Source organism: Klebsiella sp. 64, assembly GCF_018223915.1.
Taxonomy (GTDB): domain Bacteria; phylum Pseudomonadota; class Gammaproteobacteria; order Enterobacterales; family Enterobacteriaceae; genus Klebsiella; species Klebsiella pneumoniae.
This window is the reverse complement of the sequence record NZ_JAGRQZ010000004.1, coordinates 1-56292: the sequence shown is the minus strand read 5'-3', so window position 1 is coordinate 56292 and position 56292 is coordinate 1. Positions and strand designations below refer to the sequence as shown.

General features: G+C 54.3%; 57 protein-coding genes and 1 tRNA gene (1 of these 58 only partly in view). 30 read left to right on the top strand and 28 right to left on the bottom strand.

The genetic code is table 11. The features are described from left to right. On the top strand, positions 1 to 263 hold the final stretch of the coding sequence (locus KHQ23_RS05190; RefSeq protein ID WP_116484563.1) for a hypothetical protein. Its footprint begins 397 nt before the window's first position; the window shows 263 of its 660 coding nt (coding positions 398–660); its start codon lies beyond the left edge, outside the window; its stop codon occupies positions 261 to 263. A gap of 68 nt (positions 264 to 331) precedes the next feature. On the opposite strand, the gene mobQ is transcribed toward KHQ23_RS05190, so the two are convergent. Beyond that, positions 332 to 1819 carry a MobQ family relaxase gene (gene mobQ / locus KHQ23_RS05185; RefSeq protein WP_211776952.1) on the bottom strand — a complete coding sequence of 496 codons (1488 nt, stop codon included), beginning with the start codon at positions 1817 to 1819 and terminating at the stop codon, positions 332 to 334. Positions 1820 to 2655: 836 nt separating this feature from the next. Here mobQ and KHQ23_RS05180 point away from each other — a divergent pair. From KHQ23_RS05180 to KHQ23_RS05170, 3 genes are all read left to right on the top strand, one after another. Then, positions 2656 to 2967: a conjugal transfer protein TraD gene (locus KHQ23_RS05180; RefSeq protein WP_061351351.1), complete on the top strand. Its 312-nt coding sequence runs from the start codon at positions 2656 to 2658 to the stop codon at positions 2965 to 2967. A gap of 120 nt (positions 2968 to 3087) precedes the next feature. Then, positions 3088 to 3585: a very short patch repair endonuclease gene (locus KHQ23_RS05175; protein WP_228297561.1), complete on the top strand. Its 498-nt coding sequence runs from the start codon at positions 3088 to 3090 to the stop codon at positions 3583 to 3585. A gap of 233 nt (positions 3586 to 3818) precedes the next feature. Then, positions 3819 to 4919: a DNA cytosine methyltransferase gene (locus KHQ23_RS05170; RefSeq protein ID WP_061351349.1), complete on the top strand. Its 1101-nt coding sequence runs from the start codon at positions 3819 to 3821 to the stop codon at positions 4917 to 4919. Between the two features lie 65 nt (positions 4920 to 4984). Here the strand turns inward: KHQ23_RS05170 and KHQ23_RS05165 are convergent, their stop codons facing one another. Continuing rightward, on the bottom strand, positions 4985 to 5992 hold the full coding sequence (locus KHQ23_RS05165) for a hypothetical protein (RefSeq protein ID WP_000572863.1): 1008 nt from the start codon (positions 5990 to 5992) through the stop codon (positions 4985 to 4987). 296 nt (positions 5993 to 6288) lie between these two features. Here KHQ23_RS05165 and kwaA point away from each other — a divergent pair, with 296 nt between their 5' ends. Together kwaA and KHQ23_RS05155 are read left to right on the top strand one after the other, a co-directional pair. Then, positions 6289 to 6924 carry an anti-phage protein KwaA gene (gene kwaA / locus KHQ23_RS26530; RefSeq protein WP_000204790.1) on the top strand — a complete coding sequence of 212 codons (636 nt, stop codon included), beginning with the start codon at positions 6289 to 6291 and terminating at the stop codon, positions 6922 to 6924. A 21-nt stretch (positions 6925 to 6945) separates the two neighbouring features. Then, a complete protein-coding gene (locus KHQ23_RS05155) occupies positions 6946 to 7953 on the top strand; it encodes a Kiwa anti-phage protein KwaB-like domain-containing protein (RefSeq protein ID WP_061351348.1) in 1008 nt (335 codons plus the stop codon). A 52-nt stretch (positions 7954 to 8005) separates the two neighbouring features. Here the strand turns inward: KHQ23_RS05155 and KHQ23_RS05150 are convergent, their stop codons facing one another. The 3 genes from KHQ23_RS05150 to KHQ23_RS05140 form a co-directional block, all read right to left on the bottom strand. Beyond that, entirely contained in the window at positions 8006 to 9250 is a 1245-nt protein-coding gene (locus KHQ23_RS05150) for an integrase arm-type DNA-binding domain-containing protein (protein WP_061351347.1), read from the bottom strand. Positions 9251 to 9429: 179 nt separating this feature from the next. Next, a tRNA-Phe gene (locus tag KHQ23_RS05145) sits at positions 9430 to 9505 on the bottom strand. Between the two features lie 105 nt (positions 9506 to 9610). Further along, the gene (locus KHQ23_RS05140) at positions 9611 to 10324 is read right to left on the bottom strand and encodes a DUF554 domain-containing protein (protein ID WP_002916694.1); all 714 of its coding nucleotides are present in this window, start codon (positions 10322 to 10324) and stop codon (positions 9611 to 9613) included. 419 nt (positions 10325 to 10743) lie between these two features. Between KHQ23_RS05140 and KHQ23_RS05135 the strand changes: the two genes are divergently transcribed. Continuing rightward, entirely contained in the window at positions 10744 to 12882 is a 2139-nt protein-coding gene (locus KHQ23_RS05135) for an ornithine decarboxylase (RefSeq protein WP_032435071.1), read from the top strand. Positions 12883 to 12925: 43 nt separating this feature from the next. Here the strand turns inward: KHQ23_RS05135 and KHQ23_RS05130 are convergent, their stop codons facing one another. The 4 genes from KHQ23_RS05130 to mutY form a co-directional block, all read right to left on the bottom strand. Continuing rightward, a complete protein-coding gene (locus tag KHQ23_RS05130) occupies positions 12926 to 14179 on the bottom strand; it encodes a nucleoside permease (protein WP_004144787.1) in 1254 nt (417 codons plus the stop codon). 191 nt (positions 14180 to 14370) lie between these two features. Then, positions 14371 to 15453: a membrane-bound lytic murein transglycosylase MltC gene (gene mltC, locus KHQ23_RS05125; protein ID WP_085764236.1), complete on the bottom strand. Its 1083-nt coding sequence runs from the start codon at positions 15451 to 15453 to the stop codon at positions 14371 to 14373. 49 nt (positions 15454 to 15502) lie between these two features. After that, positions 15503 to 15778 carry an oxidative damage protection protein gene (locus KHQ23_RS05120; protein ID WP_004105744.1) on the bottom strand — a complete coding sequence of 92 codons (276 nt, stop codon included), beginning with the start codon at positions 15776 to 15778 and terminating at the stop codon, positions 15503 to 15505. Between the two features lie 28 nt (positions 15779 to 15806). Next, complete coding sequence (gene mutY, locus KHQ23_RS05115) at positions 15807 to 16865, bottom strand: A/G-specific adenine glycosylase (RefSeq protein WP_032435066.1); 1059 nt, start codon at positions 16863 to 16865, stop codon at positions 15807 to 15809. Positions 16866 to 17001: 136 nt separating this feature from the next. Between mutY and trmB the strand changes: the two genes are divergently transcribed. Genes trmB through KHQ23_RS05100 form a run of 3 tightly spaced genes read left to right on the top strand, consistent with a single transcriptional unit; the run spans position 17002 to position 18817 of the window. Continuing rightward, a complete protein-coding gene (gene trmB, locus KHQ23_RS05110; protein WP_002916627.1) occupies positions 17002 to 17721 on the top strand; it encodes a tRNA (guanosine(46)-N7)-methyltransferase TrmB in 720 nt (239 codons plus the stop codon). Then, entirely contained in the window at positions 17721 to 18047 is a 327-nt protein-coding gene (locus KHQ23_RS05105; protein ID WP_002916620.1) for a YggL family protein, read from the top strand. Before trmB ends, KHQ23_RS05105 begins: the two co-directional genes overlap by 1 nt. A gap of 50 nt (positions 18048 to 18097) precedes the next feature. Next, the gene (locus tag KHQ23_RS05100) at positions 18098 to 18817 is read left to right on the top strand and encodes a DUF2884 domain-containing protein (protein WP_004889772.1); all 720 of its coding nucleotides are present in this window, start codon (positions 18098 to 18100) and stop codon (positions 18815 to 18817) included. A 46-nt stretch (positions 18818 to 18863) separates the two neighbouring features. Here the strand turns inward: KHQ23_RS05100 and KHQ23_RS05095 are convergent, their stop codons facing one another. The 8 genes from KHQ23_RS05095 to KHQ23_RS05060 all read right to left on the bottom strand — a co-directional run bounded on the left by KHQ23_RS05095 (position 18864) and on the right by KHQ23_RS05060 (position 25637). After that, positions 18864 to 20111, bottom strand: coding sequence for a sugar ABC transporter permease (locus KHQ23_RS05095; protein ID WP_004181281.1), 1248 nt, complete (start codon positions 20109 to 20111; stop codon positions 18864 to 18866). A gap of 4 nt (positions 20112 to 20115) precedes the next feature. Next, positions 20116 to 20925: an ATP-binding cassette domain-containing protein gene (locus KHQ23_RS05090; RefSeq protein ID WP_004181271.1), complete on the bottom strand. Its 810-nt coding sequence runs from the start codon at positions 20923 to 20925 to the stop codon at positions 20116 to 20118. Positions 20926 to 20984: 59 nt separating this feature from the next. Beyond that, positions 20985 to 22031 carry a sugar ABC transporter substrate-binding protein gene (locus KHQ23_RS05085; RefSeq protein WP_021468300.1) on the bottom strand — a complete coding sequence of 349 codons (1047 nt, stop codon included), beginning with the start codon at positions 22029 to 22031 and terminating at the stop codon, positions 20985 to 20987. A 292-nt stretch (positions 22032 to 22323) separates the two neighbouring features. Further along, on the bottom strand, positions 22324 to 23463 hold the full coding sequence (gene hemW, locus KHQ23_RS05080) for a radical SAM family heme chaperone HemW (RefSeq protein ID WP_004889776.1): 1140 nt from the start codon (positions 23461 to 23463) through the stop codon (positions 22324 to 22326). Beyond that, positions 23456 to 24049, bottom strand: coding sequence for an XTP/dITP diphosphatase (locus KHQ23_RS05075; RefSeq protein ID WP_002916615.1), 594 nt, complete (start codon positions 24047 to 24049; stop codon positions 23456 to 23458). Before KHQ23_RS05075 ends, hemW begins: the two co-directional genes overlap by 8 nt. 12 nt (positions 24050 to 24061) lie before the next feature. Further along, positions 24062 to 24352 (bottom strand): DUF167 family protein YggU, encoded by a 291-nt coding sequence (yggU, locus tag KHQ23_RS05070; protein ID WP_002916614.1) that lies wholly within the window; start codon positions 24350 to 24352, stop codon positions 24062 to 24064. Further along, positions 24349 to 24915, bottom strand: a complete 567-nt coding sequence (locus KHQ23_RS05065; RefSeq protein ID WP_002916613.1) for a YggT family protein — start codon at positions 24913 to 24915, stop codon at positions 24349 to 24351. Before KHQ23_RS05065 ends, yggU begins: the two co-directional genes overlap by 4 nt. 20 nt (positions 24916 to 24935) lie before the next feature. Then, positions 24936 to 25637, bottom strand: a complete 702-nt coding sequence (locus KHQ23_RS05060) for a YggS family pyridoxal phosphate-dependent enzyme (RefSeq protein ID WP_211776953.1) — start codon at positions 25635 to 25637, stop codon at positions 24936 to 24938. A 16-nt stretch (positions 25638 to 25653) separates the two neighbouring features. Between KHQ23_RS05060 and KHQ23_RS05055 the strand changes: the two genes are divergently transcribed. Together KHQ23_RS05055 and KHQ23_RS05050 are read left to right on the top strand one after the other, a co-directional pair. Beyond that, positions 25654 to 26634: a type IV pilus twitching motility protein PilT gene (locus KHQ23_RS05055; protein ID WP_023282988.1), complete on the top strand. Its 981-nt coding sequence runs from the start codon at positions 25654 to 25656 to the stop codon at positions 26632 to 26634. 348 nt (positions 26635 to 26982) lie between these two features. Beyond that, entirely contained in the window at positions 26983 to 27636 is a 654-nt protein-coding gene (locus tag KHQ23_RS05050) for a LuxR family transcriptional regulator (RefSeq protein WP_002916607.1), read from the top strand. 52 nt (positions 27637 to 27688) lie between these two features. Here KHQ23_RS05050 and ruvX read toward each other — a convergent pair whose 3' ends face one another. The 8 genes from ruvX to metK form a co-directional block, all read right to left on the bottom strand. Then, on the bottom strand, positions 27689 to 28105 hold the full coding sequence (gene ruvX / locus KHQ23_RS05045) for a Holliday junction resolvase RuvX (RefSeq protein WP_002916605.1): 417 nt from the start codon (positions 28103 to 28105) through the stop codon (positions 27689 to 27691). Next, positions 28105 to 28668, bottom strand: coding sequence for a YqgE/AlgH family protein (locus KHQ23_RS05040; RefSeq protein ID WP_002916603.1), 564 nt, complete (start codon positions 28666 to 28668; stop codon positions 28105 to 28107). Before KHQ23_RS05040 ends, ruvX begins: the two co-directional genes overlap by 1 nt. Before the next feature lie 174 nt (positions 28669 to 28842). Beyond that, a complete protein-coding gene (gene gshB, locus KHQ23_RS05035) occupies positions 28843 to 29793 on the bottom strand; it encodes a glutathione synthase (protein WP_002916600.1) in 951 nt (316 codons plus the stop codon). A 20-nt stretch (positions 29794 to 29813) separates the two neighbouring features. Then, positions 29814 to 30545, bottom strand: coding sequence for a 16S rRNA (uracil(1498)-N(3))-methyltransferase (gene rsmE, locus KHQ23_RS05030; RefSeq protein WP_002916597.1), 732 nt, complete (start codon positions 30543 to 30545; stop codon positions 29814 to 29816). Between the two features lie 91 nt (positions 30546 to 30636). Continuing rightward, the gene (gene endA / locus KHQ23_RS05025; RefSeq protein WP_002916589.1) at positions 30637 to 31344 is read right to left on the bottom strand and encodes a deoxyribonuclease I; all 708 of its coding nucleotides are present in this window, start codon (positions 31342 to 31344) and stop codon (positions 30637 to 30639) included. 94 nt (positions 31345 to 31438) lie between these two features. Then, positions 31439 to 31939 carry a SprT family zinc-dependent metalloprotease gene (locus KHQ23_RS05020; RefSeq protein ID WP_002916588.1) on the bottom strand — a complete coding sequence of 167 codons (501 nt, stop codon included), beginning with the start codon at positions 31937 to 31939 and terminating at the stop codon, positions 31439 to 31441. A gap of 77 nt (positions 31940 to 32016) precedes the next feature. Continuing rightward, positions 32017 to 33411, bottom strand: a complete 1395-nt coding sequence (locus tag KHQ23_RS05015) for a sugar porter family MFS transporter (protein WP_002916587.1) — start codon at positions 33409 to 33411, stop codon at positions 32017 to 32019. A gap of 381 nt (positions 33412 to 33792) precedes the next feature. After that, positions 33793 to 34947: a methionine adenosyltransferase gene (gene metK / locus KHQ23_RS05010; protein WP_004149807.1), complete on the bottom strand. Its 1155-nt coding sequence runs from the start codon at positions 34945 to 34947 to the stop codon at positions 33793 to 33795. Between the two features lie 701 nt (positions 34948 to 35648). On the opposite strand from metK, the gene yqgB reads away from it, so the two are divergent. From yqgB to speB, 3 genes are all read left to right on the top strand, one after another. Continuing rightward, a complete protein-coding gene (gene yqgB / locus KHQ23_RS05000; protein WP_002916578.1) occupies positions 35649 to 35780 on the top strand; it encodes an acid stress response protein YqgB in 132 nt (43 codons plus the stop codon). Positions 35781 to 35788: 8 nt separating this feature from the next. Further along, entirely contained in the window at positions 35789 to 37765 is a 1977-nt protein-coding gene (gene speA / locus KHQ23_RS04995; RefSeq protein WP_004149805.1) for a biosynthetic arginine decarboxylase, read from the top strand. Positions 37766 to 37998: 233 nt separating this feature from the next. Then, positions 37999 to 38919, top strand: a complete 921-nt coding sequence (speB, locus tag KHQ23_RS04990) for an agmatinase (protein WP_002916572.1) — start codon at positions 37999 to 38001, stop codon at positions 38917 to 38919. 127 nt (positions 38920 to 39046) lie between these two features. On the opposite strand, the gene KHQ23_RS04985 is transcribed toward speB, so the two are convergent. Further along, positions 39047 to 40267: an MFS transporter gene (locus tag KHQ23_RS04985; RefSeq protein ID WP_023278737.1), complete on the bottom strand. Its 1221-nt coding sequence runs from the start codon at positions 40265 to 40267 to the stop codon at positions 39047 to 39049. 427 nt (positions 40268 to 40694) lie between these two features. Between KHQ23_RS04985 and KHQ23_RS04980 the strand changes: the two genes are divergently transcribed. The 14 genes from KHQ23_RS04980 (at position 40695) to KHQ23_RS04915 (ending at position 53410) form a co-directional block, all read left to right on the top strand. Beyond that, the gene (locus KHQ23_RS04980) at positions 40695 to 41018 is read left to right on the top strand and encodes a non-heme iron oxygenase ferredoxin subunit (protein WP_004151769.1); all 324 of its coding nucleotides are present in this window, start codon (positions 40695 to 40697) and stop codon (positions 41016 to 41018) included. Further along, entirely contained in the window at positions 41015 to 41323 is a 309-nt protein-coding gene (locus tag KHQ23_RS04975; RefSeq protein WP_004144765.1) for a recombinase-like helix-turn-helix domain-containing protein, read from the top strand. The genes KHQ23_RS04980 and KHQ23_RS04975 overlap by 4 nt, the downstream gene beginning before the upstream one ends. Before the next feature lie 10 nt (positions 41324 to 41333). After that, a complete protein-coding gene (locus tag KHQ23_RS04970; protein WP_004151770.1) occupies positions 41334 to 42356 on the top strand; it encodes an aromatic ring-hydroxylating dioxygenase subunit alpha in 1023 nt (340 codons plus the stop codon). Beyond that, positions 42356 to 43105: an SDR family oxidoreductase gene (locus tag KHQ23_RS04965; protein ID WP_004151771.1), complete on the top strand. Its 750-nt coding sequence runs from the start codon at positions 42356 to 42358 to the stop codon at positions 43103 to 43105. The genes KHQ23_RS04970 and KHQ23_RS04965 overlap by 1 nt, the downstream gene beginning before the upstream one ends. Before the next feature lie 13 nt (positions 43106 to 43118). Then, positions 43119 to 43907, top strand: coding sequence for an IclR family transcriptional regulator (locus KHQ23_RS04960; RefSeq protein WP_004144761.1), 789 nt, complete (start codon positions 43119 to 43121; stop codon positions 43905 to 43907). Positions 43908 to 43995: 88 nt separating this feature from the next. Continuing rightward, positions 43996 to 44922, top strand: a complete 927-nt coding sequence (locus KHQ23_RS04955; protein WP_004149799.1) for a VOC family protein — start codon at positions 43996 to 43998, stop codon at positions 44920 to 44922. After that, positions 44919 to 46115 carry an NAD(P)/FAD-dependent oxidoreductase gene (locus KHQ23_RS04950; protein WP_032435062.1) on the top strand — a complete coding sequence of 399 codons (1197 nt, stop codon included), beginning with the start codon at positions 44919 to 44921 and terminating at the stop codon, positions 46113 to 46115. Before KHQ23_RS04955 ends, KHQ23_RS04950 begins: the two co-directional genes overlap by 4 nt. A 26-nt stretch (positions 46116 to 46141) precedes the next feature. Further along, positions 46142 to 47398, top strand: coding sequence for an MFS transporter (locus tag KHQ23_RS04945; RefSeq protein WP_004149797.1), 1257 nt, complete (start codon positions 46142 to 46144; stop codon positions 47396 to 47398). A gap of 10 nt (positions 47399 to 47408) precedes the next feature. Further along, a complete protein-coding gene (locus KHQ23_RS04940; RefSeq protein ID WP_004174433.1) occupies positions 47409 to 47939 on the top strand; it encodes a cupin domain-containing protein in 531 nt (176 codons plus the stop codon). Positions 47940 to 47948: 9 nt separating this feature from the next. Further along, the gene (locus tag KHQ23_RS04935) at positions 47949 to 48719 is read left to right on the top strand and encodes an alpha/beta fold hydrolase (protein WP_004174434.1); all 771 of its coding nucleotides are present in this window, start codon (positions 47949 to 47951) and stop codon (positions 48717 to 48719) included. Beyond that, on the top strand, positions 48703 to 49497 hold the full coding sequence (locus KHQ23_RS04930) for an SDR family oxidoreductase (protein ID WP_002916526.1): 795 nt from the start codon (positions 48703 to 48705) through the stop codon (positions 49495 to 49497). Before KHQ23_RS04935 ends, KHQ23_RS04930 begins: the two co-directional genes overlap by 17 nt. A gap of 9 nt (positions 49498 to 49506) precedes the next feature. Continuing rightward, the gene (locus tag KHQ23_RS04925; protein WP_004211378.1) at positions 49507 to 50271 is read left to right on the top strand and encodes an aspartate dehydrogenase; all 765 of its coding nucleotides are present in this window, start codon (positions 49507 to 49509) and stop codon (positions 50269 to 50271) included. 15 nt (positions 50272 to 50286) lie between these two features. Further along, positions 50287 to 51756, top strand: coding sequence for an aldehyde dehydrogenase (locus KHQ23_RS04920; RefSeq protein WP_004151779.1), 1470 nt, complete (start codon positions 50287 to 50289; stop codon positions 51754 to 51756). A 13-nt stretch (positions 51757 to 51769) separates the two neighbouring features. After that, positions 51770 to 53410 carry a thiamine pyrophosphate-binding protein gene (locus KHQ23_RS04915; protein WP_004211374.1) on the top strand — a complete coding sequence of 547 codons (1641 nt, stop codon included), beginning with the start codon at positions 51770 to 51772 and terminating at the stop codon, positions 53408 to 53410. A 136-nt stretch (positions 53411 to 53546) separates the two neighbouring features. Here the strand turns inward: KHQ23_RS04915 and KHQ23_RS04910 are convergent, their stop codons facing one another. After that, on the bottom strand, positions 53547 to 54815 hold the full coding sequence (locus KHQ23_RS04910; protein WP_015958965.1) for an OprD family outer membrane porin: 1269 nt from the start codon (positions 54813 to 54815) through the stop codon (positions 53547 to 53549). Positions 54816 to 55192: 377 nt separating this feature from the next. Beyond that, positions 55193 to 55951, bottom strand: a complete 759-nt coding sequence (locus KHQ23_RS04905; protein ID WP_004151780.1) for a M48 family metallopeptidase — start codon at positions 55949 to 55951, stop codon at positions 55193 to 55195. A 278-nt stretch (positions 55952 to 56229) separates the two neighbouring features. Here KHQ23_RS04905 and KHQ23_RS26600 point away from each other — a divergent pair. Next, on the top strand, positions 56230 to 56292 hold a 63-nt coding region (locus KHQ23_RS26600), incomplete at its 3' end, for a hypothetical protein (RefSeq protein ID WP_374193410.1).

Here is a 56292-nt window from a genome sequence, read left to right as displayed (position 1 = left end):
CATGGACATTCTTCTTCTTGTTTTCCAGTCTGTTGGCTTATATCGGTTGCTCTGGGAGTAAAACATATTCTGGTTATTCTGCGTCGTCATCTGCACCACAATCAGATTATTTTAAGCCGAACAATGAATATAAAACACAATCTCAAATTGACTACGATATTGCGGTGAAGGGGCGGAGTGTTCTGTCTGATCCCAATCTGAGTATTGTTGAGCAGCAGCGTTATCGGGATGCTCTTGAGAAAAAAGAAAAAGAACATTGGTAACATATATTTATTTACTTAATAAAGCCGATTCCCATCGGCTTTGAAGTTTCTTATCTAAAGTTGGCCTTTTATTTTCTATATCCCGGTGGCCTCATACGTGGGGCTTTATCTTTTCTGGCATGTGGTATGAGATCCATGCGATGATCACTTTCCGGCTGTTCTTTCTCAGGACGGCTTGGGAAACGTCGAATCTCATCAGGTGTTGGTTTATAGTCATCTTGGTTAAACTTGGCTTTTTTCTCATATTCAGTGCGAGAGATATGACGGCCTAATACCTCGTCAAAGACGTAGTTTTCAGCAATACGTTTATCATGTTCCTCACTGATAAGATCATTTTGGGATTTGTTTGCTTTAGCCCATACAAACTTCTGCTTGATAAAATCTATGACAAGAGTTGTGAAGCGTTTAAAAATATTATCCTGACGTGGAGTAGTCTGTTTCCTCTTAACACGTTCAGGGGCGCTTCTGGATGCCCTATTTTGGTTTTGAGAGGAGGATGTTTTCAGGATAGTATTTATTCCAGAACCAGAAATACCTACTGATGGTTTCTTACCTGCAACGACCTTACTGACTTTTGTTTTATCACGGTAAGATTTAACGCCACGCATACGAGTATGAGGAGCTGGTGCAACCAAAACAGGTCTTTGATTCTCATCAGTAGAAGAACCGGAGCGTGTTTTAGGTAATACGATCTCTTCTGGTTCAGCAAGATGTGTAATCGTAAAGCTTCTGACATCAACGACGATTTCGAGGTCAAGTTCGCTGAAAGTCTTGTAGACTTCAACCGCTTCCTGCTTGGCAGCATCACGAACAGCCTGTTCTGCTGCTCTTTGCTCTTGTGCTGCTTTACTACGCCATTTGGCACTATGGATACGCTTCATTGGAGGACGGTTTGTTTCAGCGGCTTTAGCAAGCCATAGCGCTTTTTCTTCATTATCTAAAGCTACCGCCGCTTTTTCTAATGCCTCTTCATGCTGGGCCTGAAGAGAACGATGGTCAATACGTTCTGACGAGCCAGCGGCAGCGAGGTAGCTGTTAGCCATCGATGCCCATGATTCACGCCATAAAACAGACATTTTTCTGTCGTTCCAGCTTCTTTCTTTTTTACCAAAACCTTCAGGGCCTATGGTTTTTAATGTCAACATAACGTGAGCATGAGGATTATCGCTATCAAGATCGTGGAAAGCGATATCGGCAATCATGCCTTTATCAACGAAATTTTTCTGACAATACTCAAGGACAAGTCTTTTCTTGTCGTCATTGTTTAACTCGGCAGGAATAGCAACATCGAAATAACGGGATGTTTGACCATTGTTCTGGCGCTCAACTTTTTCCACTTCATTCCACAATGCTGTAGAATCTTTTACGATGTGTTCTGGTGCGTTAGCTGGAGCTAATATGAAGTGCCCATATAAATCAGTACGGCGACTGTAATCATACGTATCACCTGTTCTTTCATCTGTTATACGTGTACGAGCATGATAGGCAGCCTTCGCAACGGAAGACCTGCCTTCTGAACGTTTCACAATTTTAAAATCAAGATGAAAAATAGCCATACAATAAAAAGAACCTCAATATAATTTTAAATAACAAACCAAAATATAACTCTCCAATGCGACTATGCTGGTTTTAGTTTTTCGCAAGAAAAACTCTGGTGTTGACGTTGACCTTGTTTCCGAAGGAAACGGTGTTAGCCTGCGGCAGGCAACCGTCGGTAGACCCCACACACTGCGTAGCAGTGTATAGGTGGGCATTGCTTTATTTTTATATCTCCTAAAGGAGCTAAAAATAACGACAATGTAAAAAGTTTTCCTATGGTTAAATAATAACGCTAGTTTTAATGTCTGTGAAATTAACAGGGTGGGAATCGGATAAACGGTTGAGGTAGGGGGATAATATTGAATATTTGGCTTCAGAGAACGCCCGCAAGGGCAAAATTAGTTAAATTAGTCTCCCGCCGTAAGGCGGGAAAGCAGAATTTAAGATAAATAGTGAAAATTAAAAATACTTTTATGTGTTGCACAATTCACAGGTTAAGACCAGAAATCAGAGTCAAAAAGCAAGAGGTAAAATTGTTTTCATTGATACAATAAAATAAGTAACGCGGAGAGTATCAGGTAATTAATGTTAGTGACTACATTCGTATGTGTTGCATGTTTTTATTTTGAGCTTACTGATATCATATTTTTAAAAACAAAACACCATTTTTTCGGGATGAATCCAATCATTAACAGGGATGAACCCTGTTCCAGCAATGTGATTGTTTTGAACAATCATCTCGCGCTGCGTAATTTAATCTGGAATAAAAAGTATTCAACCTTCTGTCTATGGTTTGACCTTTTCCTTTTTTAATTGTATTTCATATTTTCAAAAACTAAAAGGAGAAGCAATTATGAGTGATAATGATAAAAACAGAAAGTCAAGAATAGAAAAAACAATAAAGCAAAAAATAGCCTCAGCGCAGATGCGTCTGAATCGTCTCAAGACCAAAGAGAAATCTTTATCCAAGAGCGCTGAGACACGCCTGAAGATCATCCTTGGTGCTGAAGTTGCTAAAGCTGTGGGCTGTAAAGTAGAAGACGTCGATAAGGAGTTTGTGTTAGGTATATTAATACATTTTCAAAATGTTGGTGCTGAGGATAAGGCAAGACTTAAATTAAAAGGGAGAATATTTCTTGAGTCTATAGTGGGAAGGAAGAAATAACTTTATGGTATTTATAGCACGTAAACAGGTTAACAAATTCAAATCACATTTCATGTATGATATCAAATTCATTATATGAATTAACATATTGAATTTTACGCCTTATGCTATAATATCATTATGATTTCATATAAAGGAGCTTATTATGAGAATATCTCAAGAAAAAAGATCACATATTATGAGTCAATACACTCAAAGAATACAAAACCTGAAATAATTGTAGAGGGAATTCTGAGTAATCTTGATATTAATTATATGGCTCATTGTCATAGCCTATATGGTAAACCTGATTTTTTGTGCGAAGTATATAAAGCCGCAATATTTGTAAATGGTTGTTTCTGGCACGGTCATCAATGTCATATGTTCAGATCACCAGACTCTACGAACAAATATTGGGTAAGTAAATTGCAGAAAAATTCTGAAAGAGATATTCGCGTAGTCTCTATTTTAAATAACCTAGGTTATAAGTTCATTGTTGTTTGGGAATGCGCTTTAATCGGGAAAAGGAAATTAGACACCCTTGTTCTACAGGATTGTCTTGAAGAGTGGCTTTTAGCTGGGAATGGAAATTGTGAAATAGATTCTAAAGGTTTAAAAGCTATGGTTTCGAGTATTTAACATTAAATTTGAATGAAATATTTTCTCTCACCCTTTCCAAATGTATGTACTTCCTCTTTCAGTTTTGGCGTTTTTTTATATGATTTGCGCAAGAGTCATTCTCGAGAAAATTTATACAAATCAATACTTTGTGGTTTATTGTGATTTTTTTGTAACTTTTGCTGTACACACATGAAATTTTGTTTATTATGTATATAAGATCAGGTTAAACCCAAGGTAACGAGAGTAACGAAATGACAACAGTTATTGCAACAGAAATTAAAAGCGAAAAAATACATTTGCGTATAACTCCCTCTCAGAAAGAAACTTGGAGAGCCTTAGCTGAAGCTCAAGGTCTTAGTTTGGCTGCTTGGATTGAAAATAAAATATCGATAGCTTTAGCATCAAACAATGACACTTTCCAAAAAGAAAAATATAAACTTATTTCTCTTTTTTCTGGTTGTGGCGGGATGGACTTAGGTTTTTGTGGTGGGTTTTCTGTACTAAATAAACAATATAAAAAAACAAAATTTGAAATAACTTGGGCAAATGAATTTAATCCTAATGCAGTTAAAACATATAAAAAAAATTTCAGCCATAATATAGCTGAGGGTGATATTTGGGAACTTATAGATTTAGTGCCTAACGAATGTGATGTTTTAATTGGTGGGTTCCCTTGTCAAGATATATCTATCAATGGCAAAAGAGCGGGCGTCGATGGTAAACGTAGTGGTTTATATCTTGCGATGGTGGAAGCAGTCAAACGCTCTCGCCCAAAAATTTTTGTCGCCGAAAATGTTAAAGGGCTTCTTATGAAATACAACGAGGAGTCGTTAGCTCGTGTTATTAAAGATTTTAGCGAACTCGGTTACAATGTTAGCTATAAACTTTATAATTCAGCTAATTTTGGAGTTCCTCAAACGAGAGAGCGCGTTTTTATAGTCGGGACTCTACACGGAAATCCACTCTTTAAAGAACCCGTTGATATACTGCATAAAAACGAATGGTTGACTTGTTATGATGCAATTCATGATTTAGAAAATATCGATGAAGATCGTATCTTTAACCATATCTGGAGTAAAGCAAAAAAAAGCCCAGACCAAGGAAGTAGGCGTTTGAAAGAAGATAAACCATCTCAGACCATAAGAGCCGAATGCCATGGTAATATACAATTTCATTATAAACTGGACAGACGTATCTCAATGAGAGAAGCCGCTCGTCTTCAATCATTTCCTGATAACTTTGTTTTTGAGTCAAATTTGAGAGAAACTGAAAGACAAGTTGGAAATGCAGTTCCTCCTGTTTTAGCTTGGCATTTAGCGCAAGCCGTTGAGGAATATTTAGACAAATTATAATAATCCATTAAACTTATTGATACCATGATTAGTAAAATATACTAATCATGGTACCCTTTATCCTCTCAATACTCAATCTCGGTAAATAAAGTCTCAGATGGTATCCATCCCACCGCATAAGAATCAGCCAAATTTAACCAGTATTTGATTCTTTCATTTCTGTGTATAATTACTCCCCAATACTCTTCAAATAATGCATCTTCTAATTCATCAAAAGCTTTAATCATCTCTTTTTCTATATCTTTCAATGCTCTTTCAAGATAATTTCCACCTCTTACTGGGGATGCTCGCATAGCGACACTTCCTGCGGAAAATAAATCCCTAGCCTGATTGCACAATATTCCATAGTATGTGAGGAGAAACATAGTCACATCATCATATTTTCCTGATGCGCGGCTTGATTTAACTATCTGCGGGCAGAGCACTGCTGATTCTGCTCTGTATTTCCTCTTTTCTGGCTGGGACAGTTTAGTATATAATCTGACCTCTAATGGTAGAGTCCTTTCATCTGGTTGATCATCAATCCACCAAAGCCTTTCACCGGGTTTCAATCTATTCTTTGCATATTTTCTAATGAAAGGCATTTTTTCTTCCGGGCTTAACACTCTAAAATCATTATAGGCTATATTCAATTTATCAAATAACGGCTCTTTAGCATTTATTTCCACCTCAAACCTTGGAACATGTGATGTTCTTACATGCATTATGCATTCTTCATAGCGACCCCATTTAGCATCGGGTACACCGCCAGTTTTTCCAAATAAGAGATATACATAATCTACTCCTTGCTTTCGACTTCCCTCAAAGATACTGTTTGCTATTGATCTCCATGTATTGTTATCTGAGTATTTTACCTCTACACCAAAATTTCCAATAATTATATCCGGAAATTCTTGCGCTGGGGGACTCATGTCTACAGACAACCCCATTTCAGTTAATAAATCACCTAAAACTTCCCTAACCCTTTGCTCAAATCCTCTCGAGTTGTGATATTTACTTGATGTATTCAGATCCTGAGAGAGTCTTTCAGTCGCCTTCGTGAGTAACTTTTCAAAAAGCATGCGTTCGATCATTTTCTTCTACTTCTTCCTTATCCGTATGTATCACTAGATTACAACGATATACGCCTCCGTCACAAGTTAGAAAGAATTCATAAAAATCATAATGATAAAGGCTATGCTTGCACGGGGAGCCACTGAATTACAAGATGATGTATCTGAAGCCTCAACTCGCACCTCAATGTGTGATGTATATACAAAATTCTTTTACGAAAGATATAATGCCTGTTGTTAGTGTTGTTTTTCACTCATCTCTTCTGTTAAAATTACTTTTATAATATTAACAGCACTGTATTTTTGTAAGGTATACTATGACATCTACTAATTCTAACAGTGCATCATGCGACAATATAAAGTTCAAATATTATCTTTATTTTTTATCTTTGTGGATTTTATTTCTATCTGTTTCAATAATGTCCTTTGATTGGGTTTTTATTGAAAGATTGGTTAGATTTATTTTATTGAAGTATACATTTGAGGATGTATTTAACAACTTTAACAAGTTAAAAGTCAGGAACTTTGTTTTCATTTTCTGTATTTCGATGGTTTTTTCGGGTATTTCATCTGTAGTATATTTATTTTCATCGTTATCAAGAGGTTGGGGAAGCACTCATAAAGTGAGTAACGTTAAAAATCAAACGCATGAACATCTTGAATTTTTAACTACTTATGTTATGCCTCTTGTATTCACTGACGTTAATAGCAAAAGAACAGTAATCAACCTGCTGCTGATGATTTGTTTTATCGGTGTTATTTATGTCAGGACAAACAGATTTTATGCCAACCCATCGTTGGCAATACTTGGCTTCAGGTTATATAAATGTGTTATTAAAAATGATCCTTCTGGTAAGGAGTACACAGTAATATGTAGGGGGAAAATGTCTAATGATTGTCAAGTTAAAATAAAGAAAATTGATGATGATACTCTGATCGCAAAACTTATTTGATCTTATCAGGAGTCATGTTGAATGAAAAATGAATTAGAGGCCTTCGTTCAAAATAATGGTCTTACAGGTGAGATGTTTTTCATTATAAACGATAATGACAACTATATTTATCGACGTGTTATTTTACATGATGAAAATACTGAACCTCTCATCACTGAAAATTTCAAAAAATCTATCACTGATGAAATTATAAAGAGAATATCTATTAACGATAATGGTGATGCAATAATAGATAATATCACGGATATGAATTATGAACATAAAGGTGTTTACTATTTTGATATCGCCAGCGAAGATAAAAGCACTATCATTAAAATAATTGAAGAAATATCGTCGTTGACAGTTGCTGACAACCCTATTGACTTTAAATTCAATGACGTAAATCTCGATAACATTATTGGTCTTGTTTATCACATGAGTGATGGTGATAAAAATATTTTTTTGTATCAACATAGATACCCCAACTTTTTACACAAAAAATCAAGGCTCTCATTTTTAGGTGAGGGGGATGTATTAGTTCCTATACCTTACGATATGATAAACATATCCAAAGTAATTGATTTTTTTGTTTTTGATGGAATTAGTTATGCTATTAACATTAAATTATTAGAAGAAAGATATGGACTTACTCAAGTAATTGACAATATGGTTTCTGAAGTAACTCCAAAAATCATTGAAATGGAGATTGTCAATAAATCTGTCTTAGCCGAGCCAGAGAAAATCTTCGACGATATGAAAGATGATCGCGGTTTCATGAGAAAATTAGCCAGAGTTCTTAAAAACGGAATATTGGAACTAAATATCGATGTTAACATTGTTAATGAGATAAAGACTAGTTTCCCCACAATAGGAAGGAATATTGATATAATTAATGATGATAATGGTATACAATATATAAAGCTGACAAGTAAAGCACGCAAAAAAGCTTTTATCAGATTGTTGAATGATGAAGCCGTACGTTCAGTCTTAACACAAAAGCCATCGATTGCACAAAATCACAAACCTGAAAAAAATAACACTCCCACATGATGTAATAAATTCGTAAAAAAGGGCTTCTCAGCCCTCTTTTTACAACGAACTGTCAGTCTTTAAAATCGTAAGGTCGTAATATCCCTTTACGGTTGGCATCAAGATAGTCAGCCCACCACTGAAGCATTAGCCTCCGCTCATCGAGATGTTCAGCAAGATGGATGTAAGCAGCGCGAACGTTATTACGCTCCTGATGGCTCATCTGACGTTCAACAGCATCTTTTGACCATAAACCGGACTCGATCAAGGCACTGCAGGCCATAGAGCGGAAACCATGTCCACAAACTTCCGTTTTAGTGTCGTAGCCCATTTTACGAAGCGCGTTGTTGATAGTGTTTTCACTCATGGGCTTATAGGCATAATGATCACCAATGAAGATGATTTCCTGATCTCCACTGAGCTTCTGAATTTCTCTCAAGGTGGCTAAAGCCTGCTTGCTTAATGGAACAAGGTGAGGGGTTTTCATCTTAGAGCCACGGCTGGAGTGTTTCACCCCTTGAAGTTCCTCACGTTCCGCAGGTATCGTCCAAAGCGCATTCCTGAAATCAATTTCTGACCAACGGGCAAAACGCATCTCACTTGAACGAACAAAAGTCAGTAAAGTGAGTCGCACAGCAAGGCGGGTTAGCTGTCTTCCTCTATAGCTCTCAATACGGCTGAGAAGCTCTGTAATGCGTTCAAACGGAAGAGCCGGGCGATGGACTCGTTTTGCTGTTGCAATGGCACCTGCTAAGTCCTGTGCAGGATTACTATCGATAATACTGTTATGGACAGCATATCGCATGATAGCGGTGATACGTTGCTGGAGACGAGCAGCAATCTCAAGATGCCCGGACTTTTCAGCCGCCTTAATTGGTTGGAGTAGGTCACGGGTTTTGAGGTCGGTAATGTTTCGTTTACCAATAACAGGGAACACATGATTGATAAGGCTGTTCATTACCCTTTCAGCATGTGTTTCTGACCATTTGATGTTGCTTGCATGCCAGTCTCTGGCAACGGACTCAAAAGCAAGAGCGCCGCTTTGCTCTACCTTTTCTGTTTTTTTCTTTTCGGAGGGGTCGATACCAGCAGCAATTAATCTTCTGGCATCATCTCTACGGTTACGGGCATCAGCAAGAGAGACAGCAGGGTAGACCCCAAGAGCCAGTAGCTTTTGTTTTCCTGCAAAGCGGTATTGTAGACGCCAGTATTTGGAGCCATTGGGATGAATAAGAAGATGCATGCCGTTGCCGTCAGTGAGCTTTACAGGCTTGTCGGCGGGCTTGGCATTTCTTACCTTGACATCAGTGAGAGCCATCGTTTACCCCTCCCTGTGATGGTACAAAACGTATCGAACTAACAATACCAACAGATATACCATCAAGGCAATGTGGATGTTGATGAATGTTAGTGAACGTCAGTAAGGGGGATAAAGTAGATATTTTGTTGACTTTAAAAAGAAAAACGGACGTCAGTGGACGTCCGTGTATGAATAAGTGGTGCCCGGACTCGGAATCGAACCAAGGACACGGGGATTTTCAATCCCCTGCTCTACCGACTGAGCTATCCGGGCAACGGGGCGCATTAAACCGTAATCGCCGCGCCTCGTCAACGAAATTTATCTGTTTTGCAGCAGACTGAACAATCTATCACCACATTGCGCTAAAAGCACGCGTTTTCAGGCAAAAAACAGCGTCCAGGCCGCGGAAATCGGCATCGCCAGCACCAGCGCAGGCAGCATATTCACTACGGCAAACATTTTTATCCCGCAGATGCGCAGCCCGGTGGCCACCAGCAGCATGCCGCCGACGGCGCTGAAATCCGCCAGCATCATCGGCGTGGTAAGCGGCATAATGATCGCCGCGCAGGCTGCAAGAGTCAGCTGGATAAGCAGCATCGGTACGCTGATGGCGGCGACGGCAATGCCCAGGGTGCAGGCGAAGATGGTGGCGGTGAAAAAGTCGAGAAACGCTTTGGCAATCAGAATGCTGGCGTCGCCGGTCATCCCTTCGCGCATGGCGCCGAAGACGCCGGTGCCGCTGGCGCAGAACAGGACGATAATCGCCACATAGCTCTGAATATAAGACTCATGAGCCGAAGCCTTTTTCTTGCCTTTCGCTGACATCAACTGCTGGAGTTTACTGACCAGCGTATTGATGCCTTTTTCCATATTGCATATTTCGCCGAGCAGCGTCCCCACCAGGGTCGACAGCACCATCACCGGCAGATTGGCGCACTTAATGACCAGTAAAATGCCGATGCCCAATGACGCCAGGCCAAAAATAGAGGTCATTGCGGTGCGGATCCGTTCCGGCAACCGTTGGCTGAGTAAGGCGCCCAGCACACCGCCGACCAGCACCGCGCTGGCGTTAATAAAAGGTCCTGTAACCACGCTGACTCCTGTTAAAAATCCCTGATAACCGCATTATTATGGCGTTAACTTACCGGGAAAGCTTGTGTATCCGTGATATAAGTGCATACGGTTTTCATCTTGCGCCTGTTCGGGAAAGGTGCCATGATTGCGCGAATTTTCTCCTCCCTGATATGAGGCCGCCGATGACGACACAGCCATTATCTCGCCAGCGACGCCGCGCCCAGATGCGCGGGCTGCCTCATCTTGCTACGCTTACCCCTCTGTTCACCATGCGGTGAAGGACACGTATGCTCACTGTAGGGCAACAGTAAGATCGGACGCGTCTGCTTTTACTGATGTCCGGCGGTCGGAGCTGAATCCGTCAGACCCGGACACATCGTTGGGCAAGGTCTCCCTTGTCTGAGATTTTTACACTCCCGATACGGGCATTTGCGCTTATGAAATCCATGCACATTGCCGCCAGCTGCGAGCTGGTCACCCGCTTGTCCACCCACCGTCGCGTTGTGGCGCTGGACAGTACCGATTTTACCGATGTGGCGGCAGTCGTCATCTCCGTGGCCGACAGTCGCAGCGGCATCCTTACTCTCCTCAGGCGTAGCGGATTTAACCTGCCGGTCTACCTGCTGAGTGAGACGGCGGTCGACAAGCCGGAGGGGGTGCAGGCGGTGATCGCCGGTAAAGATCAGGAGTGGCTGGAGCTGGAGGCGGCGGCCTGTGATTATGAAGCGCGTCTGCTGCCGCCGTTTTTCAATACCCTGACCCAGTACGTCGAGATGGATAACAGCACCTTTGCCTGTCCGGGGCATCAGCACGGGGCGTTTTTCAAAAAGCACCCTGCAGGCCGTCAGTTCTATGACTTTTTTGGCGAAAATGTCTTTCGCGCCGACATGTGCAACGCCGATGTGAAATTAGGCGATCTGCTGATCCACGAAGGATCGGCCAAGCACGCGCAGAAGTTCGCTGCGAAGGTGTTCAACGCGGATAAAACCTACTTCGTCCTCAACGGCACCTCGGCGGCCAACAAAGTCGTGACCAACGCGCTGTTGACCCGCGGCGATCTGGTGCTGTTCGATCGCAACAACCACAAGTCAAACCATCACGGGGCGCTGATCCAGGCGGGGGCGACGCCTGTTTACCTGGAAGCCGCGCGCAATCCGTTCGGCTTTATCGGCGGCATTGACGAGCGCTGCTTTGATGAGCATTACCTGCGGGATCTCATCCGCGAAGCGGCGCCTGAGAAAGCCAATGCCTCCCGCCCGTTTCGTCTGGCGGTGATCCAACTCGGAACCTACGACGGCACGGTCTATAACGCCCGCCAGGTGGTGGATAAAATAGGCCACCTCTGCGATTACATCCTGTTCGACTCGGCGTGGGTGGGCTATGAGCAGTTTATCCCGATGATGGCCGACTGCTCGCCGCTGCTGCTGGAGCTGACCCCGGACGATCCGGGTATTTTTGTCACCCAGTCCGTGCACAAGCAGCAGGCCGGCTTCTCACAGACGTCGCAGATCCATAAAAAGGATAACCATCTGCGCGGCCAGGCGCGCTTCTGTCCGCACAAGCGGCTGAATAACGCCTTTATGCTGCATGCTTCCACCAGCCCGTTCTATCCGCTGTTCGCCGCGCTGGACGTCAACGCTAAAATCCACGAAGGCGAGAGCGGCCGCCGCCTGTGGGCCGAGTGCGTGGCGCTGGGCATTGAGGCGCGCAAAGCGATCATCGCCAACTGCAAGATGATCCAGCCCTTTATTCCGCCGATGGTGGCGGGGCGCCCGTGGCAGGATCACCCGACCGAGGCGATCGCCCGGGAGCGCCGCTTCTTCAGCTTCGAACCCGACGCGCGCTGGCATGGTTTTGAAGGCTACGCGGACGACCAGTATTTTGTCGACCCGTGCAAACTGTTGCTGACCACCCCGGGCATCGACGCGGAGAGCGGGGAGTACAGTGAGTTTGGCATCCCGGCAACCATTCTGGCGCATTATCTGCGTGAAAACGGCATCGTGCCGGAGAAGTGCGATCTCAACTCGATTCTGTTCCTGCTGACGCCGGCGGAGAGCGCCGAAAAAATGGCGCAGCTGGTGGCGATGCTCGGGCAGTTTGAACAGCATATTGAAGCGGATACGCCGCTGGCCGATGTGTTGCCGACCATCTATAACAAATATCCGGTGCGTTATCGCGGCTATACCCTGCGCGAGCTGTGCCAGGAGATGCACGATCTGTACGTTAGCTTTGACGTGAAGAGCCTGCAAAAAGAGATGTTCCGTAAACGGAGCTTCCCAAGGGTGGTGATGAATCCCCAGGATGCCAACCACGAGTTTATTCGCGGCAACGTTGAGCTGGTGCGTCTGAGCGAGGCGGAAGGCCGCGTCGCGGCGGAGGGGGCGCTGCCGTATCCGCCGGGCGTGCTGTGCGTGGTGCCCGGCGAGGTCTGGGGCGGCGCCGTGCTGCGCTATTTCCTCGCGCTGGAGGAGGGGGTCAATATGCTGCCTGGCTTCTCGCCGGAGCTGCAGGGGGTTTACAGCGAGACGGATCCGGACGGCATTAAGCGGCTGTATGGCTACGTGCTGAAGGGATAAAAAAACGCCCCGCCGAACAGGCGGGGCGTTTTACTTTTGCCGATCACACGCTCTGCTGGGCGGCGGTCGGTTGTCTGACGTGTTTGTATTTGAACAGCGCCACGAAGGCAAAGGCCAGCACCAGCGAATAGCCGGCGAAAATCAGCCACACGCTCTGCCAGTCAGTGATCCCCTCGACGGTAAAGTGTTCGACGACTTTGCCGCTCACCATCCCGCCGAGAATACAGCCGAAGCCGTTGGTCATCATCAGGAACATCCCCTGAGCGCTGGCGCGGATTTCCGGGCGCACCTCTTTCTCAACGAACACCGAACCGGAGATGTTAAAGAAGTCGAAGGCGCAGCCGTAGACGATCATCGACAGCACCAGCAGTACAGTGCCGAACGGCGTCGGGTCGCCAAAGGCGAACAGGCCAAAGCGCAGCATCCACGCCACAATACTGATAAGCATCACGTTCTTAATGCCGTAGCGGCTAAGGAAGAATGGGATGGTCAGGATAAACAGCGTTTCGGAAATCTGCGAAATCGACATCAGCACTGACGCGTGCTCGACGATAAAGCTGCCGGCAAACAGCGGATCTTTATCGAAGCTGTGCAGGAAGGTGTTACCGAACATGTTAGTGATTTGCAGCTCGGCGCCGAGCATCATCGAGAAGATAAAGAAGATAGCCATACGCTTGTTTTTAAACAGCGCAAAAGCGTTCAGGCCGAGCATCTCCGTCCAGCTTTGATTGCGCTGGGCGTTGGCGACCGGAATATGCGGCAGCGTCAGGGTGAACAGAGTCAGCAGGACCGACAGCGTCGCGCCAATGTACAGCTGCATATGGCTCAGTTCAAAGCCGGAGAAGCTCACGCCCCACATGGCGAGGATAAAGCCGATGGTGCCCCAGATACGAATTGGCGGGAAATCGGTGACAATATCCAGCCCCGCCGACTGCAGGCGGTAGTAGGAGATGGTATTGATCAAGCCAAGCGTCGGCATATAGGCCAGCGAGTTAAGCAGGATCACGAGGAACATCTCGCCCGGCGTGGTGACCTGCGCCGCGAGGTACAGCGTTAACGCGCCGACCAGGTGGCAGATGGCGTATACCCATTTGGCGCTGATCCACTTATCGGCGACGATGCCGAGCAGCGTCGGCATCAACACCGCGGCGATACCGAGCGAGCTATACACTGCGCCGATTGCCGCGCCGTCAAACTTCAGCGTGACAAACATGTACGAGCCAAGCGTGGTGAGCCAGCTCCCCCAAAGGCAGAACTGCAGGAACGACAGTATTTTGAGCTGCAGCTTAAGATTCATGTAGTTATCCTCACGAATGTGGGCTTGTTATGTTTTTAAAATAACATTAATCCCGTTATTTTGATGCGATTCTATCATTCACCAGCTTAATGCTTCTGTTAACTGCCGCAGAAAACCGAAAGATATTACAGAGTATGGCGGAGAATAAGCGCGGCCTCAGCGCGGGGCTGAGGCCGGAGTCGGGAGGAGGGCTATTTACGGCGGTAGCTTTTCTGCGCCGTATTAACTTTGTACAGATAGCGGCGCGATTCCGCCGACGGATGGCGGGTGGTCAGCGTCTGGTAGACGTCCCCTGGCGCCATGCTGTTGATAATATTGGCCGCCTGCACTTTATCGCTGGAGAAGACCCGCAGTACGCTGCCGGCGCCGCCGTTATAGGCAGTGATCACCGCGTAGCGACGCGAGGTGGGGTTATCGATGCCGGCGAGGTAAACATTGTTCAGCATCGCCAGGTAGGCGGTACCGGTGTCGATGTTATTCGCCGGGTCAAACAGATAGCTGCGGCTTGGCAGGCCGGATTTACCCTGGGAGCGGAAGACGTCTCTGCCGGCGCTGTGCTGTACCACCTGCATCAGCCCCATGGCGTCGGCATGGCTGACCGCATAGGGGTTAAAGGAGGATTCGGTCTGCATAATCGCGAGGATCAGCGACTCATCAACCCCATACTTACGCGAGGCCTGACGCACCATGCCGAGGTATTTATGCGCACGTTTGTCGAGGTGGTTCGGCACCAGGTTAATGGTGATGCTGTAGACCACACGCAGGCCGTTGTTGCGGCTCTTCAGACGGGTTTGCAGCAGATAGTCGGCAAAGCGCGCGGCGCGCCACTCCCAGCGAACCGACGCCCCGGTGTTATCCACCACCTGGCCATAGAGGAACGGCTCTTTGGAGATCTGGATGTCATCGACATCGGAATAGAGGTCAATGGAGTTGGGGTCATCGCCCATCAACAGAGTTTTGACGATCGCCTGGCGCAGACGTCCGCGAGGGTCGGTGCCGGCAATGGTCTCGACGGTGATCGTCCCTTCATCGAAGTTGATGTGGCTGCGGGTTTGATACTGGTCGGTGTACTTGACGTAGTCCTTTGGCCCGGCGAGCAGGACTTCGTTGTACCCCCAAATGTTCTCGATGTTGTGGGCGAACTGGCCCATCAAAATATCGAATCCGTTCGTGTCCTTGACCCAGGCCTCGTTGTATTCGGCGCCTTTTTTATTGGAGCTGGAACACGAAACGAGCAACGGCGCAATCAGCGCGAGCGCTAAGTATTTTTTCATCATTCCGGGCGTGCGTGTTGTGTTTGTTTTTTTAAAGGCCGCAGGGCCCTTACTGTTTTTCCGGCGGCGTGTAGCCTTCGATGTGCACGTCTTTCCCTTCAAACAGGAACTGCACCATCTCCTGCTCAAGCAGTTTGCGGTGCTCCGGGTTCATCATGCTGAGCTTTTTCTCGTTGATCAGCATGGTCTGCTTGTGCTGCCACTGCGCCCAGGCTTCTTTGGAGATTTCGTTGTAAATACGCTTTCCGAGCTCGCCCGGATACAGCTGGAAATCCTGGCCGTCCGCTTCACGCTGCAGGAAGGTACAAAAAATGGTTCTGCTCATAATTAATCCTCTTTGATAGCCGAAAAATTTATACCGGCGCTCCGGCTTTTAGCTGTTGCAACAAGCGCTCCACGGGGGCCGCCAGACCGACCGACGGCGGCTGCGCTAAGTTATACCAGAGTGCGTTGCCTTCATCCATGTATGCGCCAGATGAGTGCACTGTAAGCCACATCGGCACAATATCCAGGTGGAAATGGCTGAAAGTGTGGCGAAAAGCGGTTAATTGCGTCAGATTATCGGCCTTTATCTGGCGCTGCGCCAGCCACTCGCGTAGCTCCGCTTCGTCTGCAAACTGCGGAAAACAGAACAACCCGCCCCACAGACCCACCGGCGGACGCTGGGAAAGAAACACCTCGTCGCCGTGCTGCATCAACAGGAAGTAGCCGGTGCGTTCCGGGAGGGTCTGCTTCGGTTTTTTGCCCGGATATTCCGCCCATGAATGGTTCGCGTAGGCCACGCAGCCGTTGCTCAGCGGACACAGCTCGCACTTCGGCTTCGAGCGGGTACAAACCATTGCCCCGAGATCCATCATCGCCTGGTTGAAGCGCTCGACGCCCTCTGCCGGGGTGACCTCTTCGCTGATGTCCCACAGCCGTTTTTCCACCTCTTTTTTCCCCGGCCAGCCGCTGACAGCATAGCAGCGGGCGAGCACGCGCTTCACGTTGCCGTCGAGAATCGGATAATGCTGACCGAGCGAAAGGGATAAAATCGCCCCCGCCGTTGAGCGCCCGACGCCGGGCAGCGCCGCCACTTCGTCAAAGGTCCGGGGGAATTCCCCGCCGTGCAGTGTGGCGACTTGCTGTGCGGCTTTATGTAAGTTGCGCGCCCGCGCGTAGTAGCCCAGACCGGTCCACAGATGCAGCACTTCATCCAGCGGCGCGTTGGCGAGATCCACCACCGTGGGGAAACGCGCCATAAAGCGTTCAAAATAGGGGATTACCGTGGTCACCTGGGTTTGTTGCAACATCACTTCGGAGAGCCATACTTTGTAGGGCGTCTTGGCGATTTGCCAGGGCAGGGTTTTACGCCCGTATTTGTCGTACCAGTCCAGAACCTGGGCTGAAAATTGCGTGGCGAGAAAAGTCAAAGCTACGGCTCCGGGATCGCGATTACAGGGGGGCAGATTGCAGCATAAGGGCGAGTGGCTGTAAACCCTTGCATCCGCCGGGTAACTTTGGATAATGCCCGTTTTCCGAACACATTCACAAGCAGACCAAACTTTTATGAAAAACGACGTCATCTCTCCGGAATTCGATGAAAACGGTCGCCCGCTGCGCCGTATTCGTAGCTTCGTCCGTCGCCAGGGCCGCCTGACGAAAGGGCAGCAGCATGCGCTGGATAACATTTGGCCGGTGATGGGCGTTGAATTCAACGATGCGCCGCTCGATTTCGCCGCCCTGTTTGGCCGTGACGCGCCGGTCACCTTAGAAATTGGCTTCGGGATGGGCGCCTCGCTGGTGGCGATGGCGAAAGCCAAACCGGAACAGAATTTCCTCGGCATTGAAGTACACTCCCCGGGCGTTGGCGCTTGTCTGGCTTCTGCGGAAGAAGAAGGCGTACAAAACCTGCGCGTAATGTGTCACGATGCAGTGGAAGTGCTACATACCATGATCCCGGATAACTCGCTGAATATGGTGCAACTGTTTTTCCCTGATCCGTGGCATAAAGCGCGTCATAATAAACGTCGTATCGTGCAGCCGCCTTTCGCTGAGCTGGTGAAAAGCAAGCTGAAGCTCGGCGGCGTCTTCCATATGGCGACCGACTGGGAAGCTTATGCCGTGCATATGCTGGAAGTCATGTCCTCGCTGGAAGGCTATCGTAACCAGTCGGCAAGCAACGATTACGTACCGCGCCCGGAATCGCGCCCGGTAACCAAATTTGAACAGCGTGGCCATCGTCTCGGCCACGGCGTATGGGACTTAATGTTCGAGAGGGTGAAATAATGGCCAAGAATCGTAGCCGTCGTCTGCGTAAAAAAATGCATATCGATGAGTTTCAGGAGTTAGGCTTCTCCGTCGCCTGGCGTTTCCCGGAAGGGACCAGCGAAGAGCAGATCGACCAGACGGTCAACGATCTGATCGAAGAGGTGATAGAGCCGAACAAGCTGGCCTTCGACGGCAGCGGTTATCTCTCCTGGGAAGGGCTCATCTGCATGCAGGAGATTGGTAAGTGCACTGAAGAGCATCAGGCTATCGTACGCAAATGGCTGGAAGCGCGTAAGTTAGAGGATGTGCGCACCAGCGAACTTTTTGACGTCTGGTGGGACTAAGTTTGACAAGGGTCGGCAATTGCCGGCCCGTTTTGTCTTAAGGGAGTTTTATGATGCGTAAAACGCTGCTGGCGGTGGCGCTCTCCATCACCGCTTTGTCTGCCCATGCGGACTACCAGTGTAGCGTCACGCCGCGTGACGATGTGATCCTCAGCCCGCAGCAGGTGCAGGTGAAAGGGGAAAACGGCGATCTGGTGATAAAGCCGGACGGCAATCTGACCTTTAACGGCAAGGCCTATGCGCTCAGCGCCGCCCAGCGCGAACAGGCGCAGGATTATCAGGCCAGCCTGCGCAGCAGCCTGCCGTGGATTGACCAAGGCGCGCGTTCGCGAGTCGAAAAAAGCCGCAAGGCGCTGGATAAAATCATTACCGAACAGGTTGGCGCCAACAGCAGCATGCACGGTCGCCTGACCAAACTGGACGCGCAGCTGAAAGAACAGATGAACCGCATTATCGAACGTCGCAGCGATGGCCTGACCTTCCACTATAAAGCTATCGACCAGGTACGCGCCGATGGCCAGCAGCTGGTGAATCAGGCGATGGGCGGCATTCTGCAGGACAGCATTAACGAGATGGGGGCGAAAGCGGTGCTCAAAGGCGGCGGTAATCCGCTACAGGGCATTCTCGGCAGCCTCGGCGGCCTGCAAACGGCGATTCAGGAGGAATGGAAAAACCAGGAGGCCGATTTCCAGCAGTTTGGTAAGGACGTCTGCAGCCGGGTGGTATCGCTGGAGGACAGCCGCAAAGCGCTGGTTGGCTCGTTAAAATAATCAAAATTTCGCGGCCCGCATACCTTTGGGCCGCGCACTTCGCCACTCAGGCGCGGCCGTGCGACACGCGTGAACGGCGAGCCAGAGAATCAATGATTACCGCAATCGCCAGTACCGCGCCGGTAATGATATAGCGCAGCGAAGACGGCAGGTTCAACAGCGTCAGCCCATTTGAAATCGACTGAATCACGATGATCCCCAATAGCGCGGACCAGGCGCTGCCGCGTCCGCCAAACAGGCTGGTGCCGCCGATCACCGCCGCGGCGATGGCGTTGAGGTTGACGTCGCCGGTGCCGGCCTGCTGGCTGGCGGAAGCCAGTCGCGACGCCGCGAGAATGCCGCCGAAGGTCGCAAGCGTGGTACACAGGACGAAAGCGCTCACATAAATCGCCCGCACGTTAATGCCCGAACGGCGCGCCGCTTCACGGTTGCCGCCAACCGCGAACATCGAGCGACCCCATTTTGTCCGTTTCAGCGCGTAGTTGAGGATCATCACGCAGGCGACAAAGAGACCGAAAATCCATGGAATACCGCGCCCCTGATTGAGGTAAAGCACCGCGGCCTCGAAGATAATCGTCAGCGCGATCGCGCGCGCCACTAGCGAGCTGACTCCCTCGGCGGAAAGATTGGCCGCCAGGCGCCGCGAGCGTTTTTTCAGGCCAAAAATAAGGATCGCCAGCCCTGGCAGCAATGCCATCAGGTGTGAGAACCAGCCGGGCATCACCAGCAGTTGGCCAAAGCGCACCAGCGGCGAAGTATAGGGCAGGTTGATGCTGCCGCTCGGCCCGAGGATATACAGCTGCATACCCAGCAGCGCCAGCAGGCCGGCGAGAGTGGCGACGAAACTCGGCATTCCGACGCGGGTATACAGCAGCGCGTAGACCAGCCCGACGGCCACGCCGCAGGCCAGCGCCACGGCGATGGCTCCCGCCAGCGGCCATCCTGCGTTCACCCACAGCACGCCGACGATAGCCGATGCCAGGCCGCTCATGGAGCCGACCGACAGGTCTATCTCACCAAGCATTAGCACGCAGACGATGCCGAGCGAGATAAACCCGACCGTCGCGCAGTCAAACAGCAGGTTCACCAGGTTATTCGGCGCGATATAGACCGGGTTGAGGAAGGTGAAAACCAGGGAAATCACAATCAGCCCGGCTATCACCGGCGCGGTGCCGAGATCGCCGGTTTTGATGCGGGTTATCTGCGCGCGTAGGGCGCCGAACAGCCCCTCGTCGTGACGAACGCGCTCATCGCTGCGATCCAGCGCGGTGTGGGATGCGGTCTTACTGTTCATAAAATTACATCGCTCCGGAAGTCGTTGGCTGTGATTTACGTTCAACCCGGCGTGAGACGGCGTTTTCCGTCGCGCCGGTGATCGCGGCGACCAGATCCTGATTAGAAGCATCGGGCGTGAAGATCCCTTTGTTGCGCCCGAGACGCAGCACCACGATACGGTCGGCGACGGCGCGAACGTCTTCCATGTTGTGACTGATGATGATGACGCCAAGCCCGCGCTCGCGAACGCGCTCAATCAGGTTGAGCACTTCCGCGGTCTGCGCGACGCCCAGCGCCGCGGTGGGTTCATCGAGCATAATGATTTTAGGGTTCAGCAGCAGCGAACGGGCGATGGCGACGGTCTGCCGCTGGCCGCCGGAAAGCGATGCCACCGGTTCGCGTACCGACGGAATACGTGCCGCCAGCTCCTGCAGCAGCGTCCAGGCTTTCACTTCCATCGCCACTTCATCGAGCTGGAACGGCGAAATTTCATGACCCAGAAACAGGTTTGCCACCACATCAAGGTTTTCACACAGCGCCAGATCCTGAAACACCGTGGCAATACCGTATTCCAGCGCCTTGCCGGGGCTATCGAGGGTGACGGGGTTGCCGTCAAACTCAATGGTGCCGGAGGTCGGCTGGTGGACGCCGGCGAGGATCTTCACCAGCGTGGATTTGCCCGCGCCGTTGTCGCCGACCAGCGCGACCACCTCGCCGGCGTGGACTTCTAATTCGATATCCGTCAGCGCGGACACCGCGCCAAAATGTTTAGAGACGTTGCGCAGTTGCAGTATTGGCCGCCCGGCGGCGGAGTTGTGTTGTTGTTGCGGCATACAAAACGACCTCAATAATGGCGAAATCGCGCCCGCCGCGGCGGGCGCAGGGGCAAAAGTTACTTGCTGATGCCTAACTTCTGGCAGGCGGCGGCGTACTCGCCGCTACACACCTGATCCCAGGTCTGGATTTTTTTATCGAAGATTTCCGCTTTGATGTTTTTGGCCGTCACCACTTCCGGGGTAAATAGCTGGGAAGGGGTGTTGTACAGGGTGGTGCTGGCCTGCGGTTTTTTGCCCTGGATAAAATCAACCGCCACTTTGGCCGCCGCCGCGGCGACGATCTCCGATGGCTTGGAGATGGTGTTGTACTGATCGCCAGCGATGATCAGCTGCAGCGCGGCGATAGTGGCGTCATTGCCGGTGACCGGCGGCAGCGGCTGGACGCCGGCAGCCTTAAAGGCGGCAATTGCGCCGCCGCCGGTACCGTCGTTTGCCGCGACCACGCCCTTAATTTTGTCGCCAAAGCGGGTAACCTGCCCGGCGGTCCACTCCTGGGCTTTCGGCGGCGCCCACTCCGGGGTGTCGAATTCGGCCAACGTTTTGTAACCGGACTCTTTCAATCCGCGATGGATACCGTCGCGGATCAGCCCTGCGGCGGCATCGGTTGGCGAACCGTTAATTTGCAGCACGCCGGCATCCTGCGGCACGCCGCTCGCTTTCAGATGGTCGGTAAGAGATTTTGCGATGGCGTAGCCAATGCCCTCGTTATCAAATGAGACGTAGAAATCAGCCGGTTTGTCTGGTACCGGGCGATCATAGGCAATGACCTTGACCCCCTGCGCTTGGGCGTTTTCGACCAGCGCGGCGGCGGCGGAAGAGTCAACCGGATCCAGGACGATCACTTTCGCCCCCTGGGCGATAACCGAGTTGAACTGCTGCTGCTGGAGCGACGCGTTGGCGTTGGCATTCTGATAGATGACCTTACAATCCGCGCAAAGCTTGCTCATTTCCGCCTTAAAACCGGGGAAGTCGTGCTGTTCATAGCGGGTAGAGGCCTGATCGGGCATTAAAAAGGCCACGGTGGCGGACTCTGCAGACCAGGCTGAAGCCGTGACGGCGCCGGATAGTGCGGCGAGTGTGATAAAAATATTACGGTAATTCATTGTGTTACCCTCTTTTTTATAGGCTTAAGCCCGCCGGGTTGCGCCGACGTTACAGAGACTTTTTTAATCAGAGTTACCAATAATTTACATGTAGGATACGTCGGTTTTACATTTGCTCAACCGATGAAGCAGGATTACCACTGCGCAAAAAATGAGTCAAGAAAAGGAAAAAAGTCGATCGGATTTTGTGATTCGCTGCAAATAAGTGAACAAAAAAACGCCAGTCGATTTGACCGTAGCGGGAGAGGATGTAAGGGGAAAGATACGGGCGACGACGTGCCGCCCGCAGGGATTACTCTTCGCTGAGGAACAGCTCCAGCAGCGAATTTAAAAACAGTTTACCGTGCTCGGTAATTTGCCAGTTTTGCGCATCTTCCAGCAGATAGCCTTCGGCGATAGCGGCATCGATTTGCTGACGGATAACCTGCTCATCAAGGCCGGTATACAAGCTGAACTCCGCGCGCGGCGCGGCCTCCAGCAGGCGAAAACGGTTCATAAAGAACTCAAACGGTTTATCCGCTTCTTCCACATCATGCTGACGCTCAAGGTAACGGCCTTCCATATACCCGCGCGGGTGGCGGGTTTTGGCGGTTCGCAGAATGCGTCCGTCAGGGAAGGTGATCTTGCCGTGCGCGCCGCAGCCGATGCCGAGGTAGTCGCCAAAGCGCCAGTAGTTGAGATTATGCTGACACTGGAAGCCTGGCTTAGCATAGGCGGACGTCTCGTACTGCTGATAGCCGGCGGCGCTCAGCAGCTGATGCCCCTGCTCGAAAATATCCCATAGCGCGTCGTCATCCGGCAGCACCGGCGGCCGGGAGCCGAACAAGGTGTTCGGCTCAATGGTCAGCTGGTACCACGACAGGTGCGGCGGGTTGAGGGCAATCGCCTGACGCAGATCGTCCAGTGCCTCCTCCAGCGACTGGTCCGGCAGACCGTGCATCAGGTCGAGGTTGAAGCTGCGCAAGCCGAGGCCGCTGGCGAGACGTGCTGCGCGCTTGGCTTCCTCCGGGCCGTGGATCCGCCCCAGGCGCTGCAGCTTCGGTTCGCTAAAGCTTTGTACGCCGATGGAGATGCGGTTTACCCCGGCGCGCTGATAATCAACGAAGCGATCGGCCTCCACGGTACCCGGGTTGGCTTCCATGGTGATTTCCGCCCCGGCGGCCAGCGGCAGGCAGGCGCGGACGCCATCGAGCAGGGTTTGCATGGCCGGGCCGGACAGCAGGCTCGGCGTACCGCCGCCGATAAAAATAGTGCCTATTTCCCGTCCCTGGGCATATTGCGCATCAGCCTGCAGATCGTTCAGCAGATGCTGGACGTAGTCATCATGCGGCACCTCGCCTTTCAGCGCATGCGAATTAAAATCGCAGTACGGGCATTTCTGCACGCACCAGGGAATATGGATATAGAGACTCAGCGGCGGCAAATTAGCCATTACGTAATGCTTCCAGTAACAGTTTCAGCGCCTGCCCGCGATGGGAAATGGCGCTCTTTTCTTCACGGCTCAGTTCGGCCGCGGTTTTACCTTCTGACGGGACGAAGAAGATCGGGTCGTAACCGAAGCCGCCATGACCGGCGGCTTGTCGGGTGATTACCCCAGGCCAGCTGCCGTGGCACACCAGCGGCGTGGGATCCTCGGCATGGCGCAGATAGACCAGCACGCAGTGGAACTGGGCCTGACGCTGGTCGTCCGGCACGTCTTTTAACGCGTCGAGCAGCTTCTCAAGATTCTGCTGGTCGCTGGCATCGACGCCGGAATAGCGTGCGGAGTAAATACCCGGCGCGCCGCCAAGAGCATCGACGGCCAGACCGGAATCGTCGGCGATGGCCGGCAGGCCGGTGATCTGCGCCGCGTGGCGCGCTTTCAGAATCGCGTTTTCAATGAAGGTCAGGCCGGTCTCTTCCGCAGAGTCCACGCCAAGCTCGGTCTGAGCGACGATATCGAGACCAAAATCTTCCAGCAGCGAGGCCAGTTCGCGCACTTTGCCGGCGTTGCCGGTAGCGAGGACGACTTTTTGCATGATGAATCCTGTTTATTCAGTTAGCGCCGCGACCGCAGTCGGGATCTGTTGTGGGGCGATGATTTTAACTTGCTTATGGCGGCCCAGCTCGCCTTTTTCAATCAGTACCTGGCTTTTGGCGACGCGGAACTGTTTGGCGAGAAATTTCACCAGGTGGGCATTGGCCTGGCCATCAACGGGCGGGGCGGTAATGGCGACTTTAAGCTCGTCGCCATGTACGCCCACGATGCTATCGCGGCTGGCCTTAGGCTGAATGTACAGCCTCAACACCAGCCCGTCAGCGCAGGTTTCAACGGCACTCATAGCGCCATCCACAGCCCCGGCAGCAGTACATTACCGGTGGCCTGCAGCACTTCGGCGATGCCCATATTGATTACGTACAACAGCAGTACCAGCACCATCGGCGAGAAATCGATACCGCCCATCGACGGCAGCAGGTTGCGGATAGGGCGCAGCAGCGGGTCCGCCAGCTGCATCAGCACATACTCCACCGGGCTACGGCCCTGGCTGACCCAGCTCATGATCGCCATCAATAGCAGTACCCAGAAGATCAACGAGCCGATGGTTTTCAGCAGAATAAGCAGAGCGGAGATCCAGATGATCGGCTGGAAGGTGATCACCATAAACAGCACGATCGCTTTGATGACGCAGAGAATAAATGCCACCAGCAGCGAGGCGCTGTCAATCGGCCCCATTGCCGGGATAATCCGGCGCAGCGGTCCGACAATCGGCTGCGTGGCTTTCACCACAAACTGCGAAAACGGATTGTAAAAGTCGCAGCGCGCCCACTGCATCCAGACGCGTAACAACACGACCATCGTGTAAAGCTCAATGACCGTTGAAAGCAGGAAAGTCAACGTCTTCATGGCGTTCCTCAGATTCCTTATTATTTGCTGTAGTCGCGCGCACCAAAAATGGCTGTACCGATGCGCACCATCGTGCTTCCCGCCGCGATTGCGGCTTCCATATCGTCCGACATTCCCAGAGACAACGTATCGACCGTGGGGTACCGCGTTTTTAATCGCGCAAATGCTACCGCCATTTGCCGGGCGACGGCAAACTGCCTTACATATTCTGACTCAGGCGCGGGGATGGCCATCAGGCCGCGCAGTTCCAGATGAGGTAACTCAGCGATCTCCGCCGCTAAGCCGTCGAGCGCTTCCAGCGGGATGCCGGATTTGCTCTGCTCATCGCTGATGTTAATTTGAATCAGCACCTTCAGCGGCGGTAAATGCGCCTGGCGCTGCTCGTTCAGGCGGGTGGCGATTTTCAGCCGATCGACGGTGTGGCACCAGTCAAAATGCTCTGCCACCAACCGGCTTTTGTTGGACTGCAGGGGGCCAATAAAGTGCCACTGCAGCCCGCTGACGCCAGCCTGCTGGAAATGGTTAATCTTCTCCACGCCCTCCTGGACGTAGTTTTCACCAAATGCCCGCTGGCCTGCCGCAATGGCTTCTTCGATCGCGCTCGCAGGTTTCGTTTTACTCACTGCAAGCAATGTCACTTCTTCTGGCGCACGCCCGCATCGGGCGGCAGCACCGGAGATTTTGTCCCGGACCTGTGCCAGGTTATGCGCAATATCGTTCATATTCCGAGGATGAGTTATGAAGCTGGAAGAAATCGTAGCCCTTAGTGTAAAGCATAATGTCTCCGATCTACACCTGTGCAATTCCGCCGCACCGCGCTGGCGGCGGCAGGGCAGGCTGGAGCCCGCGCCCTTTCCCGCGCCGGATATTGCGAATTTACTCAATGACTGGCTCGATGCCGCACAGTTACTGCACTGGCAGGAACACGGCCAGATTGACTTTGCGCTGAACCTGGCCTGCGGTGCGCGGCTGCGCGCCAGCGCCTTCGCCCATACGCGTGGGATATCGCTGGTGCTGCGCCTCCTTCCTGAACAGTGCCCGCGTCTGGACACGCTCGGCGCCCCGCCTGCGCTGAGCGAACTGCTGGCGGAAGAGAGTGGTTTGCTGTTGGTCACCGGAGCGACGGGCAGCGGCAAGTCGACCACCCTGGCGGCAATGGTGGGGCACCTCAATCAGCATCTTGATGGCCATATTCTGACGCTTGAAGATCCGGTGGAATTTATTCATCACAGCGAGCGCTGTCTGATCCAGCAGCGGGAAGTTGGCCGTCACTGTCCTTCGTTCGCCGCGGCGCTCCGCGTGGCGCTGCGCCAGGATCCGGATGTGATCCTGCTCGGGGAGCTACGCGACAGCGAAACCATTCGCCTGGCGTTAACCGCGGCGGAGACCGGGCACCTGGTAATGGCGACATTACATACCCGCGGCGCGGCGCCGGCGGTGGAGAGATTGATCGATGTCTTTCCGGCGGAGGAGAAAGATCAGGTTCGTAGCCAGCTTGCCGGAAGCCTGTGCGCGGTGCTGGCGCAAAAATTGTTACCTGCACGTCAGGGCGGGAGAGTTGCGCTATACGAGCTTCTGGTCAACACGCCAGCGGTGGCGAATTTGATCCGTGAAGGAAAAGTACATCAATTGCCTGGTGTGATGCAGACCGGGATGCAGGCCGGAATGTTGACCTTTACCCAGAGTTTTCAGCAACGTGTCGCTGCAGGCGCGCTATAAGATGAGAAAGAGATTGATATGACAGGTTAAATGATATGTTAGATGAATGTTTATTTGTTGTTTATTAATATTATTTGGTAATACAAATAACTTTTGATTATAAATTCAAATAACACATTCAGATTAGATATGTCGACAGTGAATACGCATTTCCAGGAAAAAAGTTTGATTATCTTTTGACAGCTTTGAGTCATTCGATTTATGCTGTTTGTGGGAATAGGATGATTCTCATGGAATAACGTTTCAGTTTGTAAATTACCTTGGTGATTTATAAATTCACGACTGTTTGTATCTTTTTTTATTCATTTAACCACCATGGCGGTGGGTAACAGCTAAGGAGAGTTTTAAGTGATTAATTTAAATGGAAATTCATCATCTTCTCGTCAGGTAACCTTTATTACCCACCCGTCGATTCAAAGCAAAGCCTTTGCCAGCTATCTGAGCGAAACCCTGATGGCACCGGTGGTTTTACAAAATATTAATAAACCGCTGGCGCAGCGTTTGGCAAAAGATTCTGTAATATTATTTGATATTGCAGTGTCAAATAAGAAATTAAACGGGGTGTGGCGGGATATTATTCGCCTGCAGGCAGATAATCCTCGTTTGTTGATTATTAATAGCGCACAAAAGTATGAGCTATACGAAATGGCGCAGTGGCCGGCTTTATATGGCGTGTTCCGTCATGACGATGATGAATCGCGCTTAATTGAGGGCGTTAAGGCCGTGCTGAACGGCGAGCAGACGGCTGAATTGAGCGTGATGCACCCGGCGATGTACGCTGCGGACCATGCATCGACTCCAGTAGAGAACTCGCCGCTGACCGAGCGGGAATGCGAGATCCTCAACGAACTGCGCTGCGGCGCAACGAACCTGGATATCGCCCGCGCGCTGTTTATCAGCGAGAACACGGTGCGGACGCACCTGTACAATGTGTTTCGTAAACTGAGCGTGAAAAATCGCACCCAGGCGGTGAGCTGGGCTAACGAACATCTGCGCCACTAAGCGGGTAAACGTGCGCCGTCAGCGGTCCGCCGGCGGCGCAGGAGGGCAGAGTTTAAAAGCTCTGCTCGAAGTAGCTTTCCAGTATGACTACGGCAGAGGCTGAATCGACGCTGCCTTTATTCAGCGCCCGGTAGCCGCCGTGTTCAAACAGGCCCGCGCGGGCCTCAACCGTACTCAGCCGTTCATCGTGGAGAAGGATCGCGACGCCAAAGCGGCCATGAATTTTATTGGCGAAATTACGCGCGCGCGCCGTCAGCGGTTGCTCGGTGCCGTCCATATTGAGCGGCAGGCCGACGATTACCGCCTCAGGCTGCCACTCTTTAAGCAGTTTTTCGATGACGTTCCAGTCCGGTTTACCGTCCTGCGCCTTCAGCGCCGGTAATGGTCGTGCGGTCGCGGTGATGCGTTGTCCCACCGCCACGCCGATGCTTTTGGTGCCAAAGTCAAAGCCGAGAAAGGTTCCGCTCATCACGCATGCCCCGCGACGCCTGGCATCGTCACAATGTCGATACCAATCAGTTTAGCCGCCTCGCGCCAGCGATCGGCGATCGGCGTACGGAAAAGAATATTCTGATCCGCCGGGGCGGTGAGCCAGGCATTATCTAAAATCTCCTGCTCCAGCTGCCCTTTCTCCCACGAAGAGTAGCCCAACGCAACCAGCACGTTGCCCGGCTGCCGATCGGTACCTAAGGTTTCAAGAACATCCCGCGAGGTGGTAATCACCGTGTTATCCGAGATGCGAATGCTCGAGGAAAAGTCAGAGGGCGGGGTATGCAAAATGAAGCCGCGGTCTTCCGCCAGCGGGCCTCCCAGCATCACCGGTTTATCCAGACGGATCTCTGGATTGCGCGGCTCCGGGACAATTTTGAGCTTCTCAAGGATCCCTTCCACCTGCAGATTTTCCAGCGGCTTATTGATAATAATGCCCATAGCACCCTCGTCGTTGTACTCGCAGATATAGACTACGGAGCGGCGGAAAATGGGGTCCTGAAGCGCGGGCATGGCAATCAGAAAGTGATGCTGTAAATTCATTGTCAGAGGTTCGTTCCTGGTTCAAAAAAGCAACACCCAGTATGCGGGCAAAGTAGAATGGTGTCGATGCACTTTATCTGGCTGGCGCCCGAGTGGCGTCAGGCTGGCAACGTTTCACGAGCGCGGTAATCCGCGCTCGCTGCGCCAAAAGCGGACGTTGGTCCGCCGTCGTGCTTATTTATCGATACGTCTTTCGATAGCGTCCATCAGCATACCGGTGATCGAAATATCCGGGAAGGCGGCTTCGATTTCGCGTACGCAGGTGGGGCTGGTGACGTTAATTTCCGTCAGACGGTCGCCGATGATATCCAGGCCGACGAAGATAAGGCCTTTGGCCTTCAGCGTCGGGCCGACGCGGCGGGCGATTTCCCAGTCGCTTTCGGTCAACGGGCGGGCTTCGCCGCGGCCGCCGGCGGCCAGATTGCCGCGGGTCTCGCCACCCTGCGGAATTCGCGCCAGGCAGTAAGGCACGGGCTCTCCATCCACTACCAACACGCGCTTGTCGCCATCTTTAATGGCCGGCAGATAGTTCTGCGCCATGCAGTAGCGGCTGCCCAGTTCGGTCAGCGTCTCGGCAATCACCCCAAGGTTTGGATCGCCGGCTTTAACACGGAAAATAGAGGCGCCGCCCATGCCGTCGAGCGGTTTCATGATGATATCGCCGTGCTTTTCCCAGAAGGCTTTCAGCTGGGCTTTATTGCGGGTGACCAACGTTTCCGGAGTCAGTTCAGAGAACCAGGCGGTGAACAGCTTCTCGTTACAGTCGCGCAGACTCTGCGGCTTGTTGACGATAAGCGTGCCTTTCTCTTCCGCTCGCTCCAGGATGTAGGTGGCATAAATAAATTCGGTATCAAACGGCGGATCCTTACGCATCAGGATGACGTCAAGGTCCGCAAGCGGCAGATCCTGCTCGCCGGTGAAGTCATACCATTTATCGTAGTTCTGTTCGACGCTCAGCGTGCGCGTCCGGGCGCGGGCTTCGCCGTTGATCAAATAGAGGTCGTTCATCTCCATATAATGGAGTTCATAGCCGCGACGCTGCGCCTCCAGCAACATAGCGAAGCTGGTGTCTTTCTTGATGTTGATGGTTGCGATGGGATCCATCACGATGCCGAGCTTGATCATGGTTCTTCTCCGTTAACGCCTCAACCTAAGTCGCCAAAACGCACCTGTAGGGCGGTGATGGCGGTGAGCGCAGTAGTCTCTGTACGCAGAACGCGCGGTCCCAACAGGATATCAGTAAACTGGTATTGCGCGGTCATCGCTATCTCTTCAGCCGACAGCCCGCCTTCCGGGCCAATCAGCAGACGGACGCGTTCAACCGGCAGCGGCAGCGTGTTAATGCTGGCGCTGGCGCGCGGGTGCAGGTTGAGCTTCAGCCCGCTGTCCTGCTCGGCGCACCACGCCTCCAGCTGCATCGCCGGACGTATTTCCGGTACCACGTTACGACCGCTCTGTTCGCAGGCGGCAATAGCGATTTTCTGCCACTGCTGGATCTTTTTCTGCAAACGTTCGGCATCCAGTTTAACGCCGCAGCGCTCGGAAAACAGTGGCGTTATGAGGCTTACCCCGAGTTCGATCGATTTCTGGATGGTGAATTCCATTTTTTCGCCGCGGGACATCACCTGGCCTAAATGGATATGCAGCGGCGATTCCCGATCGTCGGGTTCGCCACTGAGCACCTCAACCGTAACGTTTTTCTTACCGGCCTCGGTGATGACCGCGTCAAACACCTGGTTACTGCCGTCAAAAAGCTGTAGGTGCTGACCGGCGGTCATGCGCAGGACGCGGCCGACGTGGTTGGCCGCGTCATCGCTCAGCGCGATCTGGCTGCCGACAATGAGGCGTTCTGGATGATGGATGCGAGGAATGCGCATGCTTGATATTCCGTTCGTTGCGCAGATGCCAGCTTCCCGCCATCGGGCGGGAAGCACAGGGCTGCAAATTAACAATTGCCGCTAGTGTAGGTTAGCTCTTTTGCGCCTGGCAAGCCTGCTGGACATACGGATTATGGTTGCCCTGCACTTTCGCGATGCGCTCATCACGTTCACATTCCCAGGCGGTGACCGGGTACTGTTTATTCCAGGCGGTAAACAGCTGAGTTTGCTGGCGGGAAAGATTCAGCTGATAGCGGTCGCGCATATAGAAGTAGGTGCGGGCGATAGCGCCGCGAGCGCGGGCAGGGGGCTCGGCGATTTTATCTTTAAAATCGACCTTCATGGTGCACTGGCCGTACTGGCCTTCACCGCCGTTCCACTGGCTGTACATGAAGTTGCCGCGATCGCCATTCACTTCTCCCACCGCCGGCTGCAGGTTGTGCATGTCGCTTTCCATCTTGCGGTATTCCGGATCTTTGGCGCAGTTTTTACGTCCACCCTCCTGCCAGCACTGACGCTGATGGCCGAACTGCCATGCCGGCACTACGTGCTCCCATTCAACCCGGCTGGCGCGGTTCTCATTTTTACGCACTTTATAGCCGCAGGATTCCAAATCGATAACGCCTTTTTTCCCCTGCCAGTCGATTTTACAGCCGCAATAAAAATCGCCCGGAACGTCGGCATTCACTTTGACGCCAGCGGCTTTGGCCTGGGAAAAACTATTAATACCAGCGGCCGCAAGCGGACCACTGACTGCCGCGCTCAATACCGCTACGGCTAAAACATGCATACGGGACATCGTTAACTCCGTGTCAAAACGAGCCCGCAACGTAGCGAATGAGGGTGCCGGATGCAATCAGTCAGATCAGAAAGTTTCTAATTAATTCCGATGGTTATTTTTCAGCCACCAGCAGATCGCCGCAGCGAACGCAGCGGTAGGTGGCCTCGCCGCGAACCACCCGGTTATGGCGACGGACGGTGAGCTGGTGCTGCTGACAGCGACAGCGATAGGGGAAGGTGTTCTGGCGGACCGAAGCGAGTTCAAAGCGGTGGGTGCGACGCGCGGGAACGCCAAGGACGCTCTCCATCATCCATTTCCACTCTTTCCCGTGCGGCGCGACGCGGCCGAAATGCTGCCAGACCAGCAGGTGCGCCAGCTCATGCGGCACCACTTCATCGATAAACTCCCGCTGATTTTCCAGCAGTAGCACCGGGTTTAAACGAATTTCGTTTTTCTCCAGCCAGGCGGTGCCGGCGGAAGTACCACGCTGCTGGTAGACCAGCGTCGGTTCCGCATAGCGGCGTTCCAGCTTGCGATTCGCATTGGCGAGATGCTCCCGCAGGCTGCGCATGACGGCCTGCTGAATAGCGATGGGAATACGGGGCGTTTTCATAGCGCCAGAGGATAGTGCGGCGGAGGGGGGAGAGCAAGAGGAAGCTTCCTCCCGGGATGGGAGGAAGCTCAGGAAGGTTAATCGCGGGCACCGATCTCGCGCAGTGGACGACCCTGCATCAGGTTACGTTCAATATGTTCCAGCGAGACGTTTTTGGTTTCCGGGATCAGCCACAGCGTCAGCAGGATAAACAGCACGTTCAGACCGCCGTACACCCAGAAGGTATTGGCGCTGCCCAGCGAGTTGAGCATGGTCAGGAAGGTGGCGCCGACAATCATGTTGGCAATCCAGTTGGTCGCTGTGGAGCAGGTGATACCGAAGTCGCGGCCTTTCAGCGGCTGGATTTCGGAGCACAGTACCCAAATCAGTGGGCCGGCGCTCATGGCGAAACCGACGATGAACATCAGCAGCATTAGGACGGCGATGTACTGGGCGGTAGAGGAGTGAATGCCGATGTGCATCATCGTACCCAGGACGCCCATACCCGCGGCCATCACGATAAAGCCAAGGATCAGCGTCGGTTTACGGCCCCAGCGGTCGACCAGACCGATGGCGATAAAGGTGGCCAGCACGTTAGTCAGACCGACGATCACTGTCCCCCACATTTGCTCAGTGGTGTTGGCATAACCCGCCAGCTCAAAGATCTTCGGCGCGTAGTACATGATGACGTTCATCCCGGTGAACTGTTGCATCACCTGCAGCAGGATGCCGAGGAACACCGCGCGGCGGAAGTTGCTGTTGTCTTTAAACAGCGACCAGCCGGACTGTTTTACCTTCAGGCTTTCACGGATTTCATCGAGCTCGCGTTTCGCTTCGGCGCTGGTATCGCGCAGGCGCAGCAGCACGCGTTCCGCATCGACAAAGCGACGTTTGGCGGCGAACCAGCGCGGGCTGTCCGGCAGGAAGATAACGCCGATCAGCAGCAATACCGCCGGAATGATGATAACCCCGAGCATCCAGCGCCATGCGCCGCTGTAGCTGAAAGCGGTGTCAGAGAGATAGGCGCCAAGGATCCCGATGGTGATCATCAGCTGGTACATGGAAATCATACTGCCGCGAATTTTTTCTGGCGCGATTTCCGACAGATACAGCGGAGCCGTATATGAGGCGACGCCCACCGCCAGGCCGAGCAGCACACGGGAAACCAGCAGGATCTCGACGTTTGGCGCGGCGGCAGAGAACAGCGAACCGGCGACGAAGAGGATGGCGCCGATCATCAGGCTCTTTTTCCGGCCCAGTTTGAAAGAGAGCCAGCCGCTGCCGACCGCGCCGACGGCAGCCCCGAACATCATGGAGCTGACCACCCACTCCTGGGTGTGGGCGGAAATCTGGAACTCATTAGCAATAAAGGGTAAGGCACCCGCAATAACACCGATATCAAGGCCGAACAGCAGGCCAGCCAGCGCGGCGAGGAAACAGACGAAGAACGTCATAGTCTTGTTCGAACGCCCTTGTTTTTTGTTGTCAGGCATAACGCCCTCCAGTTGAGTTATTGATTCTGTCGATGGTTAGGGTAGGACACTCGTCGGTAAAAAAACGTGACTATAATCACGGCTGTGTAATCGTTTCCACAAAGGTAAAGAAACGTAATTCATTAAATGCTTTTTAAATCAGCAATATAAACAAGGATAGACGACATTTTGAAAAACGGTAATCAGAGTTGACCGAAACAATATGTAACATTGTGAAAAATGGGTACAGGAGATAGCGTCTTTGGGCAGAAGGTGACAGTCTTTACTATGTAATCGCTTTCATTTTGTGGCGGCCGCGCGTTGAAATGGGGGCGCAGAAAAGGGGGGGCGTAAATAAAAAGGCCAGCGCGAGGCTGGCCTTGAAGAGAGGAAGCGCGGAGATTATTTCAGACCGGCCGCTTCCCGCAGCAGCGCCGCTTTGTCGGTTTTTTCCCATGGGAAATGTTCGCGACCAAAGTGACCGTAGGCTGCGGTTTCTTTGTAGATCGGGTGCAGCAGATCCAGCATCTGAATCAGACCGTATGGACGCAGGTCGAAGAACTCACGCACCAGCAGGGTCAGCTGTTCAGAAGGCACTTTCTCGGTGCCAAAGGTTTCCACCATAATGGACGTCGGTTCTGCAACGCCGATAGCGTAGGAAACCTGAATTTCGCAACGATCGGCCAGGCCTGCGGCAACGATGTTCTTCGCCACATAGCGCGCCGCGTAGGCTGCGGAACGGTCAACTTTAGATGGATCTTTACCGGAGAACGCGCCGCCGCCGTGGCGAGCCATGCCGCCGTAGGTATCAACGATGATCTTACGACCGGTCAGACCGCAGTCGCCCATCGGGCCGCCAATAACGAAACGGCCGGTCGGGTTGATGAAGAATTTGGTGGACGCGTTGAGCCATTCAGTCGGCAGAATCGGCTTGATGATCTCTTCCATCACTGCTTCCTGCAGGGATTTCTGATCGATATCTTCCGCGTGCTGAGTCGACAGAACGACCGCGTCGATGCCGACGATTTTGCCGTCGTCATACTGGAAGGTCACCTGGCTTTTCGCATCCGGGCGCAGCCACGGCAGGGTGCCGTTTTTACGCACTTCAGCCTGACGCTGCACCAGACGGTGAGCGTAAGTCACCGGCGCCGGCATCAGCACGTCGGTTTCGTTAGTGGCGTAGCCAAACATCAGCCCCTGGTCGCCGGCGCCCTGTTCCAGCGGATCGGCACGGTCAACGCCCTGGTTAATGTCCGGAGACTGTTTACCAATGGCGCTCAGTACGGCGCACGAGTTGGCGTCAAAGCCCATATCGGAATGCACGTAGCCAATTTCGCGGACGGTGTTGCGGGTGATCTCTTCGATATCAACCCATGCGCTGGTGGTGATTTCGCCGCCTACCAGCACCATGCCGGTTTTGACATAGGTTTCACATGCGACACGCGCTTTCGGATCCTGCTCGAGGATCGCATCCAGCACGGCATCGGAGATTTGGTCAGCAATTTTGTCAGGATGCCCTTCTGATACGGACTCAGACGTAAAAAGGTGTTTTGCCATATTTTATTTCACCTGTGGACGATTCGGATAGCTCATACTGTTGTGTAATGTGGCTTTGGTGGATAATCAGCGCAAAGCCGCGCAGGTAGCGACACGAGCAGTCTGAGTGTTAATCAGTATAGACGGATTAACTTCTGGACGGCCATTTTAGGTCAAATCTTGAGCCCATTTCCAGCCTTTTTTGATGGCGGTCGCATTTATGGGAAAACCCGCCTGGCAAAATTTCCTGACAACCGCGCAAACAGGCACATTTTTATTTTGCTTTTTACCCCGCTTCTCGGTATAAAACGCCGCGCGCGGCTCATTAAAAAAGCGCACGGGGCATGGCCCTGTGGTGCCACTTCCAGCCGGGTTAAGCAGTCTGTATTTACAGAATCTCGCAGCGGCGTAGCGCCTGTTGCCCGGTATGTATAGCTTTGGCTTGTCGCCGACCCTGTCGCAGGGCGGTGTGGAGGTGATACCAGATAATGAACCAATGTTTTTCGTTTGATTCGTCGCGTCGTTCTGTCGCGCGTCAGCACTCCGCAACCTGCATCTCTCTCATGCAAACCAGCCGATGTTCACCCCATCTCGGCGCTTCTCAGGATTCCAGGGCCGGTCGGCCGTCAGAAAACTGAACAAGGGCGCTCTTGCCTGGCAAGAGTTTTCTCGTGGTTTCTCCGGACTGTCATACTCTGTTCGGCTACGTGTTTTACGATGATATGAATAAGAAACCGGTCGCGCAGTCGCAAAACCAGCAGATAGTGCTGGGCTTTAGGACTGTTCATGGGTTGTTATCGCATCTTTGGACTGCGATAGTAGTTAACTGTCTTACACTTATTATTAAAAATTGAGGTTCGCTATGTCTGACGACATGTCTATGGTTTCGCCTTCGTCAGCAGGCGAACACGGTGTACTACGTTCCATGCAGGAGGTAGCGATGAGCTCCCAGGAAGCCAGCAAGATGCTGCGTACTTATAATATTGCCTGGTGGGGCAATAACTATTATGACGTCAACGAACTGGGCCACATCAGCGTTTGCCCGGATCCGGACGTCCCGGAAGCGCGCGTTGACCTCGCGGAATTAGTCAAAGCGCGTGAAGCGCAAGGGCAGCGCTTGCCGGCGCTGTTCTGCTTCCCGCAGATCCTGCAGCACCGCCTGCGCTCGATCAACGCCGCCTTCAAACGCGCGCGTGAATCGTATGGCTATAACGGCGATTACTTCCTCGTCTACCCGATCAAGGTTAACCAGCACCGTCGCGTGATTGAATCGCTGATCCATTCCGGCGAGCCGCTGGGCCTGGAAGCCGGTTCGAAAGCGGAACTGATGGCCGTGCTGGCGCACGCCGGGATGACCCGCAGCGTCATCGTCTGTAATGGTTATAAAGACCGCGAATATATCCGTCTGGCGCTGGTGGGCGAGAAGATGGGCCACAAGGTCTATCTGGTCATTGAGAAGATGTCCGAGATCGCTATCGTACTGGAAGAGGCCGAGCGCCTGAACGTGGTGCCGCGCCTTGGCGTACGTGCGCGTCTGGCCTCGCAGGGCTCCGGTAAATGGCAGTCCTCCGGCGGCGAGAAGTCCAAGTTCGGCCTCGCAGCGACCCAGGTGCTGCAACTGGTCGAGATTCTGCGCGAGGCAGGCCATCTTGAGAGCCTGCAACTGCTGCACTTCCACCTCGGTTCGCAGATGGCTAACATTCGCGATATCGCCACCGGCGTGCGTGAATCGGCGCGTTTCTACGTCGAACTACATAAGCTGGGCGTCAATATTCAGTGCTTCGACGTCGGCGGCGGCCTGGGCGTGGACTATGAAGGCACCCGCTCGCAGTCCGATTGCTCGGTGAACTACGGTCTGAACGAATACGCCAACAATATCATCTGGGCGATCGGCGATGCCTGCGAAGAGAATGGCCTGCCGCACCCGACGGTGATCACCGAGTCCGGCCGCGCGGTGACCGCGCACCATACCGTGCTGGTTTCCAACATCATCGGCGTGGAGCGTAACGAATACACCGAGGCGACCCCGCCGGCGGAAGACGCTGCGCGTCCGCTGCAGAGCATGTGGGAAACCTGGCTGGAGATGCACGAGACCGGCAACCGCCGCTCGCTGCGCGAATGGCTGCACGACAGCCAGATGGACCTGCACGATATCCACATCGGCTACTCCTCAGGCACCTTCAACCTGCAGGAGCGCGCGTGGGCGGAACAGCTGTATCTGAACATGTGCCATGAGGTGCAGAAGCAGCTCGACCCGAGCAACCGCGCCCATCGTCCCATCATCGATGAGCTGCAGGAGCGAATGGCGGATAAAATCTACGTCAACTTCTCGTTGTTCCAGTCGATGCCGGATGCCTGGGGGATCGATCAGCTGTTCCCGGTGATGCCGCTGGAAGGGCTGAACAAGTCGCCTGAGCGCCGCGCGGTGCTGCTGGACATCACCTGCGATTCCGATGGCGCCATCGATCACTACGTGGACGGCGACGGGATCGCCACCACCATGCCGATGCCGGAATACGACCCGGAGAACCCGCCGATGCTGGGCTTCTTCATGGTTGGCGCCTATCAGGAGATCCTCGGCAACATGCATAACCTGTTCGGCGATACCGAGGCGGTGGACGTGTTCGTCTTCCCTGACGGCAGCGTTGAGGTTGAGCTGTCCGACGAGGGCGATACCGTGGCGGATATGCTGCAGTATGTGCAGCTGGATCCGAATACGCTGCTGACCCAGTTCCGCGATCAGGTGAAAAATACCGGTCTGGACGATGCGCTGCAGCAGCAGTTCCTCGAGGAGTTCGAGGCGGGACTGTACGGCTATACTTATCTGGAAGACGAGTAGCCGCTGATGCCCGGTGGCGCTGCGCTGACCGGGCCTGCGTATGTCGGCCGGATAAGGCGAAGCCGTCATCCGGCAGCATGCGATACTCACTTGAACCCGTATGCATTACCGGCGATAATTCACGCCAATAAGCGATTTATCTATCAAACCCTTCCTCGTCGGGCCTAACGACGCGGAGGGGTTTTTTTATACTTATTTTTTACGTTCCACGACTGTCAAAAGAGGTCATATCCATGAGCACTTTAGGTCATCAATACGATAACTCCCTGGTATCCAATGCCTTTGGCTTTCTGCGTTTGCCAATGAACTTTATGCCGTATGAAAGCGATGCGGACTGGGTCATCACCGGCGTGCCGTTCGATATGGCGACCTCCGGGCGCGCGGGCGGCCGTCATGGCCCGGCGGCGATCCGTCAGGTTTCCACTAACCTTGCCTGGGAGCACAACCGTTTCCCGTGGAACTTCGATATGCGCGAGCGCCTGAACGTGGTGGACTGCGGGGATCTGGTGTACGCCTTCGGCGACGCGCGCGAAATGAGCGAGAAGCTGCAGGCTCACGCCGAGAAGCTGCTGGCGGCCGGTAAACGTATGCTCTCCTTTGGCGGCGACCACTTCGTTACCCTGCCGCTGCTGCGCGCCCATGCCAAGCACTTTGGTAAAATGGCGCTGGTGCACTTCGATGCTCACACCGATACCTACGCCAACGGCTGCGAGTTCGACCACGGCACCATGTTCTATACCGCGCCGAACGAAGGGCTTATCGATCCGAACCACTCCGTACAGATCGGGATCCGCACCGAGTTCGACAAAGACAATGGCTTTACGGTGCTCGACGCCGGCCAGGTTAACGACCGCAGCGTTGATGACGTGATTGCCCAGGTGAAGCAGATCGTCGGCGACATGCCGGTGTACCTGACCTTTGATATCGACTGTCTGGATCCGGCGTTTGCGCCAGGCACCGGTACCCCGGTTATCGGTGGGCTGACCTCCGACCGCGCGATCAAGCTGGTGCGCGGCCTGAAGGACCTGAACATCGTCGGGATGGACGTGGTGGAAGTTGCCCCGGCCTACGATCAGTCCGAAATTACCGCTCTGGCGGCGGCGACCCTGGCGCTGGAGATGCTGTACATCCAGGCGGCGAAGAAGGGCGAATAAATCTGTTCCCGTCATACTTCAAGTTGCATAGGCGTGGGCAATAAATCGGCCCATCCCTGGGCCTCGTCCTTACGGGGCCAGCGCAAGCGCTGTTCAAAACGACTAGCCGTTTTGTCCTGCAACTTATTTAGGGTATAGACGCGTTTACTGCTGCTGCGCGACGCATACGCAGCAGCTGTGCGCCGCCGGCGCACAGCGTAATCAGCTGCGATGCCACCAGTACGGAAAAACCTGAACTGACCGATCCCACCGATTTCATCACCACTCCCATCAGCAGCGGAATAAACGCCGCGCAAATATTGCCAATGCCGTTAATGATCCCATAGGCGCTGCCCACCGCTTCGCGCGGGGCGTGATGCTGAACCACCGCGGGGATCGCTGCCCCCTGTAATCCCCAGAAAACGTTCGCCGCCAGCATAAACAGCGCCAGCATCGCCGGCTGCTGGCTGAGCATCAGCGCCAGCACAGAACCGGCGGTGAGTAGGCCGCCGATAATAAACAGCAGCGGCGCCTGCTCCGGGCGCATTTTGTCGAGGAGCACGCCGCCAAGAAACTTTGAGCCGAGGCTTAACAGAAAGGGGACAGCCGCCAGCAGGCCGGTAGCCTGTAGCGAGAAGTGGTGCTCGTCGCGCAGCCAGGCGGGCAACCAGGCGCTACTCCCCCACAGATAGCTGAGCGTGGCGATTTCTACCAGCAGGATCCAGCCTAGCAGCGGCGTACGCCAGGCGAGGGCAAAAGTTTGGCTAAAGCCAGGCTTCGCGCGCTGTGAGGTTACTTGTGGCGCGGGGAGAAACCGCCAGATTAATCCGCCGCCGAGCAGCAGGTTAAGCAGCGCCAGCGCGTAGAAGGAGCCGATCCAGCCAACGTGCGCCATCAGCCAGGTGACCAGCGGGAAGCCTACCGCCAGCCCCAACGATACGCCAAGGGCGGTCAGCGCATTCGGCTTGCCTATTTCATCAGCGGCGAAGTTGTCGTTGATAAAGCGCGTTTTCAGAGAGAACAGCGGCCCCTCCGCCACGCCAAGAACGATGCGCGCGATCAACATTCCCAGCAGTGAGCCGAGTAGCGGGGAAATGGCGCACACCAGCGCCCATATAGCAATGCTGCTTAAGAGTCCCTGACGATAATGCCATCTACTTTCTATAACTGGGGTTAATAATAATGCCGAAAAACCATAACCCAGAAGAAAGCATGTCATTAGCATGCCTTGTAACATTCTGTTTTCATTTAACTGAAAATGGGCAGCGAATTCCGGGTTAAGGATCATCACCGAGATATTAACCCGATCGACGTAGGAAATAATTATTAACAAAAGTAATGCTATTACCCCTTGCCATCTTGCCGCCATTCGTTGTCTCCACGCTTAATTTAATGATTGCCAGTTATTATTTTTTAACGCCAGAAATAGTTACATGAGTAAAATGGTTCACCTATGAAACTCATTGTTTTTAAATGATTAAATAAATAGCTGTTTCATGGGTGAAACACCATGGTTTCCGCTGTTGCCCATTTTTAATGATCGATTTGAAAAGAAGTCAATAGTCGTATGTGAAATTTAAATCGGCATTTTTATTTATAATGGATCACCGCTTTAAATATCATCATTTCATCTGAATGCAGTTTTTCGTGATCAATTGCACACTTAGCTAATTTAAAAGCCACTCATTAACAAATTCGTCACATTAATGCTTGACGAAACATTCACCGCTTTTATATTGACCGTATTAAATAAGAAACAGAGTTTCATATATGAAACAAAAGCCTGGAGGATTGCGATGAGCTGGATAGGCGTATGTGACGCGGAGCAAGTACAGGAAGATTTCCCATATAGCGGCAATATCGACGGTAAGGAAATCGGTATTTATCTGATTGATGGCGAATATTACGCGCTGGAAGACGTTTGCCCTCATGCCTATGCGCTCCTGAGCCAGGGCTTTGTCGAAGATGGCAAGGTGGAATGCCCGCTGCATGAGGCGGTATTCGACGTCAAAACCGGCCAGTGCCTGCATGGACCCGGCGGTCGCAACCTTAATCGTTACCCGGTGCGGGTATACGACAATCAGATCCAGATTACCTTTATCGAGGAGAACGTGGCATGAGCGAATCCCTGGACTTCAACCCGGCGCTACCGGAAAGCCGCCAGTTTACGCCACCGGCGGAAGGCGGAAACGGCAATATCCATAAGCCTGGCGACTATCACAATCTGATTTGGCAAACCCGCAGCCGGGTACCGGAAAACTGGGAACTGCAGCTTATCGCCACCCTGGAAACGTTGTTCGAGCAGGGCGCGGAAAGTCTCGGTGAACTGGTGAACGGCCTCAATGGCGTCAGGATGCATGACCAACAGGGCGAACCGTGGAGCGAAAGCAGCTTCCAGGCATTTTTACAGGTTAACGGCTACTGAGGACACAGCGATGACGACAACGGTACAAAACTATCTTGATAAAGGACTGCGCGGCCTGTGGTATCCGGTGCTGGCGAGCTGGGAAGTGCAGTCTGCGCCGGTAGGCATTACCCGTCTCGGCGAGCAGATCGTGGTCTGGCGGAATAAAGATGGCCAGGTGCAGGCCCTGGAAGACCGCTGCCCGCATCGCGGCGCACGCCTGTCAATGGGCTGGAACTTAGGCGATCGTATCGCCTGCTGGTATCACGGCGTGGAAGTCGCCGGCAACGGCGAAGTCAAAGACGTCCCGGCGGTGGATCGCTGCCCGCTGGTCGGCCAGCAGTGCGTGCGCAGCTACAGCGTGCACGAAGCGCACGGGGCAATCTTCCTGTGGTTTGGCGTCACCGCCGATCAGCAGCCTGATGAATTGAGCTTCCCTGAGGAACTAGCCGATAGCGAAAAATACAGTAACTTCCTGTGCACCGCGGCGTGGAAATGCAACTACCAGTACGCGCTGGAAAACGTGATGGACCCGATGCACGGTACCTATCTGCACTCGTCATCGCACTCGATGGCGGAAGGCGATCGCAAAGCCGATATGGTCCTGCAGCCGACGAAAACCGGCTTTATCTTCGAGAAAAAAGGGCAGAGCGGCGTTAACTTTGACTGGGTTGAACTGGGCAACAGCGGCGCCTACTGGATGCGTCTGTCTATTCCGTACAAAAAGCGTTTCGGGCCGGGCGGCCATTTCTGGATCGTCGGCATGGTGGTTCCGGAAGATAACGATAACTGTCGCGTCTTCTTCTGGCGCATCCGCGGCGTTCAGGGCTGGCAGCGCGATCTGTGGCGCTTTATGTACCGCAACCGTCTGGAAAAACTGCACTGGGAAGTACTGGAACAGGATCGCGTGGTGCTGGAAAGCCTGGCGCCGAACGCCCGCGATCATGAATACCTTTATCAACATGACGTCGGTCTGTCCCGCCTGCGCCGCATGATGCAGAAAGCGGCGAAAGAGCAGTTAGCGCTCCGCGAAGCGCAGCAGGGTGCCGCCTGATGAACGGCCTGCTAAACGGTAAACGTATTGTCGTCACCGGTGCGGCGCGCGGCCTCGGGTACCACTTTGCCGAAGCCTGCGCCGCTCAGGGCGCGACGGTGGTGATGTGCGACATCCTGCAGGGAGAGCTGGCGGAAAGCGCTCATCGCCTGCAGCGGAAGGGCTATCAGGTCGAATCTCACGCCATCGATCTTGCCAGTCAAGCATCGATCGAGCAGGTCTTCAGCGCCATCGGCGCGCAGGGGTCTATCGATGGCTTAGTCAATAACGCAGCGATGGCCACCGGCGTCGGCGGAAAAAATATGATCGATTACGATCCGGATCTGTGGGATCGGGTAATGACGGTCAACGTTAAAGGCACCTGGTTGGTGACCCGCGCGGCGGTACCGCTGCTGCGCGAAGGGGCGGCGATCGTCAACGTCGCTTCGGATACCGCGCTGTGGGGCGCGCCGCGGCTGATGGCCTATGTCGCCAGTAAGGGCGCGGTGATTGCGATGACCCGCTCTATGGCCCGCGAGCTGGGTGAAAAGCGGATCCGTATCAACGCCATCGCGCCGGGACTGACCCGCGTTGAGGCCACGGAATACGTTCCAGCCGAGCGTCATCAACTGTATGAGAACGGCCGCGCGCTCAGCGGCGCGCAGCAGCCGGAAGATGTCACCGGCAGCGTGGTCTGGCTGCTGAGCGATCTTTCGCGCTTTATCACCGGCCAGCTGATCCCGGTCAACGGCGGTTTTGTCTTTAACTAATAAGTGAGGCGGTATGGCGAACGATCAGGAAGTGAAGTATCTGGTGCCCGGTCTTGAGCGCGGTTTACAACTGCTGCTGGCGTTTGGCGAACAGCATCGCGATCTGACCTTTGCCGAGCTGCATCGGCTGGTGGATATGCCGAAAGCGACCGCCTATCGCGTGGTGCAGACGCTGGAATATATGGGCTTTCTCGAGCGCAACGCCCGCACCAATACCTTTTCGCTGGGCATGAACGTACTGCGTCTGGGCTTTGAATATATCGCCTCACTGGATGTCGCTCAGGTGGGTCAGCCGGTCATCGAGCAACTACGCGATATCAGCCAGTGCAGCAGCCATCTGGCGATCCGCGACGGCCGCGACATCATCTACATCGCCCGCGTCAGCGCCGCCGGTTCGCGTATCAACCAGGTCAGCGTCGGAACGCGGCTACCGGTGCACTGCACCTCGCTTGGCCGCATGCTGCTGACCGATGTTTCCCGCAGCGAGTTTGAACAATTGTTCCCGGATGAACGGCTGCCGGGCAATGCGCCGGGCCAGCTGTACGACCGCGAAGCGCTGTGGCAGATGGTGCAGCAGGATAAAGCCCGCGGCTACGTGATTGGCGAATCGTTCTACCGCCACGGCATCTCATCGATTGTCTATCCGGTCTTTAACCGCAGCGGCCGGGTGGCGGCGGTCGTCAGCATTCTGGTGCCGTCGGACGAGATCCCGCAAAGCGATCGCGAGCGGTTGCAGAACGAAGTCAGTATGGCGGCGGACAAAATTTCCGGCTTCCTCGGATATTTGTCACAAGCAAGTTAAATCAACAACTTAACGGCAGGCGCTTGATTGCGTCGGGCATGTTTTACGCCCAAATTCGGGCGACTGAACGGTAAAGAGGCGACGAATAATGAGTATTACCGGAATTGAAAAGCTGGAATTTGGCGTAGACGACCTGAACCACAGCGCCAAATTTATGCGCGATTTTGGCCTGACCGGCGACGCCAGCGGCCGCGCGTTTACCACCCTCAGCGGCGCGCGGGTCGAACTTAACCCGACCGATGCCGCCAACTTACCGCCAGCCTTTGAGGCGGGCAACACCCTGCGTCGCATGACCTGGGGCGTGGCGGATCGGGCGGCGCTGGATGCGCTGCGCCCGAAGCTGGAACGCCAGCCCGCTTTCCGTGAAATCGACGGTGCGCTGGAATGCCGCGATCCCAACGGTATGACGCTGCGGGTGCAGGTTAGCCAGCAAACGGCGGTTGAACTGAACGTTGAACCGATCAACCAGTGGGGCGATGTGCGTCGCATCGACACCCCGAGCCCGGTCTACGACCGCGCGCAGCCGATTAACGTCGGCCACGTGGTGTTCTTCGTGGAAGAACTGGCGGCGGTGGAAAGTTTCTATCGCGAAGTACTCGGCTTTCAGGTGTCAGACCGCTACATCAATCGCGCGGTGTTCCTGCGCTGCGGCGTGCGCGGCGGACACCATAACCTCTTCTTATTGCAGTTGCCCAACCGCAAGCGCGGGCTAAACCACGTCGCGTTTACCGTGCGGGATATTCATGAAGTGATCGGCGGCGGCATTGCGATGAATAAAAACGCGTGGAGCACGTTTATCGGTCCCGGCCGCCATCCGGTCTCCTCGGCCTACTTCTGGTATGTCAACAGCCCGACCGGCGGCGCTTTTGAGTACTACACCAACGATGACTATCTGACGGAAAACTGGCAGCCGCGCGAGCTTGAGCATTCACTCGTGTCCTTTACCGAATGGGCGGTGGAAGGCGGTATCGATCACGATACCCGTCGCCAGCAGAAAAAACCGGAGGCGGTATGACGGTGCGGATAGTCATTATCGGCGGTGGCCAGGCTGGCGGCTGGGCGGCGAAAACGCTGCGTGATGAAGGGTTTAGCGGCGAGATTTGTGTGGTTGCCGAAGAGCAATGGGATTTTTACGAGCGCCCGCCGCTGTCGAAAGCGGCATTGCTGGAGGCCGAACCGGCGCTGCCGCGGTTATTCAGCGCCGAGGTGCAGCAGGTACTGGATCTGCGCTGGTACCGCCCGCTGCGCGCGAAATCGATCGACCGGCAAAATAAAACCCTGGCGCTGAGCAACGGCGAAACGCTGGCGTACGACCTACTGCTGATCGCCACCGGCGGCCGCGCGCGGCTGCCGTCCGAGGCCTGGGGGCAGCATCCTCAGGTATATACCCTGCGCCACTGGCAGGACGCGCAGCGTCTGAAGCAGCGGTTGGCATCGGCAACGCGGCTGGCGATCGTCGGCGGCGGCTGGATTGGCCTCGAAATCGCCGCCTCGGCGCGCAAAAGCGGCGTAGCCGTGACCCTTTATGAACAGCAGCCGGCGCTGTGCATGCGCTCGGTCAGTATGGAGGTCTCGCAGGCGCTGGATGAGTTGCATCGCGGGCAGGGCGTTGATATTCGCCGCGGCTGCGGCGCGCTGGAGCTGGAAGATGATAACGGCTTGCCGACGCTGCACTGCGACGGCCAGCGGGAAACCTTCGATGCGGTAGTGGTGGGGATCGGCGTCGATCTGAATCTCGAACTGGCGCGCGATGCCGGGCTCACTGTCGATCGCGGGATTGTCGTTAATGCCCAAGGGCGCAGTAACGATCCGGCGATTTTCGCCGCTGGCGATGTCGCCCAGCACCATCAGTACGGTCTGTGCATTCAGTCGTGGGCCTTTGCGCAAAATCAGGCCATCGCGACAGCGAAAGCGATGCTCGATCCACAGGCCAGCGGCTACGACGAGGCGCCGTGGCTGTGGTCAGATCAATACGATCGCAATATCCAGATTCTCGGGATCCCGCAAGCGGGCAGCCGGACCATTGTGCGTGACGAGCCGCAGGGCGCGATCTACTTCTCTCTGAATGCCGATGGACGCTTAACTCAGCTGGTGGCCTTCAATAATGCACGTATCGTGAAGCTGGCGAAGCGCTGGATGGCGGCGGGAAGGGATCTCTCTAACGTCCCGCTCGCTGACCCGACTTTCTCGCTGATGTCATTGCGATAAGAAACGCGAACCCTTAAGGGGGAGAAATGACCACATTAGAGACCAACGCCGCGCCTGCAGAGGCGAGCGGCGAGGGCGTCCGCACGCCTGAAAAAGCAGTTCGTTGGGCCATTCCGCTGTCGCTGCTGGCCTGCGTGCTGCTGGCTTTTTTCGACAAAATCAGTATCGCCGCGCTGTTTTCCGATAGTCACTTCCAGCAGGCGATGGGCATCGATTTCGACACCACCCGGTTGGGCATTCTGATGAGTGCCTTTTTGCTGAGCTACGGCTTCTCGTCAGTGTTATTAAGCGGCCTTGGCGACCGGATTGCGCCGCTGCGTCTGCTGACTGGAATGATGGTGGTGTGGTGCATCCTGATGGTGATCATGGGCTTCACCCACAACTACGCGCTGATGGTGACGCTGCGCATCCTGTTGGGCATTGCTGAAGGGCCGCTGTTTCCGTTGGCGTTCGCCGTGGTGCGCCACACCTTCCCGCAGCGGCTACAGGCCCGCGCCACCATGCTGTGGCTGCTCGGCACGCCGGTTGGCGCGGCGCTGGGTTTCCCGCTGTCAATTTGGCTACTCAATACCTTCGGCTGGCAGAGCACATTTTTCGTGATGGCGATGCTGACGATACCGGTGCTGATTTTTGTACGCATCGGGCTGCGCGGCGTACAACTGGAGGCGAGAGCGAGCAGCGATAAAACCTCGCAGGAAGCGCGCCGCAGCGCGCGTCTCGAGCTCTTTGTGAGTCCGCATTTTTGGATGATCTGCATCTTCAACATCGCCTTTCTCGCCTATCTGTGGGGGATCAACGGCTGGCTGCCGGGCTACCTGATTAAAGGCAAAGGCATTCATCTGGAACACGCCGGCTGGCTGTCGTCGATGCCATTTATCGCCATGTTGCTAGGCGAAATTATCGGCGCCTGGCTGTCCGACCGCGTCGATAGGCGCGCCGCCGCCTGCTTTATTTCCCTGGCAGGCGCGGGTATTGGCCTGGCGGCAGTGATGCATTTCACCACGCCGCTGCCGGTAATCGCGGCGATGAGCTTTAGCACCTTTATGTGGGGCACCGGCGCGCCAAACATTTTCGCGCTGCTGGCTAAAGCGACCCATCCACGGGTCAGCGCCACGGCGGGTGGAATTTTCAACGGGCTGGGAAACTTTGCCGGGGCGCTATCGCCGGCGGTGATGGGCGCGCTTATCGCCTTCACCCATAGCATGGATTCCGGGCTGATTTTTCTGGCGGTGATGGCGGCGGTGGGCTGCGCCCTGTTACTGCCGCTGCTGAGACGCTACTGAGGATAAAACGATGACTGATTCAACCGTAACTGCAAAACAGAGTTTGAAACCTGACCATATGACGATGGAAGAGTGGGTGGAGTCGCGTATCGCGCGCTTTGAAGGCCGTAAATACGACTGGAATGCGCTGAAATTCCAGGCCGATTTCGATCCGAAATATCGCCGCGCGCAGATGCGCTACATCGGCACCGGCGCCACCGGCGTCGCCAGTGATACCAACACCGTTCCGGCCGAGCACTTCACCTTTTCCACCATGGTGTTGCCGTCCAAATGTGAAGGCCCGCTGCACCTGCATGATGACGTAGAAGAGGTGTTCTTCATGCTCAAAGGGCAGATCACTCTGATGATTCAGGACGGCGACAACTATACCGAAACCGTGCTGCGCGAACGCGATCTGATCTCGGTGCCGCCTGGAATTTACCGCGGTTTGTTTAACCACGGCGAAGAAGAGGCGCTGATGTGCGTGATGCTCGGCACCCATAAGCCGCATATTCCGACCTACCCGGAAGATCATCCGCTGGCAAAAGTAAAACGTAACTAAGGGGCGATGATGACGGGGTTTCGTGAACAAGGAAGCGGTATTCCGCTGACGCTGCTGCACGGCATCAGTTCCGGCGCGGCCTCCTGGCATAAACAGATGGCGCTACCCGGCTACCGCGTGCTGGCCTGGGATATGCCCGGTTATGGCGAAAGCCCGATGCTGGCGGCGGCGCCGGCGAATGCCGGCGATTACGCCGACGCGCTGGCGCGAATGCTGGACCGCGCTGGAGTAGAGCAAACCATACTGGTCGGCCATTCGCTGGGCGCGCTGGTGGCGGCCGCCTTCGCCGCGAAATACCCGCAGAGGGTGCTTTACCTGGTGCTCGCCGACGTCGCGCAGGGCTACGGCCAGGCGGAAGCCGCACAGCGGGAAAAAGTCTGGCAGGGGCGTCAACAGCAGATAGCGCTGGGCGGCGAGGCGATGGCCCAGGGGCGAGCGGCAAAACTGCTGCGCCCTGGCGCGCGCGAAGCCGATGTGGCGACGGTGGCGGCGGGGATGCGCAGGCTACGCCGCGACGGTTATCTCGCCGCGGCCTGGATGCTGGCCCATGACGACATTCACCGTTGGCTCGCCGACTATCGCGGTCGTCTCTCCGTGTGGTGTGGCGAGCAGGATGCCATTACCCAACCGGAGTTAGTGCAGGGAGTGGCGCTGCGTTACGGCGCTCCTTACATCGCCATCCCTCAGGCTGGACATGCCAGCTATCTCGATAACGAAATCTTTTTTAATCAACAGCTTTTACGCATAGGGGAAGAGGTGCGCGATGAATGCACAAATTGAAGGACGCGTCGCGGTAGTCACCGGCGGTTCGTCAGGAATCGGCTTTGAAACGCTGCGCCTGCTGCTGGGCGAAGGGGCGAAAGTCGCCTTTTGCGGCCGCAACCCGGATCGGCTTGCCAGCGCCCATGCGGCGTTGCAAAACGAATATCCAGAAGGTGAGGTGTTCTCCTGGCGCTGTGACGTACTGAACGAAGCTGAAGTTGAGGCGTTCGCCGCCGCGGTCGCCGCGCGTTTCGGCGGCGTCGATATGCTGATTAATAACGCCGGCCAGGGCTATGTCGCCCACTTCGCCGATACGCCACGTGAGGCCTGGCTGCACGAAGCCGAACTGAAACTGTTCGGCGTGATTAACCCGGTAAAGGCCTTTCAGTCCCTGCTAGAGGCGTCGGATATCGCCTCGATTACCTGTGTGAACTCGCTGCTGGCGTTACAGCCGGAAGAGCACATGATCGCCACCTCTGCCGCCCGCGCCGCGCTGCTCAATATGACGCTGACTCTGTCGAAAGAGCTGGTGGATAAAGGTATTCGTGTGAATTCCATTCTGCTGGGGATGGTGGAGTCCGGGCAGTGGCAGCGCCGTTTTGAGAGCCGAAGCGATAAGAGCCAGAGTTGGCAGCAGTGGACCGCCGATATCGCCCGTAAGCGGGGGATCCCGATGGCGCGTCTCGGTAAGCCGCAGGAGCCAGCGCAAGCGCTGCTATTCCTCGCTTCGCCGCTGGCCTCCTTTACCACCGGCGCGGCGCTGGACGTTTCCGGCGGTTTCTGTCGCCATCTGTAAGGAAAGATGATGAAAAAGGTCATGTTAATTGGCTATGGCGCGATGGCCCAGGCGGTGATTGAACGCCTGCCGCCGCAGGTGAGGGTGGAGTGGATCGTGGCGCGCGAATCGCATCACGCAGCGATCTGCCTGCAGTTTGGTCAAGCGGTGACGCCGCTTACCGATCCGCTGCAATGCGGTGGGACGCCGGATCTGGTGCTGGAATGCGCCAGTCAGCAGGCGGTCGCGCAATACGGCGAAGCGGTACTGGCGCGCGGCTGGCATCTGGCGGTGATCTCGACCGGTGCGTTGGCGGACAGCGAACTGGAACAGCGTTTACGTCAGGCGGGCGGCAAGTTGACGCTGCTGGCTGGCGCAGTAGCCGGGATTGACGGCCTGGCGGCGGCCAAAGAGGGGGGGCTTGAACGAGTGACCTATCAGTCGCGTAAAAGCCCGGCCAGCTGGCGCGGCAGCTATGCCGAACAGCTTATCGACCTCAGCGCGGTCAATGAAGCGCAAATTTTCTTCGAAGGCAGCGCCCGCGAGGCGGCGCGGCTATTCCCGGCAAATGCCAACGTGGCGGCAACCATCGCGCTGGGCGGTATCGGCCTTGACGCGACCCGAGTACAGCTGATGGTCGATCCGGCGACGCAACGTAACACCCATACGCTACACGCCGAAGGATTGTTCGGCGAGTTTCACCTGGAGCTGAGCGGCCTGCCGCTCGCCAGCAATCCGAAAACATCGACCCTCGCGGCACTGAGCGCGGTACGCGCCTGCCGTGAACTGGCATAACGCAGAGAGGCTGAGATGGACGAATTAGACATTTTTATCGGCGGTCAGTGGCGTCGCGGCGGCGGCAATTTGATGCACAGCCAGTTTCCGGCGGATGGCGCTATTAACGCGGCGCTGCATGCGGCAAGCCTCGATGATTTACAGGAGGCGATCGACTGTGCCGACCGCGCCTGGCGGGAGCCAACGTGGCGGGCGATGCTGCCGCATCAGCGGGCGAAGATCCTGCATAAAGTCGCCGATCTGATTGAAGCACAGCTTGATGAGCTCACCCAAAAGCAGAGCCGCGATAATGGTAAACCGCTGGCGGAAGCGCGAGGGCTGGTGATGAGCGCGGCGGGGACGGCGCGCTATTTTGCCGCCGCCTGCGAGTTACTGGAAGGCGAGCTGCCGACGCCGCGGCAGGCGGATCTATTGACTCTGAGCCGCTATGAGCCGTTGGGCGTGGTGGCGGCGATCACCCCATGGAACTCGCCGATCGCCAGCGAAATGCAGAAGGTGGCCCCGGCGATCGCCGCCGGAAATGCGGTGATCCTCAAACCGGCGGAAGCCACGCCGCTCATGGCGCTGGAGCTGGCGAAGATCTTTGAGCAGGCCGGTTTACCCGCCGGACTGCTGAGCGTGCTGCCGGGTAAAGGATCGATTATCGGCGATGCGCTGGCCCGCCATCCTAAGGTGCGCAAAATTTCCTTTACCGGCGGCACCACCACCGGACGTCACCTGGCGCACGTGGCGGCGGAAAAGCTGATCCCGGCGTCACTGGAGCTGGGCGGCAAATCGCCGACCATCGTGCTGGAAGATGCCGATATCGAACAGGCGGCGCGGGGCATCTGCTACGGCATTTTCAGCTCCGGCGGCCAGGCCTGCATTGCCGGCTCGCGGCTGTTTGTTCATGACAAAGTGTATCCGCAATTAATGGCCCGCCTGTTGGAGTTAACCCAAGGGCTGCGGGTTGGTCATCCGTTCAGCGCTGGCACCCACGTCGGGCCGCTGATCAACGATAAACACCGGCAGAGCGTGCTGGAGTACGTCGAGCTGGCGAAACGCGAAGGCGGCAGCGTGCTATGCGGCGGCGAGATCCCGGCGGATCCGGCGCTGGCGGCAGGCAGCTATTTCCTGCCGACCATCATTGAAGGGCTGAACAATCAGGCCCGCGTTTGCCAGGAAGAGATCTTCGGACCGGTTCTGGTGGCGATGCGTTTTCACGATGAAGCGGCGCTGATCCGCGAGGCCAATGATTCGGTCTTCGGACTGGCGGCGGGGATCTGGACGCGTGATACCGGCCGCGCGCTGCGTCTGAGCGAACAACTGGAAGCCGGTACGGTGTGGATCAACACCTACAAAGTTTTCTCCATTTCGACCCCGTTTGGGGGCTTTAAAGAGAGCGGTCTGGGCCGCGAAAAAGGGATCCAGGGGCTGAAAGCCTGGATGCAACAAAAGAGCATTTATCTGGCGACGGGTAATAGCGTCAACCACTGGTGCGACTGAGAAAGGGTGAGCAATGAGCGAAATGATAACCGTCGGCGATGCCATCGCCAGAACGCTGGAGCAGTATCACGTTGAAGCCATTTATGGCGTCATTTCCATCCATAACCTGCCGATCGCCGATGCCGTCGGCCAGCGGGAAAAAATCCGCTTTGTTCCGGCGCGCGGTGAAGCGGGCTCGGTGACCATGGCTGACGCCCACGGCCGTTTTTCAGGGCTCGGCGTGGCGCTGACCAGTACCGGCGCGGGTGCGGGTAATGCGGTCGGCGCGCTGGTTGAGGCGATGAACGCCGGTACGCCGCTGCTGCACCTGACCGGACAGGTCGAAAAAGCCTGGCTGGACGCCGACACCGGTTTCATTCATGAAACCCGCGATCAATTGACCTTCCTGAAAGCCAGTTCGAAGCGCGCTTACCGCATTAGCAACGCCAACCAGGCGGTGGCTATCCTGCATAAGGCGATTCAGGAGGCGCAGACGCCGCCGTGCGGCCCGGTCTCGGTGGAGATCCCAATCGACATTCAGAGCGCCAAAATTCCGCTTTCACTGCTGACCGCGCCGCTGAAACGCGCTCCGGCGGTTGAGCCGGAAGCGTCGCTGGTCGATGCGCTGTGGGCGCAGCTTAAGCAGGCGAAGCAGCCGCTGCTGTGGCTTGGCGGCGGCGCGTTAGAGAGCGGCGAGGCGGTGAAGACGCTGGCGGATGCCGGGGTGACGGTGATTTCCAGTACCCACGGCCGCGGCATTCTGGCGGACAGCCATCGCGCCAGCCTGCGCGCGTTTCATAATTCTCCCTCGGTTGAAGCGCTGATTTCACAATGTGATTTCACACTTGTTGCCGGTTCCCGGCTGCGCAGCAACGAAACGCGCTCGTGGACGCTGGAACTGCCCACGCCGCGGGTGCAGATTGATATTGACCCGGCGGCGGCCAGCCGTAACTACTTGATGGACAATACCCTGGTGGCGGATTGCCGGGCGCTATTAGCGGCGCTGGCAGCGCGGGTGCAGGGCCGGATATGGGGCGATGCGCGTTGGGATAGCCAACTTAAAGAGGCGGTAGAGGCGGCGGAGCAGGGGCTGCGCGACCAGTGCGGCGATTACGCTAAATTGAATGACGCGATTGCGCAGGCGCTGCCCGATGACGGCATCCTGGTGCGCGATATTACCGTTTCTGGCAGCCTGTGGGGCAGCCGTCTGTTCCGCGCTCACGGCCCGCTGATGAATATCCATTCTCTGGCCGGAGCCATCGGTATGGGGCTACCGATGGCGGTGGGTACCGCGATTGCCAATCCGCAACGTAAAGTGGTCGGCCTGGTCGGCGACGGCGGCCTGAGCCTCAACCTTGGCGAACTGGCGACCCTGGCGCAGGAGAAGGCCAATGTGACGCTGTTGATTATGAATGACGGCGGCTACGGCGTAATGCGCGGTATTCAGGATAAGTATTTTGGCGGCCGCCAGTATTACAACGAGCTGCACACGCCAGACTTTTCCCTGTTGGCGCAGGCGATGGGTCTGCAGGCGTGGAGCGTGGATCGGGCTGAGGATTTCCAGGCGGTGATGACCGAAGCGCTGGCGATGCCGGGGCCATCGGTGGTGGAAGTGAAGATGGGCCAGATTGGCGCGCTGCGCTTTGCCGGCCCGCCGCAGAAGACGCTGTATTAATGATAACCCAGTGACCCCAACCCTCTCCCTTCCGGGGAGAGGGTACCGCACGGCACAGGGGGTTAATCAAGGCGCCGGACGGTTGCTCCTGCGCGCCGGGAGAGGGCCGGCTCACTGGAGAGGGTTCATTATATGGTTAAAACACGTTAAACGGATATTCGACGTAGAACCGCACTTCATTCCCGCTGACGTTATAGTCGCTGGCGTTGCTGGAAACGCGCAGCACCGAATAGCGGAGTCTCAATTTCAAATCTTTCGCCATGCCGTTTTGCACCTGGTACTGCACCTGGTTGAACCATTCGTGTTCTTTACCGTTGCTGGTCTCGGCGGTTTTAATGTTATCCCCGCGAACGTAGGCGGTGGTCCAGCTCAGGCCCGGTACGCCCAGTCCGGCAAAATCCAGGCCATAGGAGGCCTGCCAGGAACGTTCATCCTCGCCGTTAAAATCTGACCAGTAGGAGTTAGCCAGCCAGATGGTGTTGCCGCCATCGCCAACGCCGCCCTGATTCTGATACCCGCCGTAGTGGTAGCCGGTGCTGCCGCTGCTTTGCTGGTAAGCGACCTTAAAAGTGTGAATATCCCAGATATAGCTGGCGGCCAGGCTCCAGATGCTGTTGCTGCGCCCGGTGTCATTGGCGTCGGCATATTCTTGATCTAAGCGCGAGTTATAGCCGTTGAAGTCAACAATCAGCTGCTGGTCGGCGGCGAACGGCTGCTTGTAGTTCAGGCCGAGATACTGCTTATTCAGCACGTCTTCGACGTGCGAAGCGTAAAGCGCGCCGCTGAGCTGGTCGTTGAATTGATAGCTGGCGCCGCCAAAGGTCAGGCTCTTCAGGCCGCTATTGTGGCTGTCGTCGCTTTTGCGCTGCTGATCGGTGAGATAACCGGCGTTAATTTCCAGACCGTCGATTTCTCTTGAGGTCAGCATGGTACCGGTATAGCTCTCGTACAGCAGCCGCGAGTCATCGGCGTAGACGATGGGCAGCATCGGGCGCTGGCTGCCGTAGCTGAGGACGGTATTCGAGAAGCGCATTTTAGCGGTAGCGCCAAATTTTGCTAAATCGGACTTCGCGCGGCCATCATCATCCTGGGCGAAAAAGTCGATACCGCCCGCGCCGCTGCGGCCGCGGCCGCCGTCGAGGCGCACGGCGTACTGTGCAATGCCGTCAACGCCGAAGCCGACCGGCCCTTGAGTAAAGCCGGACTCGAAGGTCGCGATGATACCCTGACCCCATTCGGCTTTATCCGGCAAACCATCGCGATAATCGCGTTTGATATAAGCGTTACGTAAAAAGAGATCCAGGTGGCTGTCTTCAATAAAGCCCTGACTGGTAGATTGTTGGCTGGCGAAAGCCGGCGCGGCGGCAATAATGCCAAGTGCGATTAATGGTAATTCTTTTTTCACTGAGGGCACTTCTCTGTCTGTCGATATATTCAAGGGAATCACTGCTGACCAGATATTCTCCTGAAATAATGTCGAAAGCAATCATTGTGTGAGCAGTTATTGCAGCCGGAAACAGGTTGTATGGTGCATGAGCCGTGCGCCAGGCAGTAAGGGGTGGACTATTTATTATTCGGGTAAAGACGATTCTGGAAGCCAGATAGTGTGCGGCCTTTTTAATTTACCAAATAATATATTTCTGAATCGCCGGGCATAAAATAATTGGCTGTGATGCGCTGTGATAATAATTAACGGTTTGTGCGCTTAAATTATCAATTAATGCGGCTAAATATTTTTACGGATATATAAAAAAGGGAGGCAATAACGCCTCCCGCTGTCGCTTATTTAATGCCGTCGGCCTTCATGCGATCGCGAATATGCTGCGCGCGGGCTTCCGATGCCGGGTGATCGTCAAACATAGAGCTCTGACGGCCGGCTTCCAGCTTGGCCAGTTTCTCGAAGCTGGTGGCCAGTCCCGACGGATTGATACCGCGCTTACGCAGCAGGTCGTAAGAGTAGTCATCCGCTTCCGATTCCTGACGCTGGGAGAACTGCGAGTTCACCAGTTTTTCGCCCAGATCGCCCAACTGAGACTGCGACAGGCTACCGACGATACCGCCCGCGGAGGCCGCCGCCGCACGCACGGCGTTGGTACCCAGGGCGACCTGCATGCCTTTCTTCACGTGGCCCAGCGCGACGTGGCCCATTTCGTGGCCGATCACCGCCTCGACTTCATTATCGTTCATCAGATCCATCAGCCCGCTGTAGACGCGGATGCAGCCGTTGGCCATGGCGAAGGCGTTGACATCCTTGGTCTCATAGACCTTGTAGTTCACGGGCTGACCATTGATGTTATCGCCCAGCGCAGCCGCGATTTTGTTCAGCCGCTGGCTGTATTCACTGTTGGCCGGGGCGATTTTCGCTTTGGCGTCCATCTCTTTACAGGCCTGGTCGCTTAAGGTTTTCACCTGCGCGTCGCTGAGAGAGTATGCCTGGAAGGCTTCGGCGCCTGAGCTGAGCAGACCGTTGGAGTCCATGTTCTGACATCCGGTGAGGGTTGCTGCGATCCCAAGAGCAAGTACGGTTGAGCGAATTTTCATTTTTATCTTCCACAATCTTATGGTTGTTTATCCGAAAATACGGCGACGGCAGGGAACCGTATTCTGCGTAAATTATAAAGAGTATCGCAGGATGCGGGCGAGCGGATTCCGGCGTAGCACAACCTGTTCCAGAGATTTCTTAAAGGGCAAAAGGATGCTCCATGTACATGACTTGTCGCTTGGGTTACATTGTTCACACTTTTTTCCGGCGTAGCCCAAAACGCGCTCTCGTCAAGTCGTTAAGGGCATGGCCTTCAACAGTCCGAACTGGAGTCAAAATGTCCTCACGTAAAGAGCTTGCTAACGCTATTCGTGCGCTGAGCATGGACGCTGTACAGAAA

Bases quoted from the DNA above. Each gene is read 5' to 3' on its own strand.
- mobQ (WP_211776952.1), bottom strand. From the start codon at position 1,819: ATGGCTATTTTTCATCTTGATTTTAAAATTGTGAAACGTTCAGAAGGC.
- KHQ23_RS05180 (WP_061351351.1), top strand. From the start codon at position 2,656: ATGAGTGATAATGATAAAAACAGAAAGTCAAGAATAGAAAAAACAATA.
- KHQ23_RS05175 (WP_228297561.1), top strand. From the start codon at position 3,088: ATGATTTCATATAAAGGAGCTTATTATGAGAATATCTCAAGAAAAAAG.
- KHQ23_RS05170 (WP_061351349.1), top strand. From the start codon at position 3,819: ATGACAACAGTTATTGCAACAGAAATTAAAAGCGAAAAAATACATTTG.
- KHQ23_RS05165 (WP_000572863.1), bottom strand. From the start codon at position 5,992: ATGATCGAACGCATGCTTTTTGAAAAGTTACTCACGAAGGCGACTGAA.
- kwaA (WP_000204790.1), top strand. From the start codon at position 6,289: ATGACATCTACTAATTCTAACAGTGCATCATGCGACAATATAAAGTTC.
- KHQ23_RS05155 (WP_061351348.1), top strand. From the start codon at position 6,946: ATGAAAAATGAATTAGAGGCCTTCGTTCAAAATAATGGTCTTACAGGT.
- KHQ23_RS05150 (WP_061351347.1), bottom strand. From the start codon at position 9,250: ATGGCTCTCACTGATGTCAAGGTAAGAAATGCCAAGCCCGCCGACAAG.
- KHQ23_RS05135 (WP_032435071.1), top strand. From the start codon at position 10,744: ATGAAATCCATGCACATTGCCGCCAGCTGCGAGCTGGTCACCCGCTTG.
- KHQ23_RS05130 (WP_004144787.1), bottom strand. From the start codon at position 14,179: ATGAATCTTAAGCTGCAGCTCAAAATACTGTCGTTCCTGCAGTTCTGC.
- mltC (WP_085764236.1), bottom strand. From the start codon at position 15,453: ATGAAAAAATACTTAGCGCTCGCGCTGATTGCGCCGTTGCTCGTTTCG.
- KHQ23_RS05120 (WP_004105744.1), bottom strand. From the start codon at position 15,778: ATGAGCAGAACCATTTTTTGTACCTTCCTGCAGCGTGAAGCGGACGGC.
- trmB (WP_002916627.1), top strand. From the start codon at position 17,002: ATGAAAAACGACGTCATCTCTCCGGAATTCGATGAAAACGGTCGCCCG.
- KHQ23_RS05105 (WP_002916620.1), top strand. From the start codon at position 17,721: ATGGCCAAGAATCGTAGCCGTCGTCTGCGTAAAAAAATGCATATCGAT.
- KHQ23_RS05100 (WP_004889772.1), top strand. From the start codon at position 18,098: ATGATGCGTAAAACGCTGCTGGCGGTGGCGCTCTCCATCACCGCTTTG.
- KHQ23_RS05095 (WP_004181281.1), bottom strand. From the start codon at position 20,111: ATGAACAGTAAGACCGCATCCCACACCGCGCTGGATCGCAGCGATGAG.
- KHQ23_RS05090 (WP_004181271.1), bottom strand. From the start codon at position 20,925: ATGCCGCAACAACAACACAACTCCGCCGCCGGGCGGCCAATACTGCAA.
- KHQ23_RS05085 (WP_021468300.1), bottom strand. From the start codon at position 22,031: ATGAATTACCGTAATATTTTTATCACACTCGCCGCACTATCCGGCGCC.
- hemW (WP_004889776.1), bottom strand. From the start codon at position 23,463: ATGGCTAATTTGCCGCCGCTGAGTCTCTATATCCATATTCCCTGGTGC.
- KHQ23_RS05075 (WP_002916615.1), bottom strand. From the start codon at position 24,049: ATGCAAAAAGTCGTCCTCGCTACCGGCAACGCCGGCAAAGTGCGCGAA.
- yggU (WP_002916614.1), bottom strand. From the start codon at position 24,352: ATGAGTGCCGTTGAAACCTGCGCTGACGGGCTGGTGTTGAGGCTGTAC.
- KHQ23_RS05065 (WP_002916613.1), bottom strand. From the start codon at position 24,915: ATGAAGACGTTGACTTTCCTGCTTTCAACGGTCATTGAGCTTTACACG.
- KHQ23_RS05060 (WP_211776953.1), bottom strand. From the start codon at position 25,637: ATGAACGATATTGCGCATAACCTGGCACAGGTCCGGGACAAAATCTCC.
- KHQ23_RS05055 (WP_023282988.1), top strand. From the start codon at position 25,654: ATGAAGCTGGAAGAAATCGTAGCCCTTAGTGTAAAGCATAATGTCTCC.
- ruvX (WP_002916605.1), bottom strand. From the start codon at position 28,105: ATGAGCGGAACCTTTCTCGGCTTTGACTTTGGCACCAAAAGCATCGGC.
- KHQ23_RS05040 (WP_002916603.1), bottom strand. From the start codon at position 28,668: ATGAATTTACAGCATCACTTTCTGATTGCCATGCCCGCGCTTCAGGAC.
- gshB (WP_002916600.1), bottom strand. From the start codon at position 29,793: ATGATCAAGCTCGGCATCGTGATGGATCCCATCGCAACCATCAACATC.
- rsmE (WP_002916597.1), bottom strand. From the start codon at position 30,545: ATGCGCATTCCTCGCATCCATCATCCAGAACGCCTCATTGTCGGCAGC.
- endA (WP_002916589.1), bottom strand. From the start codon at position 31,344: ATGTCCCGTATGCATGTTTTAGCCGTAGCGGTATTGAGCGCGGCAGTC.
- KHQ23_RS05020 (WP_002916588.1), bottom strand. From the start codon at position 31,939: ATGAAAACGCCCCGTATTCCCATCGCTATTCAGCAGGCCGTCATGCGC.
- KHQ23_RS05015 (WP_002916587.1), bottom strand. From the start codon at position 33,411: ATGCCTGACAACAAAAAACAAGGGCGTTCGAACAAGACTATGACGTTC.
- metK (WP_004149807.1), bottom strand. From the start codon at position 34,947: ATGGCAAAACACCTTTTTACGTCTGAGTCCGTATCAGAAGGGCATCCT.
- yqgB (WP_002916578.1), top strand. From the start codon at position 35,649: ATGAATAAGAAACCGGTCGCGCAGTCGCAAAACCAGCAGATAGTGCTG.
- speA (WP_004149805.1), top strand. From the start codon at position 35,789: ATGTCTGACGACATGTCTATGGTTTCGCCTTCGTCAGCAGGCGAACAC.
- speB (WP_002916572.1), top strand. From the start codon at position 37,999: ATGAGCACTTTAGGTCATCAATACGATAACTCCCTGGTATCCAATGCC.
- KHQ23_RS04985 (WP_023278737.1), bottom strand. From the start codon at position 40,267: ATGGCGGCAAGATGGCAAGGGGTAATAGCATTACTTTTGTTAATAATT.
- KHQ23_RS04980 (WP_004151769.1), top strand. From the start codon at position 40,695: ATGAGCTGGATAGGCGTATGTGACGCGGAGCAAGTACAGGAAGATTTC.
- KHQ23_RS04975 (WP_004144765.1), top strand. From the start codon at position 41,015: ATGAGCGAATCCCTGGACTTCAACCCGGCGCTACCGGAAAGCCGCCAG.
- KHQ23_RS04970 (WP_004151770.1), top strand. From the start codon at position 41,334: ATGACGACAACGGTACAAAACTATCTTGATAAAGGACTGCGCGGCCTG.
- KHQ23_RS04965 (WP_004151771.1), top strand. From the start codon at position 42,356: ATGAACGGCCTGCTAAACGGTAAACGTATTGTCGTCACCGGTGCGGCG.
- KHQ23_RS04960 (WP_004144761.1), top strand. From the start codon at position 43,119: ATGGCGAACGATCAGGAAGTGAAGTATCTGGTGCCCGGTCTTGAGCGC.
- KHQ23_RS04955 (WP_004149799.1), top strand. From the start codon at position 43,996: ATGAGTATTACCGGAATTGAAAAGCTGGAATTTGGCGTAGACGACCTG.
- KHQ23_RS04950 (WP_032435062.1), top strand. From the start codon at position 44,919: ATGACGGTGCGGATAGTCATTATCGGCGGTGGCCAGGCTGGCGGCTGG.
- KHQ23_RS04945 (WP_004149797.1), top strand. From the start codon at position 46,142: ATGACCACATTAGAGACCAACGCCGCGCCTGCAGAGGCGAGCGGCGAG.
- KHQ23_RS04940 (WP_004174433.1), top strand. From the start codon at position 47,409: ATGACTGATTCAACCGTAACTGCAAAACAGAGTTTGAAACCTGACCAT.
- KHQ23_RS04935 (WP_004174434.1), top strand. From the start codon at position 47,949: ATGACGGGGTTTCGTGAACAAGGAAGCGGTATTCCGCTGACGCTGCTG.
- KHQ23_RS04930 (WP_002916526.1), top strand. From the start codon at position 48,703: ATGAATGCACAAATTGAAGGACGCGTCGCGGTAGTCACCGGCGGTTCG.
- KHQ23_RS04925 (WP_004211378.1), top strand. From the start codon at position 49,507: ATGAAAAAGGTCATGTTAATTGGCTATGGCGCGATGGCCCAGGCGGTG.
- KHQ23_RS04920 (WP_004151779.1), top strand. From the start codon at position 50,287: ATGGACGAATTAGACATTTTTATCGGCGGTCAGTGGCGTCGCGGCGGC.
- KHQ23_RS04915 (WP_004211374.1), top strand. From the start codon at position 51,770: ATGAGCGAAATGATAACCGTCGGCGATGCCATCGCCAGAACGCTGGAG.
- KHQ23_RS04905 (WP_004151780.1), bottom strand. From the start codon at position 55,951: ATGAAAATTCGCTCAACCGTACTTGCTCTTGGGATCGCAGCAACCCTC.